The organism is Ruegeria atlantica, assembly GCF_001458195.1.
GTDB lineage: Bacteria > Pseudomonadota > Alphaproteobacteria > Rhodobacterales > Rhodobacteraceae > Ruegeria > Ruegeria atlantica.
Genome location: NZ_CYPU01000072.1, coordinates 56,994 through 113,340, shown reverse-complemented (window position 1 = coordinate 113,340; position 56,347 = coordinate 56,994). Strand labels below are relative to the sequence as shown.

The following is a 56,347-nucleotide window of genomic DNA, read 5'->3' as shown; positions in this document are numbered from 1 at the left end:
CCTGAAAATCCTCTTCGGTCTCTTCAGGGAAGCCGACGATAAAGTCGCCGGACATCACGATATCCGGGCGCGCGGCGCGAATACGCTCGATCAGGCGCAGATAGCTCTCGGCGGTGTGGCTGCGGTTCATTCGCTTGAGGATGCGATCTGAACCCGACTGAACGGGCAGATGCAGATAAGGCATCAGCTTGTCGCACGTCCCGTGCGCCTCGATCAGGTCATCGGCCATGTCGTTGGGATGTGAGGTGGTGAACCGGATCCGCTCCAGCCCGTCGACCTTGTTCAGCTCCCAGATCAGACCGGCCAGCGTCATGTCACCATTCGGACCAGCGCCGTGATAGGCATTGACGTTCTGCCCCAGCAGAGTGATTTCGCGCACCCCGCGTTCGACCAGATCGTTCGCCTCGCGCAGGATACGATCGGCGGGACGGCTGACTTCGGCACCACGCGTATACGGCACCACGCAGAAGGCACAGAACTTGTCGCAGCCTTCCTGCACCGTCAGAAATGCGGTCGGTCCGCGTTTTGCCTTGGGGCGGTTTTTAAGTTTTTCGAATTTGTCTTCTTCGGGGAATTCCGTGTCCAGCGCCTTGGCACCGGTGCGCGTCTTCGCCTCCATCTCGGGCAGGCGGTGATAGCTTTGCGGACCGACAACAAGGTCAACAATCGGCTGGCGGCGCATAATCTCTTCGCCTTCTGCCTGTGCAACACATCCAGCAACACCGATCTTGAGGTCGGGCTTTTCGGTCTTCAAACCTTTAAACCGGCCAAGCTCGGAATAGATTTTTTCCGCAGCTTTTTCCCGAATATGGCAGGTGTTCAGCAGGATCATATCCGCATCATCGGGGCTCTTGGTTTCCACGTAACCCTGACCGCCCAGCGTTTCCGCCATACGCTCGCTGTCGTATACGTTCATCTGGCAACCATAGGTCTTGATGTACAGCTTTTTGGGTTCTGACATGAAAACGGCCTTTGCATTCGCGGGATCGGCGTCATCTATACCCTACGAACGCCGCTTGCAATGGCGACGCGATTACCCGATTTTGGCCCGAAACTCCAGCAAGGCGGCAGCGGACAGGCAATGCAATACGAATCTCTCGACTCTTTCCTGCAAACGGGCAAGGCCGCTTTGGCAAAGGGCCCCCTCGCGTTGGTTTTTGTCGAAGATGACGTCGAAACTGACAGCACTATCCGTCACCATCTGAATCTGGGCTTCAAGTCCCTGATCGTTTTCATGCCGCAGGAATTTGCGCTGGACCCCGAGCTTGAGGACCGAGTTCACCGCGTCTCTCTCAGCTGCGTCCCGCGCAGCGTCGTGTTTGAGACGATCAACAAGATCATTCAGGCGGCGACAAGTTTGTGGATGTATTACTGCTTCAACGCCGAGTACCTCTTTTTTCCCTTTTGCGAGACGCGCACAATCGGTGAAATGCTGGCGTTTCACACCGAAGAACGCCGCGACTCGATGCTGAGCCACGTTGTCGATCTTTATGCCGAGGATCTGAACGAATTCCCGAACGGCGTCGCACCTGAACACGCGATGATGGATCGCACCGGGTATTTCGCCCAAGCGCGGCTGGATTCGATAAAGCACCCGAAGGAGCGCCAGCTGAATATGTCTGGTGGTTTGCGATGGCGGTTCGAGGAACACGTTCCCGCACAAAGCCGCCGAATTGATCGGATCGCCCTATTCAAATCCAAGCAAGGATTGTCATTGCGGCCGGATCACACGTTCAACGACGAAGAATACAACACGTATTCCTGCCCGTGGCACCACAACCTAACGGCTGCAGTGTGTTCGTTCCGGGCAGCCAAAGCCTTGAAAACCAACGCAGGATCTACTTTTGACATTCCGACATTCCGCTGGCGCAATTCGGTTCCGTTCGAATGGTCGTCAAATCAGTTGCTTGAGATGGGGTTGATCGAAACCGGCCAGTGGTTCTGACCCACCTCAATGACCTATCCGGCGTCTGATCACCGCCGCAGCAACATCGGAAACCAATCCTCGCGCAAGCGCTGGCCCGGAACCATGTCATGCCCCGGAAACGGCGGCGATGTCCGGCCTGGCCGCTCGACATATCGCGCATCGTCACCAACCAGACGCAGTGAAAACGCGCGGCGGCGGCTGTCGGATTGATTTCCTCGCGCACCGTGAAGCGTGCGATAGTTGAAAGCAACCGCGTCGCCCGGCTCCATCTCGAACTCTACAACCCGCATCCCTTCGGCATCCGGGTCCGGGGCCGGGATGTACTGGCCTTCGTCTGGAAAGAACCCATCTTCCGACACCCAGCGGGTCGGCAGGACCTCTTTCTCCCACCGATGCGAGCCTGCCACACAGCGCAGTGTGGCTTGCGTGACCGGATCAAGCGGCGACCAAAAGCTGATCGTTTGCTGCCCTTCAACAAAGTAATAGGGCCCATCCTGATGCCACGGCGTCGCCATCGCGGTTCCGGGCTCTTTGACCAAAACGTGGTCGTGGAACATCTGCACTGTATCCGACTGCATCAAATCTGCCGCGACTTCTGCCGCCGGGGATTCGTGAATTACCGTCTGAAATTGTTCAATGCGAGACCAATTGCAATAATCGTCGAAAAACCGACCCGTCTGGCCTTTTTTCTTGTTCTCGGATGCATAAGGTCCGGGATCCGCCATATTCGCTGCCACCCCTTCGCGCAGGGCCTCAACGTGATCGGCAAATAGCCCTTTGATCAGGACCACGCCGTCCCGTTGATAGGTGTCGATCATTTCGTGAGTAACCAAGGGGTGCGTCATGTCCGTCTCCGTGCCGGTGGTACGACGATCTGCACATGGATGACCCCTCTGTTCAAATAATATCTTTCTAAGGTAGGTTTAATTTCATGTTATATATTTCACTTCGCCAATACGAATATGTCTGTGCTATCGGCCGCTTCGGCAGCTTGTCTGCCGCCGCGCAGCAGCTGAACGTGTCACAACCGGCGCTGTCCACCGCTCTGACGCGCGTCGAATCGCGTCTTGGCCATCCGTTATTTTCGCGAAAACGCGGGGCCGCGCTGGCGCTTACCCCGCAAGGACGCAGATTTATCGAAGACGCGGAAAACTTGCTGACCAATGCGGCCCGGCTTGAGAAAGCGGATCAAGTCAGTGCAACCAGGGCACAGTTGCGATTGGGGTGTTTCGTGGATTTGGCCCCGTTTTTGCTGGCCAAGGCGCTGCGCCCGCTGCGCGTGGCACTGCCGGATTTGACCGTCTCGTACAAGGTGGATGGGTTCGAGGGGCTGATATCTGACCTGATCGACGGGCGCATAGATTTGGCGCTGACTTACGGCCTGAGCATGGATGCCGGATTTCAACAGCAAACCCTTTTCCCCAGCAGGCCAAACGCCATCATGGCCCCGGACCACCCATTGGTGCGCGCGCCGTCTGTTTCGCTGAGCGAGCTGGCCGCCCATCCGCTGATCCTGTCAAACGAAGGCCTCTCATCACAGCACGTGCTTGGACTGTTTCGGCAGATCGGATTGCGACCTTCAGTGGCACACCGGGCGGCAACGCTGGAAATCCAGCGCAGTCTTGCCGCTCATCATGAGGGGGTTGCGATCAGCTATGCCACCCCGCCCTCGGACCTCAGCTATGACGGAATGCCCCTGGTCAGCCATCGAATCCTGGATGACATCGCTGCGGAACCTGTGGTTCTGGCCCGTCATGGCACCGGCCCTACAGAGCCACACATCGCGCAGGCGGAACAGATTCTGATGGAGTTTTTGGCCTGAGTTATTTTTTCCGCAGACGGATCACCACATCGACCGACGCGATCTCAACGCCCTCGGGCGCTTCGGGCAGGCGTTGAATCACCAATTGATCCGACGGCGCATCGCTCAGGCGGCTTTCGTCTTCCCAGAAAAAGTGCGGATGATCGTGGGTATTGGTATCGAAATAGCTTTTCGAACCATCAACCGTAATCTCCTGCAGAACTCCGGCATCACAAAACGCGCGCAGCGTGTTGTAGACCGTTGCCAGAGATACCGCGTCCCCATTCTTTTTGGCCGCCTCAAACAGGCTTTCGGCAGTGACGTGCCGATGGCGTCCATCGCCGACTAAAAGCTCGGCCAAAGCGACACGCTGGCGCGTCGGGCGCAGCCCCGCGTCAACCAACCAATCTGTGGCTCTGTTCTGGCTCTGAGGTGTCATCAATCCGAAACCCAATTGTTGCTGAACCATATATAGGTGCTGTGTTCGGGTAATTTCAAATGAAATTCATTCGCAAAGAATGCCGTCTGCACAACAGGATGTGACGTGCTGCTCTTGCAGGACCTTGCATACGGGTGCTAGACGAGGCCAGATATAACGAACGGACCCCTGGCAGGAGAGGCGGCAGAATGGCCCAATTCCCGAGCAGCTTTGACAAGGACGATCTGCTGAAATGCGCCCGTGGCGAATTATTCGGCCCCGGCAATGCGCAATTGCCTGCACCTCCGATGCTGATGATGGATCGGATCACCGACATCTCGGCCGATGGTGGCGCGCATGGCAAAGGCCATATTCTGGCTGAATTCGACATCACCCCTGACCTGTGGTTCTTTGATTGCCACTTCCCCGGCAACCCGATCATGCCCGGCTGTCTGGGGCTGGATGGCCTGTGGCAGCTGACCGGTTTCAACCTGGGCTGGCGTGGCTGGCAGGGACGCGGCATGGCCGTAGGCGTCGGAGAGGTCAAGCTGACCGGCATGGTCCGCCCCGACCGCAAGATGCTGACCTACAAGATCGACTTCAAAAAAGCGATCCAGACCCGCCGTCTGACCATGGGTGTGGCGGATGGTATCGTCGAAGCGGACGGTGAAATGATTTACGATGTCAAAGACATGAAAGTCGTTCTGTCCGAAGCCTGAGCCTGACCGGCCCGAAATAAGGAGCACGCACATGCGTCGAGTAGTTGTCACCGGTTTGGGGGTCGTGTCCTCCATCGGGAACAATGCCCAGGAAGTAATGGCCTCTCTCAAGGCCGGAAAGTCCGGCATCGAGGCCAACGAGCAGATGGTCGAACACGGCTTTCGCAGCCAAATCGCCGGAACGCTTAAGATTGATCCGGCTGAGCATGTAGACAAGCGTACCCTTCGCTTCATGGGTCCCGGTGCAGCATACGCACATATCGCCATGAACCAGGCAATCGCCGACGCGGGCCTGACCGAGGATCAGGTCGTGAACCCCCGCACCGGTTTGGTTGCCGGTTCCGGCGGCCCGTCGACCAGCGCAATGCTGACCGCGCATCAAACTGTTCTGAAAACGGGCGCAACTAAGCGCATCGGCCCCTTCGCAGTGCCGAAATGCATGTGTTCGACGATCTCGGCCAACCTGGCGACCGCGTACAAGATCAAAGGTATCAACTATTCGATCACCTCGGCCTGTTCCACTTCGCTGCATTGCATCGGCAACGCAGCGGAACAGATCATGCTGGGCAAACAGGACGTGATGTTCGCAGGGGGCGGAGAAGAGCTGGACTGGACACTGTCTTGTCTGTTTGACGCGATGGGTGCCATGTCCTCCAAGTACAACGACACCCCGGAAAAAGCTTCCCGCGCATTCGATCAGGACCGCGATGGGTTCGTCATCTCGGGCGGCGGCGGGATCGTCGTTCTTGAGGATCTGGAGCACGCACTGGCCCGTGGCGCAAAGATTTATGCCGAAGTGACCGGTTATGCGGCCACGTCGGATGGCCATGACATGGTGGCCCCGTCCGGTGAAGGTGGCGAACGCGCGATGCGTCTGGCCCTTTCGACGCTGCCAGAAGACCGCAAGGTCGGTTACATCAATGCCCACGGCACATCGACCCCGGTCGGAGACGTGGGAGAGGTTGAAGCCGTGCGGCGCATCTTTGGTGAAGGCAACGTGCCCCCGATTTCATCGACCAAGTCGATGACCGGACACGCACAGGGTGCCGCAGGCGCGCTTGAGGCGATCTTCTGCCTGCTGATGCTGGAAAATGATTTTATTACGCCGTCGATCAATGTCGACACGCTTGCCGAAGGCATCTTGCCCGGTGAAATTGCAACTCAGGTAGTTGAAAACGCAGGATTGGACAGTGTGATGACCAACAGCTTCGGCTTTGGCGGCACCAACGGCTCCATGATTCTGTCGAAGTATAACGGGTGAATGTAATGTCGGATCTTCTAAAAGGTAAACGCGGCCTGATCATGGGCGTGGCCAATGACCGCTCGATCGCGTGGGGCATTGCCAAAGCCATGCATGAGGCCGGTGCTGAACTGGCATTCACCTATCAGGGCGAAGCCTTCGGAAAGCGTCTTGAACCGTTGGCGCAAAGCCTGGGCAGTGATTTCATGGTGGACGCGGACGTCACGGATGACGCCTCACTGGATCGCGCATTCGAAGAGCTTGGCGCGCGCTGGCCCAACATCGACTTCGTGGTTCATGCGATCGCATATTCGGACAAATCCGAACTGACGGGACGTTTTCTGAACACCACGCGTGCCAACTTCAAGCACTCGCTGGACGTGTCGGCGTATTCCTTCATCGAGGTCGCGCGCCGCGCCTATCCCCTGATGCAAGAGAATGGCGGCACGCTGCTGACCCTGACGTATCAGGGATCGAACAAGGTTGTTCCGAACTATAACGTTATGGGGGTGGCCAAGGCCGCGCTGGAATCGGCGACCCGCTATCTGGCCAATGATCTGGGCCCGGAAGGCATTCGCGTCAACGCGATATCGCCTGGCCCGATGAAAACATTGGCAGGTGCTGCAATCGGCGGTGCCCGCAAGACTTACAAATTCTGCGATCAGAACGCGCCCATGCGCTCGAACGCTACGCTCGAGGCTGTTGGCGGCACGGCCGTTTACCTCACTTCAGATGCGGGAGCATGCACGTCGGGTGAGATCATCCGCGTTGATGGTGGCTTCCACGTTTTGGGTATGCCTCAGCCCGATCACATGTGACCCGTTCTTTCCCTGCCGGTGCCAAGATTTCACCATCTTTCACGGGCAGGGATATCGGCATGAGCAAAGCCGAACATATCCTTTCCAGCAACACTCGCAGCATCCGGTCGCGCCGCAGATCCGGATTTCGGGGCACGCGTGGCATTGTCGCGTTATTGGCCCTGACCACCCTATTGTTGTTTGTGTTTTTCACACAGCCGCAGATGCGGGAAACCGTTAATGCCTGGATCAGCCTCATAACAGGCTGATCCGACTCGTTTCCTAGATCAGTTGATCGAAACGACCTCGATATCAAATATCAGATCCTGGCCGGCCAATGGATGGTTGGCATCCAGCGTGACGGTTGCTTCATCGACCTCTACCACCGTTACCGGAACGGCCTGTCCGTCCGGCGTTTGCATCTGCAATTGGGTGCCGGGATCCAGCGGAATATCGTCCGGAATGCCTTCGCGCGGGATTTGCTGGCGCGCCGCGGGGTTGATCGGGCCATAGGCGTCCACGCAGGCGATCTCGACCCGCTTTTTGTCGCCAATGTTCAAACCCGGCATCGCCGAATCCAAACCCGGGATAATCTGGCCCGTGCCAACGACGAATTCCAGCGGGTCACGTCCTTCGGAACTGTCAAAGACGTTTCCGTCCAACAGCGTTCCTGTGTAATGGATGCGAACCGTGTCGCCTTGTTTGATTTCGGTCATATTGGTCTCCGGCCTTTTTTGGGGTTTAGCGGCCAAGCCTAGGAGGTAACACGATATTGTAAACCCCACCCTCTTTCATGCCCGTTATTGTTGTGCAAACCTGCGCCGGACGATCAGGAGGGGACCGGATGCCAATCACAACCTGCGTTTTTGATGCCTATGGGACATTGTTCGACGTGGCCGCCGCCGCACGGCAGGCGGCCGATGAACCGGGCTTTGAGAAACTGCGACAGAAATGGCCCGAACTGGCCAATCATTGGCGCCTGAAACAGCTGCAGTACACCTGGCTGCGCGCGGTTACGGACGCCCATTCAGATTTCTGGGATGTTACCCAGGATGGTCTCGACTGGGCGCTCGAGGCGACTGAGTTACACGGCGACGCCACCCTGCGGCAACGGCTGCTGGATCTCTACTGGGAATTGCAGGCTTACCCGGAAGTTCCGGAAATGCTGCGCGCATTGAAATCGGGTGGATTGCAAACAGCGATTTTGTCGAACGGCTCACCACCGATGCTGGACGGCGCGGTCCAGTCTGCGGGTATCGGAGAGGTTTTGGACGATGTGTTGTCGGTGGAAAGCGTCGGCGTGTTCAAACCGGACTCGCGTGTCTACGACCTTGTGCAAGAGCGTTTCAGCTGCGCCCGAGACGAGGTGCTGTTCGTCAGTTCAAACGGCTGGGACGCGGCTGGTGCCAGCGGGTATGGCTTTGTAACCGCCTGGGTCAATCGCGCCGGGGAGCCGATGGACCGCTTGCCATGGAAACCTGCGCATGTACTGTCCGACCTAATGACGATTCCGCAACTGGCTGGACTTTAATGGCATTTTTCACTTCGTCAGATGACAGGCGTCTTTTTTTCGAGGACACCGGCTCTGGTGCGCATGTGCTTTGCCTTGCTGGGTTGACCCGCAACAGCAAGGATTTTTCGTTCCTCACGCCGCATCTGGGCGACATGCGAGTAATTGCGATGGATTACCGCGGTCGCGGACGCTCGGACCATGACCCGGACTTCATGAAGTACAACGTCCTTCGCGAATCCCAAGACGCGATCGAGTTGCTGGACCGTCTTGGTTTGGAACGTGTGAATGTCATAGGCACCTCGCGTGGGGGACTGATTGCCATGGCGCTAGCCGCCAGCCATCCCGAAAGGTTGTTGAGCGTTGTTCTGAACGACGTCGGTCCGGTGCTGGAACCATCGGGTATCGCCGAGATCATGGAATTTGTCGGCAAGCAGCCCGTTTCCAAAACATATGATTTGGCGGCTCGGGCGTTGCAGCACGTCTTGGGGCCCCAATTTCCCGGCGTGTCACTAGCGCGTTGGCGGCAGCAGGCGGAAGTCCAATTCCACGAAACGCCTGATGGTCTAACCCTCAGCTATGATCCTGCGTTGCGTACAGCGCTTCTGGAACAGGCCGCTGTAGGGCCCGCCCCTGACCTGTGGCCCCTGTTTGAAGCACTGCAGGGCATTCCAACCGGCGTCATTCGCGGCGCAAATTCGGATATTTTGGGCAAAGACACGCTGACTGAAATGCACAACCGCCACCCTGATCTTATATCGGCAGAAATACCCGACCGTGGTCATCCTCCGTTTCTGGATGAACCACAGTCGGTAGAACTCATTCGCAAGGTACTGGTCACCGCATGAGCACACTTGAAATGATTGAGGCCGCCGCCGAGCGCCTCAGAGGGCATGTTCGCGAGACACCGATTCTAACCTCGCCGTTTTTGGACGAAATCGCGGGCCGCCGCGTGCTGGTGAAACCCGAGTGCCTGCAACACACCGGCAGCTTCAAGTTTCGCGGCGCTTGGTCGGCCATTTCGGCGCTCAGCGACGCGCAACGACAACGCGGCATGATTGCCTATTCTTCGGGCAATCACGCGCAGGGCGTGGCCTATGCGGCCGCACAGCACGGGATTTCATCGGTCATCGTCATGCCCTCTGACGCACCGCAGCTAAAGATCAACAACACCCGCGCGCTGGGGGGCGAGGTCGTTCTGTATGACCGCGCGAACGAAAGCCGCGAAGAAATTGGCGAGGCACTGGCGTCCCAACGCAGTCTGACCCTGATCCGGCCTTACGACGAACCTTTGGTCATCGCAGGACAAGGCACAGTCGGGTTGGAGTTGGCGCGGCAGACGGCCGATTTGGGTATCGAGAAGGCGGATGTTCTTGTGTGCTGCGGCGGCGGCGGGTTGACCTCAGGTATTGCGCTGGCGCTGGAAGGCCACGCGCCGGGGCTGCGCGCGCGCCCGTGCGAGCCTCAGGGGTTCGACGATGTCAAACGGTCTTTGGCAACAGGGTACATTCAAAGCAACAAAGCAGCATCGGGCAATATCTGCGATGCAATCCTGACGCCGCAACCGGGCCAGATTACCTTTCCGATCCTGAACCGGCTGTGCGGCCCAGGCCTGTCGGTGTCCGAGGAAGACGCGCTTCGCGCCATGGCGCAGGCGTTTTTGCGCCTCAAGATCGTGCTGGAACCGGGCGGGGCAGTATCGCTGGCCTCAGCCCTTTTCCGCGCCGAGAAAATCGAGGGCGACACTGTGATCGTAGTAGCATCGGGCGGCAACGCCGACCCCGAGGTCTTTGGGCAAGCACTGGAATACCTGACCTGACAAGCCGTTTGGGCTGAGGCAACCTTACTATTGGGCGTATGACGCCAGGGGATTGAGTCGTGCAGATCGCAGACATTGGAAACGTGCAAATCCACTATCGGGTTGATGGTGATCCAGGCGGCGCGCCAATTGTGTTTGCCAATTCTCTGGGAACCGACCTGCGGCTGTGGGACGATTTGCTGCCGCACCTGCCTGCCGGGCTGCGCATCATCCGTTTTGATAAGCGAGGGCACGGCCTTTCCTCTCAACCCCCGGCGCCTTATTCGATGGGCGCCCTCGTGCGCGATACGGAAGATCTGCTTGATTTTCTGGAGGTGCGCGATTGCGTTTTTGTCGGCCTTTCGATCGGCGGACTGATCGGACAAGGGCTGGCCGTCAAACGTCTGGATCAGGTCCGCGCTTTGGTGCTGTCCAACACCGCAGCCAAGATCGGGATCCCTTCGATCTGGCAGGACCGCATGGACGCGGTACAAAAGGGCGGGATCGAGGCCCTGGCTGATGCAACCATGGAGCGCTGGTTTTCCAAGGCATTCCGCGCATCGCCCGAGCATCTGCTTTGGCGCAACATGATGGTGCGCCAGCCAGTGGATGGCTATCTGGGCTGTTGCGCGGCAATCTCTGGCACAGACTTCTACACCCCCACCAGTGACCTACGCCTGCCGACCCTTGGCATCGCCGGCAGCGAAGACGGATCGACCCCACCGGATCTTGTGCGGGAAACCGTTGACCTGATCCCCGGCTCTCGGTTCGAGCTGATGCGACGCGCTGGGCACTTGCCTTGTGTGGAACAGCCGGCAGAATACGCGGCATTGCTGCACAGCTTTCTGACCGAAATCGGACATGTTTGAAGGAGCCTTGGTTTGGCCGATCTTCTATTAGTCCATGGGTCCTGCCACGGTGCCTGGTGTTGGCGCGACCTTATCCCGGCGTTGGAAGCGCTGGGGCACGAGGTACGCGCCATTGACCTGCCAAGCCACGGATCGGATCCGACGCCTGTTGCCGATGTGACGTTGGACAGCTGTCGGGACACGATTTTGGATGCGACCTCGCGCAATACAATCATTGTCGGTCATTCCTGGGGTGGCTACCCGATCAGTGCCGCGGCCGAAGCCGCGCCGGAGGCCATGCGCGCCCTTGTCTACCTTGCCGCTTACGTCCCGCAAGATGGCCTGTCGATGGTAGAAATGCGCAGACGCGCACCCCGGCAGACAATCCATGATGCCGTCGAAAAATCAACCGACGGTCAGTCGTACATGTTTAAGCCGGACAAAATGCACGATCTGTTCTATCATGACTGCCCACCCAAAACGGTGCCGTACGCGTTTGCGCGCTTGTGCCCTCAAGCCATCGCACCGCAGGACACCCCCCTGTCCCTGAGCGACAAATTTGACCGGGTTCCCAAGGCTTATATTCGGACAACCAAGGACCGGACAATTCCGACTGAATACCAGGAACAGATGAGCCATAAAGCACCCGAAGCTATGCGGCATACGATTGCCACGTCGCATTCCCCGTTTTTTGCGCAACCCCAAAAACTCGCCGATTTGTTGGACAAAATTGCAAAAGACCTGCCAGGGTCACAAGTCTGAGCACATCCCTTTCAACCTGCATTTTCTGCGGATAAGGTCCGCCCAAATTCTCATCCTTGCGGTTCAAATGCGTCTTCCCTTTTTCTTCGTCCTTCTCACGGTCATGATCGACGCCATGGGCATCGGCCTTGTCTTGCCTATCATGCCGGAACTGATCGTCGAGGTTCAGGGCGGCACATTGGCGACAGCTGCGATCTGGGGTGGCATCCTCAGCACCGCGTTTGCCGCCATGCAATTTGTGTTCGGACCGGTTCTGGGTAACCTTTCGGATGCTTACGGGCGACGGGTGGTATTGCTGGTCTCGCTGTTCGTCATGTCACTGGACTATGTTGTCATGGCGCTTGCGGGCAGCATCTGGTTGCTGTTGGCCGGACGCATCGTCGGAGGCATTACGGCTGCCACGCATGCAACGGCGGCGGCCTTCATGGCGGATGTGTCGAAACCCCACGAAAAGGCTGCAAACTTTGGTCTATTGGGCGCAGCATTTGGCGTCGGGTTTGTCTTTGGCCCAGTACTTGGTGGGCTGCTGAGCGAATATGGCACACGTGCACCATTTTGGGCTTCGGCGGGCTTGTCTGCCCTCGCCTTCGTCATCGGTGTATGTGTCATGCCCGAGACGGTCACCGACAAGACGCGCCGGGCCTTCAGCCTGAGGCGGGCAAACCCAGTGAACTCGTTGCGCGCGATTGCCGCGTTGCCCGGGATCCGGCCGATGCTGTGGGTCTATCTCCTGTACTCAATATCGATCTATGTCTACCCGGCAATTTGGGCGTATTTCACAACCGAACGGTTCGGCTGGTCTCCACAAATGATCGGCCTGTCACTGGGCGTCTACGGGATCGGCATGGCGGCCGTTCAGGGCGGCCTGATCCGTCCCGCAACCAAGTATTTGGGGGAACGCATCACAATCATCTACGGCATGGGGTTCGAGCTGTTTAGCTTTTTTCTTCTGGCCTTTCTGACCAATGGGATCATTGCCCTGATGCTGATCCCGATCACCGCGATCGGAGCGGTTGTGACCCCTGCCCTGCAGGCCCTGATGTCGCGCAAGACGCCCGACTCGCAACAGGGTGAACTGCAGGGGGTGCTGACATCCTTGCACGCTTTGTCGATGGTCATCGCACCGTTGCTCATGACCAGCGTGTTCGCCCAGTTTATTAAACCCGACGCGGCGATCTACTTGCCGGGCGCACCATTCCTCTTGGCATTCGTCATGATGGTGATCTGTCTTCTTGTGTTTTCCCGTTCACGTGGGGTCATGGCATAACTACGACATCCCTTTGACGGATTCCGCCTTGCAGCGTCCCGATAAGCGCGCCACCGTAGCGCAAAGCGAGAGAGGGACAGCATGCAAACCATCAAAGCCGCCGTTTGCCGGGCGTTCGGTGAACCTCTGGTCATCGAAGATATTAAGATCGCACCGCCCAAGTCAGATGAGGTCGAGGTGACACTAGATGCAGTGGCAATTTGCCATTCGGACATTTCATTTGCCGGTGGTGCGTGGGGCGGGCATCTTCCTGCCGTCTACGGGCACGAAGCAGCGGGCATTATCACTGCGGTCGGCGACTCGGCAGGTGAATTTCAGGTTGGGGACCCGGTTGTCGTTACCCTGATCCGGGCATGTGGCTCGTGCCCCTCTTGCGCGGGAGGGAAACCAACTGTCTGCGAAACGCCTTACGACAAAGTCAACGGGCCGTTGCGCACAGCAGATGGCGGACCACTGGAGCAGGCAATGGCTTGCGGAGCTTTTGCAGAAAAGGTTGTGGTCAGCCACCGGCAGATTGTCAAAATACCACAGTCGATGCCCAAAGACGTCGCCAGCCTGCTGTCCTGCGGCGTGATCACCGGCGTGGGTGCCGCCGTCAACGCCGCCGGGCTGCGGCCCGGACAGGATGTGGTGGTGATTGGTGCTGGAGGTGTCGGGCTGAACGCAATTCAGGGCGCCCGCATCGCCGGTGCACGCCGGATTGTGGCCGTGGACATGACCGAAGAGAAGCTGACCATTGCCAAGGAATTCGGCGCGACCCACGGCGTTTTAGCCGATCAGAAAGCCCCCTGGAAGGCCGCTTACAATGCGCTTGGGGGTCGCGGCGCAGATGCCGTTTTGATCACCGTCGGCGCGATTCCTGCCTACGACCAAGCCCCTCGTTATTTGGGTCCGGGTGGTAAGGCGGTAATGATCGGGATGCCGCACTCCGGGGATATGGCAAGCTACGAGCCGGTAGTTCTGGCCGCGCTGGGTCAGGGTTTGATCGGATCAAAAATGGGCGATGTTGTCATTCAGCGGGATATTCCGTGGATGATCGACCTTTATGATCAGGGACGCCTGAAACTGGATGAGCTGATCTCGGGCCGGTGGTCGCTGTCGCAGATCAACGAAGCGATCGAGGACACCAAAACCGGATCCGCCAAGCGTAACGTGATCGTTTTCGACAGGGATTAACCCGGCAGGGCAGGAGACCACCTGATGAAACTGCAAGACCTCGACATCATTGTCACTGCCCCTCCTGCGCCCGGATGGGGCGGGCGGTATTGGATTCTGGTCAAAGTCACGACCGATACTGGGATCACGGGCTGGGGGGAATGCTATGCATCCTCGGTTGGCCCCGAAGCGATGCGCCATGTCATTCGGGACGTGTTTGAACGGCACATGCTGGGCGAGAACCCCGAAAACGTTGAGCTGATGTTCCGCCGAGCATACTCCAGCGGGTTTACACAGCGCCCCGATCTGACGGTCATGGGGGCTTTTTCCGGGCTGGAAATTGCCTGCTGGGATATCTTGGGCAAGGATCGCGATCGCCCGGTCTATGCCTTGCTGGGGGGATTGGTGAACGAACGCATAAGGGCCTACACCTATCTGTACCCCCTGCCCCAACATAGCCTGAACGATTTCTGGACGTCGCCTGAACAAGCTGGCGAATGCGCCGCTGAAATGGTTCAGCACGGGTTCACAGCCGTCAAGTTTGACCCCGCCGGGCCCTACACTGTTCGGGGCGGGCACATGCCTGCGATGTCCGATATCTCGATGTCTGTTGCGTTCTGCAAAGCGATCCGAGAGGCCGTGGGCGACAAAGCCGATCTGCTGTTCGGCACCCACGGTCAGTTCAACACCGCGGGCGCAATCCGATTGGGTCAGGCGCTTGAACCCTATTCACCGCTTTGGTTCGAAGAACCCACACCTCCGGACATGATTGAAGATATGGCTCGTGTCGCGCGAAACGTTCGGATCCCGGTCGCGACCGGTGAACGCATGACCACCAAGGCCGAATTCGCCGCTGTATTGCGGGCTGGGGCGGCGGAAATCCTCCAACCCGCTCTGGGGCGTGCCGGCGGAATATGGGAGATGAAGAAAGTGGCCGCAATCGCCGAAGTCTTCAACGCCCAGATGGCCCCGCACCTGTACGCCGGTCCGGTTGAATGGGCAGCCAATATCCATCTGGCCGCCTCCATCCCCAACCTGCTGCTGCTTGAGACCATTGATACACCGTTTCACGATCAACTCATCTACAGCTCATTGCGGGTTGAGGCTGGATTTGTCCCCGCCCCAACCGCACCGGGACTGGGCATCGAGGTAAACGAAGACCTTGCCCGGGCCCACCCTTACAATGGTGACGGCCTGCATCTGCAAATGCAGGAAGAGCCTTGCGATTACGTGAACGGAAACGTCTTTCAAGGTGGTGCCCCTGCAACCGAGGGGTGACAACTCAATAGGTCTTGGGGCACATTGACCCAACCGATAGGTATTAAACAGGCAACGCGTGACACTTGAAGACGACCAAACCGAACAAACCGAAGCTGCGCTATCTGAAATGAAAGAAAGCGCGGCTCGAGCCTCTGCGTTTCTGAAAACGCTCGCGCATGAGGGTCGGTTGATGATCTTGTGCCATCTGGCCGACGGCGAAAAATCCGTGGGTGAGTTGGAGGCTTTGTTGCGTATCCGTCAGGCTGCGGTCAGTCAGATGCTGGCGCGCTTGCGCGCTGAAAACATTGTTGCAACGCGCAGGGACGGAAAGTCCATCTATTACTCGCTGAACAACGACGGCGCGGAGCAGGTGATCGCTGTTCTTTACGATATGTTCTGCAGCCCCGACAGCGAATAACGCTTAGTTCGATACGTAGCCCGCGATCACCTGCAACAGTTTGAACGCAGTTGCGGCGTCGTTTTCGACCACGGCCAGGAATTCCTCTTCACCAATACGCAGGCACGACAGTTCCGTTTCGGCGATCATGCTCAGCGCCCGAGGTTCCTTGCGGATCAAACCCAACTCTCCGACCAGGGCACCGGGGCCGACCGTGGCAATCAACTGATCCACTCCGTCGGTCTGAGGAAGGTACAACCCGGCTTCCCCGTCCAGCACCACATAGGCACCGTCGGTTGGCTGATCGTCCTTGAGGAAAACAACCTCTCCTGCTTTGGCATCAAACCAGCGCGCACCAAAGGCCAGCAGGCGCAACTGTCGGCGATCCAGCCCGGAAAACAGCGGTGTCTGTTCCAGCGCGCGCAGCTTGCGCGAAAGGTCAGCCGAGGCGGCACTGTCTTCTTCCACGTCCGCAGGTCCTTCGTCCGAGACGACCCGACCTTGCCTGATTTCAACATACATGTCGAACACGCTCGGGTTTTCGAACTGATCGTTCAGGTAGATCACCGTTGTATCCGGCAGCAGAGCGCGTAGATTTTTGTACACGGCCACTTTCGAGGCCATGTCATAACTGGCCAACGCGTCCTCAAGGATCAGGATATCCGGTTTTTTGATCGTCGCGCGCGTAAAGGACAGAGGTTCAGCAAAGACCGCTGGCAGGTTTTGGCCGCCAAGCGCCACCGGCACGTCATAGATCAGCTCGACCACCAACGGGCGCGCACCATTTTCGTTCAATACGTCCACGATCAGTTTGCGCGCCTCGTCCGAACGGGCGCCGCCGATCTGACTGACCTTTCCAAACAGGGCGTTCTCCAGAACTGTCAATCCGGGCGCGAATTTTGATTTGTCCAAGGGCACAAATACATCCAGCAACCGCTCCAGCAGCTTTTCGGAATGGCTATGTCGCAGCTCAAGAATGCGGTCCTTGAGGTCGTCGGTGAAGGCTGGTCCGATCTGTTCCGCCGAAATCACAAACGGAACGGCCAGCAGGTTTGCCAGCTGTTCATCATTCAGCCCCGATACGCCCTCGTTCCGGGTCTTTTCGACAAGCTCGACCGCAGCCTCGTACGTTTGCGCCTCTAGTCCCAGTTTGCGAAACAGCGGGTGATCGGTGCCGTCCAGGCCAAAAATCTGGCGCAGCATCTCAATCACATCGCGTGTCAGGCTCACCAGTGTCTCGTCCAGACCAAATTCGCGCAACTGCTCAAGGAAAACGGTCTGCTGCGCCAAAAGCTCTTGTGTGACGGGGACTTTGGGGGTGGCGAACAACAAGTTCTCCGCAACCGGCAAGGCAGGGTTATAGCGATTGCGGTCAAAGATCAGGGCCTGTTGCTCTAGCCCTGTTGCTTTCACCGCATCCTGAACCAAAGGTCGCAGTTCGACCAGTTTGTCGGCCAGCTCGGGATGCTCGGCGGCATCGAAGACCTGTTCGGCCCCGCGCAAAAACAGCGCGGCGCCGGAACCCATCCCGTCAATCAGTTTCAACCACCAGTCGCGCACCTCTTCAGCGCTGTCCAATCCCGCAGTCGTCGGGTCCAGCCAGTTTGCCTTGAAGGGGTCCGGGCTATTGCCGGCCCGCAACGTCTCATCATATCCGGGGTCGTTTGTTTCGGATGTCTGTGGCTTGAACCGCATCGGCATCATGACGTTGTCGCCCAGCGTACCCTGGAACATTACGGGTCGTGACGAAGCATACCCAATACGGGCGGCCACAACACTTTGATGCAGCTCTGACAAACGGATTTCACCGATCCGAACCCGGCCCGAGCTGGGCAGAATTTCCCGCGTCAGCAACTCTGCCATAGCGCGGCGATCTTCTTCGCTGGGGGCCGCGATCCCGATGATTTTCCCGCTGGGAAAAGACAGGTCCAAATCATCCAGGACCTGGTTACCGTCCATATCGCGGACCGAGACATGGTCGAGCACGATGTCACCGTTCAGCCTTGGCGTGGCCTCGGGTTCGCCATCGAACAGTTTTTCGTCATGCATTCCGGAAGGTGCAAACCGTTCCGTCACCACGTCCCAGCGCAGCGACATGTCCTGTGTCTGGTTATAATAGGTCAGCAGTTCCTTCCACGGTGAGCTGAGATCCTTATACGCAGCCAGGGCCGCAACCAGCGCACCAAGCGAAACCGACCCCTGCAGGACCAGAAGACCGCCAACCAAATAGAACAGGAACGGCGTCATCTGCGAGATGAAGTTGTTTATAAATTTCATAAAGAACTTCTTCTGGTAGATCTCGAACCGGATACCAAAAAGGCGCCCCAGCTGCTCAGACACCATCGCCCGGCGGTATCGCCACCCACCATTGGCACGCAACGTGGACGCGCCCGCCGCGTTCTCGCCGATCTGGGCGGCCAGCAGACGAACCTCTTGAATGCGTTTTTTGTTCAGAAGGTTGATCTGACGCTGCAGTTTCGGAATCAGCCAGGCTTGCAGAGGGATCAGCGCGACTGCCGCCAGCCCAAACCAGAAGCTTTGCAGAAACAGGAAGGACAGGATGGTGATCATCTGACCCGCCTGCAAAACCGGTTGGCTGATCGCGTCCCCCATGAGCCCGCCCATCGGCTCGCTTTCGGCGGTGACCATCGACACCAGCTCACCTTGGCTGACGCGTTCGAAATAGGGTTGAGGGAAACGCAACGCGCGGCTGATCAGCACGTACCGGAACCGGCGCAACATACGCTCGCTCAGCACGCCTTTCATTGTGTTGATGCGCATTTTCATCAGTCCATGCGCCAGCACCGCGATCAGAAACCCGATACACAGAATGATGAGGAATGTCGTCTGAGGCAGGCTATAACCCCAGACATCTACAACCGGGCTGGCCGCGCCAATCGCATCGTTGATGATGCGTTTGGGCAATTCGAGCGTCAAATAAAGTAGTGGAAACAACGTCGAGGTCACGGCCAGCAGAATCAACTGGTCGCGTTTCGAGTATTTCCAAATAAACTGGAAAATTGAACGTTCTATGGAACCTGCCCCTACTAAGGATCACCGAAACGATCTTGACGAAAGTGTCGTAAACCCAACACTCTGAATTTACCTTAGTCCAGCCAAAAGAGGCAAATAGTTTCCAATCTGATCAGTTAATTGCCGAGTGTGAACAAGTTCATTTGCGCAACCACAGATTAGTGCCTAGACTCTGTCTGGGACGATATCGGGAGGACTCATTTGACTGCCAGTATAGGCGCAGTGCTATTGATGCTCTGCTTGTTGCAGATCAAACATATGTTTGCGGATTTTTTTCTCCAGACTCCGAAAATGTTGGCAGGGCGCGGTGAGTATTTTCACGTGGGCCGTGCGCAGCATGCGGGCGTGCATGTCATCGGGTCAGTGATTGTCTTTTTAATTTTTGGCGCGCCGTGGTCGTTTATTTTGATCATTGCTGCACTGGAATGGATTGTTCACTTCAATATTGATTTCGCCAAAGCCAGCTATTCGGACAAAAAACAACTGATGCCGACGCAAGCCGCGTTTTGGCGGGCTGCGGGTCTGGACCAGTGCCTGCACAACCTGACTTACATCGCCATGGTCTGGGCCTGGGCTGAATTCGCGACCTGATCAGCGATTGCTTCAGGCGACGTATTCCAAGGATTGCGGACAATACGCGTCCAGCCACATTCGATCCAAATGGTCGATTCTAGCGGCGTCGAAACGTTCTTCTTCCTCCCAATAGCGACCAGACGATACGAAGTAATTCAACTTTGCCTCTGCCTGCAGTGCCGCTTGCATACCCTTTGTCGAAAGCAGCCTGTCAGACATTAGGGTGTCAGTCGTCACCGAAGGAAAGACCAGCCGGCTTTCACCCTGCGACAGTCGAACCACGCGGCAGTTCTGCGCGGCACCGAACAAAGCCAACCGGGCGGATTTTGCCTCGAGCGATCGCAGCGTCACATCAGCGCGCAAAGGGTCGGCTGCTCCGTTGCCGTAAAAATGGGTCTTGCCGGAATTCGGGTAAATCATGTCACAGCCAAAAAAGGCCAAGACGGCTGGCTGAAGCGCGGCCAAGGCCCAGTAACCAGCCGTAAACGCCATCGTGCCACCGGCATAGACAAATCCGCCAAACTTGTTTTGATGCGGAACGTATTCATCCGCCTCGACGATGCTTTGGCTGCGGACCAGTTCGTCCGGGCGATTGCAGATAGGGAAGTCCTCGGGATGGATGAGGAAATCCCAATCGTCGCGGATACGCCAGGCGTTGTTGATTGCAACGATGTGGTTAAACGGATCCCGAGACCACTCCCGAGCTGCAGCGGCGGCCGGTGCACTTCCAAGAATCAAAACGCGATGCGTCGGTTCGGCCATTCTGGGCCCTGCCCTTTTCCAGTTCTCCGGAATGATAGGGCGATTTTTTTCTTTAACTACCCCAGTACAGAAAAACTGCTTTCTTCGTTGATCGGGCGCTTGCGGGAATAGAACCCGACATCAATGCTCCGCCCGATATAGGGAAGTTCATATTGCAGCGGCTGCGCATCGTGATCTGCGCCGCCTTCACAATACGCGATCAGAGCCGTCATCATCTTGCCTGCGATCGGCGCGTTCTTGTACTGGTTCCCACTGGTCCCGCAGGCCATGTAAAACCCCTGCAGGCTGGATTTGTCATAGATCGGAATCCAGTCTGTGGATGCGTCATACAGATCCACAACTCCGCGCGTTTTGGTCGGGATGCCAAGACTTGGGACGCGCTGCGCGTATCGCATGGCCTGCGTTGTCCACTGGTCGGTGAAATCGTGGTTGTAATCCACATCATCCTCACACCAAAGATGCGGGTCACATTCCGGATCTTCCGAGCCAACCAGAATGTGGTTGCCGTGTTCGGGCCGGCAGTAGCAGGCAATATCGCTGTCCGAGACAATCGTTCCATCGTTTTCGAAATCAAACCCCTCGGGTGCGGGGACGTGCACAACCTCTTGCCTCAACGGGCGGGTTTCGATCGTCATATCATCTAGGACACCCGCCATCTTGTTGATGATCGCTGAGCCGGGGCCCGCGACGTTCACGACGACTTTTGCGTGGATTTCTTCGCCCGAGGCAAGTTTAACACCCGAAACACGACCGTCGCTGGACAATATCTCGATCACTTCGGCACCAGTGCGCACTTCTGCGCCATGCAGCTTGGCAGCATCCATCAAGTTCTGCGCGGACAAAGCCGGGTCCGTGACATATCCCGCCTGCGGCCAGAACACGCCGCCCTGCATCTTGCGCCCGTTCGGGTGCCCGAATTCCGGATCATCCATCCGGCGCGCCGGCGCGAAACTGTCCTGCGAGTAGATCGGCAGGCGCTCACTGACTTTGTCAGGTGACCATTCTTCGAACGGACAATCCAAATCGGCGCTGTTCTTCATGTGCTTTTCAAGCAAGCCATTGGCATCGGTCTTCATCACTAGACAGCCGGTCTCGCGGAATTGCGCCAGATTAGCATCCTCGGGCAGGCCGAGGTAGTCCGCCCAATCGCGCCAATAGTGGTAACCTTCCCACGCAAACGCCGTTCCATCAAAGGTCGAATAATGCATCCGAATAATCGCACATGACCCCGCGGTCGAACCGTGGCCAACCTGACTGTTTCGGTCCAGCGACAAGGTTTTCCAGCCTGCTTTGGCCATTTCAAAGGCGATGGCCGCGCCGATCACACCTGTTCCGATGATGATTGCGTCAGGTTGACTCATGAGGCTTCTCCCTTCCAATAGCGCATTGAATAGGCGCTGAATTCTTCGACTTCTTCGGGCTTGGGCTCAACCCCAGTGAAGACATAAAGGTAATGCGGAACCATTGCGATCCGCGTGGACATTGGCTCGTTCAACTGCGCCAGATCATAACCGATCTGCATATAGTACAGCACGCGGGCACGCGTTTCGGCCTCGACTTCGGAATAGCCGTACCGCGCGAACATGGCGTGAAGCGCTTCGAGCCTGCGCGCATCCGATTGATCAAGCGCCCGGCGTACTTTCCCCGATTTGCGCGCCCAATCCCGGACGGCAAAATCCAACGCGGTATCGAACAGTTCAGTATTCACCACGCAACGATGCACGTTGCAGACGGCTGCGGTTATCGTATCCGCCGGGGCATTGGCTTGCGCGACCAAAGCCGCTGTATTCGTCGCATGCCAGCGCGCCAGCAGGGCGTCCAAAAGCTCTTGCCGGGATTTGAAATACCAATAGAAGGACGATCGCGACACGGCCATTCGTTCAGCCAGGTTCAGGACCTTGATTTGGTCCACACCGTCCGAGATCAGGACATCCATAGCCACGTTCAGCCAGTCGTCACGCGTGACCTTGATATTGCCGACCAAAGGCTCGGCTTCGGGGTCGTCCCTGTGCAGGATGGGCTTGGTGCTCATTCAACTCTCCGGCGGGGCGCCGCCCGCAGCGGTGCGGCGCGCAACGAACTCGTGCAAGGTACCCATGCGGTCGCTGTCACATGAAGGCGCTTTGAAGTCAGACAGAATACTCTTCCAAACCGCGGTCGCGCGATGATTGGCATCCATCGATCCGCGTTCTGTCCAGGTTCCGAAATTGGCATAATCATGCAGATGCGGTTCGTAGAATTCGGTGTTGTAGCGCTCCATCGTCTGGCTAGAGGCAAAGAAGTGCCCGCTGGGTTCAACTTCACTCAGGGCGGTGTCGAAACCGATCTCGGCCGTACCTGCCTGCGCCCCTGCACAAAGCTCGGCGACCATGTTCAGGACCTCGGTGTCACAGATCATTTTCTCAAAAGAAACGGTCAAGCCACCCTCCAGCCAACCGGCCGAGTGAATGATTACTGTCGCTCCTGCCATCAGACAGCCCCAAAGACCAAACTGGTTTTCATTCGCTGCTTGAACATCGTTGATGTTCGACGCTGATCCGGCAGCCGACCGCCAAGGTAGGCCCAGATGCCGGGCCAATTGACCTGCGGCAAGCGAAGCCTGGAAATGTGAGGGTGTTCCAAATGCGGGCGCACCCGATTTCATATCCACGTTGCTGGTGAACGTGCCATAACACACCGGCGCACCCGGCTTGGTCAGCTGTGTCAGCGTCAGCGCCGCCAGCGCCTCGGCATGCGACAGCGTAATCGCCCCGGCCACAGTAATCGGGGCCATCGCGCCCATCAGAGTAAACGGCGTGATGATCGACATCTGTCCATTGCGGGCGAAATCTATCAGCCCTTGCGCCATCGGTATGTCCAGCGTGCGCGGGCTGTTCGTATTGATGATCGTGTAGCAATGTGCGCCCGCCTGAAACTCATCGTCCGACAGCCCCCGTGCGATGGATAGCATTTCAAAGCAATCCATCACCTGCGGCGTTCCGCGAGAGAAGAAAAACGGGAACTTGTCGGTCAGCTCCATCTGCGCCTTCGTCGTGAAATAGTGGCGCAGATGGGTCGGCACGTCCTGCGGTTCGACCTGAGGCGAGATCATCTGGAACACATCAAAATGATGCGTAAGCTTTAGGAACTCCAGATAATCCTGCTCTGTGGCGGGACGGCGGCCACGTTCAAGATCTGTCGCGTTCGGTGCCCCTGCCCCCGGTTGAAACACCAGACTACCTAGCTCAAGGGTGAAGTCTCTGTGTCGCGCGCCTGCATGGCACGCTATCGACTTTGGTGCTGATGCGACGGCGGCTTCAACAATGTCGCGGCCGATGAAGACCATCTCGGTATCTTCATCCACCCGCGCGCCCGCTTTCGCAAAGAGACGCCGGGCTTCCGGAAGCAGGCATTTGACGCCCAACTCCTGAAGTGTTCGCAAGGCCGTTTCGTGCATATCCGCAATCTGGTCAGCCGGGAACACCTCCATCAACGGGAAGGGATTCTTCAACTGGCGATAATTCACGTCCCGACTGGGCGCAGAGGCGGCCTCGGCGCTTCGCCCGCGCCGTCGTCGCCCACGTTCGGATGTTTGTCCGATCATGCTTAGCCCCTCATCGCTTTGCCCTGCGGGTCATAAGGTGACGGCGCGACAACCCTCGCGGGCCTCTCGACACCAACCACATGGACCGAAAGCTCTGTTCCGGGCGCGGCCTTGTCGCGGTTGACCAACGCCATTGCCAGTGACTTCCCAGTGTAGTGCCCGTACCCTCCCGACGTTACAAAGCCCACGCGCTCACCGCCCGCCCAAACGGGTTCGTAACCGCTTGCGTCCGCGTCATCGGCGTCCACTTCCAGTGTCACCTGTATCTGCGCCGGACCGTTTCCGTCGCGCTCGGCCACAGCGGCCTCTTTGCCGACAAAATTCTTGTCCCAATCGATCCATCGATCCATGCCTGTCATTCCCGGCGTGTAAAGCTGCGTGAACTCTGCCGACCAGATGCCAAAACTCTTTTCAAGCCGCGTTGACAGCATCGCGTTGAAACCGCACTCGCGAATGCCCTCTTCGACACCGGCCTCCAGCAACATGCGGCGCAGCTTGATGTGGTCACCGTAGCGGCAGTTGATCTCATACCCTTTCTCGCCGGTCACCGACATACGGGCGACGCGCGCGCGGACCAACCCGATGTCAAAATCTCCACAGCCCATGAATTTCAGACCCGAGATGTCCTGTTCAGCCAACTTTTCGACCACCGCTTGCGACTTGGGACCAACCACCGCAAACCCGCAATATTCCTCGCCCAGATCCTGTAAATTAACGCCGTCGATCATGTGATCGTCAAACCAGCGCATGTGCCACGCCCGCAAGTAGTAGCTACCCATGATCCACCAGGTTCCGTCGCCCCAGTTGAGCACCGTGAGGTCCCCTTTGAGCCGCCCGTTCTCACCCAGCATCGGCGCCAGCTTCGCCCGACCGGGCGCTGGCAGTTTTGAGGCCATGACTTTGTCCAGCCAAACCTCAGCATTCGGGCCACTGACCTCAAACCGTGAAAATCCCGAGATATCCATCAAGCCGACGCCTTCGCGGATCACCTTGCATTCGTCAGTTACAATATCGTGCGCATTCGACCGCTTGAGCGTCGGTGTTTCCTCGAACCCTTTCGGCGCGAAATACAACGGCACTTCAAGATCCCAGCTAACACCCCATTTGCAGCCCGCATCCGTCATCGCGTCATGCGCTGGGGCCATCTTTAGTGGCCGCCCCGCGGGCAGTTGCTCGTTCGGGTAGGTCATTACAAAGCGGCGGGAATAAAACTGGCCCGTGGTTTCACGGATATACCGCTTGTTCTGCGCAAAATCGCCAAAGCGCGCCACGTCCATCGGCCAGGCATCCGCCTCGGGCTCGCCATGGATCATCCATTCAGCCAGCGTCTTGCCGACGCCTCCGCCTTGCAGGAAACCTGCCATAACCGCGCAGGCCGACCAATAGCCACGCTTGCCGGGAACCGGGCCGACCAGCGGGTTTCCGTCAGGCGCAAAGGTGAAAGCACCGTTTACCCATGTCTTGATGCCTACGTTCTGGATCGACGGATAGCGCTCAAAGCCAAGCGTCAGCTCATTCTCGATCCGGTCGAGTTGTTCCTGAAACAGCTCCTCACCATAATTCCATGGCGCACCGTCCATGGCCCAGTGTTCGTGATCGATTTCATAAATTCCGACCAGAACGCCTTTTTGGTCCTGCCGCATATAGGTGAACCCCTCGAGGTCCACCGTCATCGGCATTTCGAATTCGGCTTCAGCGACCTCGGGGACTGTGTCGGTGATCAGGTAGTGGTGTTTCAGAGGAGACACCGGCAATTCCACCCCCGCCATACGCCCTACTTGCTTGGCCCAAAGGCCAGCGGCGTTAACCACGTGTTCACAAGTGATCGTGCCCTTGTCGGTGACGACCTGCCAGCCATCGTCGGTCTGGATTAATTCCTCGACCTTGGTTTCTTCGTAGTATTCCGCGCCGCGTTTCTTAGCCGCTGTTGCATAAGCCTGCACTGTACCGGTCGTGTCGATATAACCCTCTCGGTCCGCCCACATCGCACCCAAAACGCCGTCGGTGGACATGATTGGGCAACGCCTCTGCGCCTCCTCCGGGCTCAGCAATTCGCAGTCATCAATGCCGATAGACTGGAAGATGCGGTAATTCGACTGCAGCCATTCCCACCGTTCGGGCGTCCCGGCCAACGTCAAACCACCGGTCATGTGCAAGCCGATATTCTGACCCGATTCCTTTTCTATCTCGCTGAGCAGATCGATAGTATAGGCTTGGAGGGACGCCATGTTTGGGTCCGCATTCAGAGCGTGAATGCCGCCAGCCGCGTGCCAGGACGAGCCAGACGCCAACCGCCGCCGTTCCAGCATGACCACATCTGACCAGCCGAACTTGGCCAGATGATACAGAACCGAGGCGCCCACGACGCCGCCCCCGATGACCACAACGCGATACTGAGAATTCATCCTGCGCTCCCCTGCATGTCTCACGAGGGACGCTAGAGGTACTGTTCACATCTGTCTAGACATTTCTGTACAGTTCTGCGCGTACCAAGAAACCGCCTTGGAGCGGCAGTTTTCAAAGTTGTGCGCTGGGACGGGAAGCGACCTTATCAAACCACGCCAAAGTGGCTGTGTTTTCTTGTGGAATCCGCTTTTTGATCACGCGGGCAAAGTCGACGAAGACAAAGGTGGAAATGTCAGCCAGAGTGAAATCTGAACCTGCGATAAACGCGCTTTCGCTCAGTCGCTGTTCCAGAAGCGAAAAGAAATGGTCAACGCGCGTTGACCCGCGCTGCGCCAGTTCCGGGATTTGCGGGTGATTCACCGGGCCCGGAATCGCCCTGTCGGCAAAGGCTGGATGGGTATTGCGCAACGCCTCAGCTACAGGCATGCCGCCCTGTTGTTCGACAATGCTGTTCCACATCAGAACCTGCCCCTTTTCATCTGGAGTGCGGCCCATCAAAGGTGGCTCAGGAAACCGCGCCTCAAAATAGGCGGCGATCCCGAGATTCTCGGTTAGCGTGCTGCCCTCATCCGTCACCAGCACCGGAACCGTTGCATTGGGGTTCACCGCGCGAAAGTCGTCACTGAGTTGTTCACCTTTGCCGATCGAAATTTCTCGGGTTTCGATATCCAAACCCTTTTCAGCAATGAACATGCGCGCGCGCCGCGGGTTGGGGGCCGTGGAACAATCATAAAAAAGCATCAGATTCTCCCACCCTGTCAGCGGCGATAAATGAAACAGCGCCCCTCGACGGCCCCTTCAGGAAGGGAAACTTCGGTCAAGGTATCGAAATACATCCGGTCGCTGGACACCATCAAACCACCCTCGGCCAATAGCGGCTCGATCAATGGTGAGACAAATCTGGCGAAGTCGTCGTTCTTTTTGCGGTTGTGACCGCCCAAGTCCGCGTGGATCAGACTGGCCGTGGCTCCGAACCGATCCACCGAGGCCGGTAGTGTTTCGCGCACGTCCCCCAAAATCACCCGATCTGCGGGCGGCGTGGAATCCGGATGCGACGCCACGGCTCGCTCAAACACATAAACAGGTCGATCTGAAATATACTGCACCATGTGATGATATGTGCGCCCGTTGCCCAACCCCAGTTCGAACACTGGCCCAGGCATTCCTTTGGTTTCAGAGATGGCGAAATCCAGACAGGAACGTTGGGACACCATACGGTCGATGAACAGATCCAGGCGGCTTTGGTTGTCGGGCACGGGGAAATCTCTCCTTGATATCTGTCAGCTCATGATTTGGGGCCGACACCGCATGTGATGACAAATCCTCAAGGATTTGTGTAGGTAAATTGGCCTAAGTTTCACATTTTCGCGACAATTCGGCCCAAGAACGGGTTTGACTACACAGGCACAACCGCGCGAGACTAAGTCAAAAAACACAGGGAGTTGAATACGCCGATGTCGAACCACGGACGAACGGGTGGAAAACCCGCATGACTGCGTTGTTGTCCGTCAGAGACCTCAGCATCGGTTTTGGTGCGGGCGACTCAGTTGTCAAAGGTGTCAACTTTGATGTCGAGGCCGGGCAGACATTGGCTCTGGTCGGTGAATCCGGGTCGGGAAAAACCATCTCGTGCCGGGCGGCCTTGCGCATTCTGCCACGTGCCGCGCAAATCCGCAGTGGCACGATTACCCTGAACGATTCGAAAGGCTTCGAGGATCTTACCAAGATCAGCGAGCGACAGATGCGTGACATTCGCGGCAATCGGATTTCGATGATTTTTCAGGAACCGATGCGATCGCTATCCCCGTTGCACAAGATCGGCAATCAGGTCAGCGAGGTTTTGTGGCTGCATCGGAGCGCGTCCGAGTCGCAAGCCCGCAAAGAGGTCCTGACCCAATTCGAACGCGTCGGCTTTCCTGATCCGCAGCGCGCCTATGATTCTTACCCGTTCGAGTTGTCGGGCGGCATGCGCCAGCGCGCCATGATTGCGATGGCCATGGTTTCCAAGCCAGAACTGCTGATCGCGGACGAGCCGACGACCGCGCTGGACGTAACGACACAGGCGCAAGTGCTTGGTCTGATCAAAGAACTACAGCGCGAGACAGGAATGGCCCTGATCCTTGTGACGCACGATCTTGGCGTGGTTGCCAATATGGCAGAACAGGTCGTTGTCATGCACAAGGGTCGCGTGATGGAGGCAGGGGCAGCCGCCCCGATCCTAAGCGCCCCGGCGCACCCCTACACACAACAATTGTTCAACGCGGCCCCTGCAATTCCCGACGAAGATTCGGTCGGGCTGCCTATGCCGGATGATGACCTCATTCTACAGATGAAGGGGGTGTCCAAGACCTACACTATGCGGTCCAGCAGGGGCTGGCAGGGGGACAAGCTGATCCATGCCTGCCGAGGTGTGGATCTGAAATTAGCCCGCGGCAAAACACTGGCAATCGTCGGCGAAAGTGGCTCGGGCAAAACAACGGCTGCGCGGATCGCCCTTGGCGCGGAACTGCCCGATCCGGGTGGCGAGGTTCTGTTTCGCACCTCGCCAGGCGAAGACCCGATCACTGTGCACCACATGAACCGCTCTCAGCGCACGGCCTTTCAACGCAAGGCGCAGATGGTGTTTCAGGACCCGTACAGCTCGCTCAGTCCGCGGATGCGCATTCAAGACGCGCTGACCGAGCCTTTGGAAATCCACTCCATTGGTTCGACCGCCGAACAGCGGGACAAGGCGGTCGAGATGCTGCAGCGTGTGGGACTGAATGGTGATATGCTCAAACGCTATCCACACGCCTTTTCAGGCGGACAGCGACAACGCCTGTCAATTGCGCGGGCGATGATGTTGGACCCGCAGCTGATTGTCTGTGACGAGCCGACATCGGCACTGGATGTATCGGTTCAGGAACAGATCCTGACTTTGCTGGAAAACCTGCAGGACCGGTTGAACCTGTCCTACCTGTTCATCTCTCACGACCTTGCGGTTGTGGCGCGCATTGCCGATGAAGTGGCCGTGATGCGCCGCGGTCTTGTCGTCGAACAGGCCCCGCCCGAGACGCTGTTTTATAACCCCCGACACCCTTACACCAAGGCGCTGATTGCCGCCCAACCAGAACCCGACATCAACCGGCCCATCGACCTTAAACTGGTTGCGTTGGGCGCCGGTTCACCAGACAGTTGGGATGACACCTTCCGATTTACGGACTCCGTGATACCCTCACTGGTAGAGATGGAGCCCGGCCATAAGGTACGATGCCATGTTTAAAACCACTCGCCCGCTCATTCTGGCTGCCACGTTGGTCGCCACTTTGGTCCTGCCCGCCACTGCAGGAACACCGGCCCCTCAGGAAAGCGAATTCTGGCAAGCCGAGGTCAGCTCCGGGAACCTGCCGCCGGTCGCAGAGCGCCTGCCAGCCGAGCCTCTGATCGTGGACCTGGCAGCCAAAGGCCGCGAGTTTGGTGCCCCCGGTGGTACCCTGCGCACCATGGTGACCCGTTCAAAAGACATCCGCCAGATGGTCGTTTACGGGTATGCGCGATTGGTTGGGTTTGACGAAAACTACGAAATCGTCCCTGATCTGCTGGAGTCCTATGAAAACGAAGGTAATCGAAAGTTCACACTGCATCTGCGTTACGGGCACAAGTGGTCCGATGGATCGCCGTTCACATCCGAAGACTTTCGTTATTGGTGGGAAGACGTTGCCAACAATGAAATGCTCAGCCCGTCTGGCCCACCTGACTTCCTGATTGTTGAAGGAAAAACGCCAACCGTGACCTTCCCGGACGAGACTACTATTGTCTTCGAGTGGGAAGACCCAAATCCTGATTTCCTGCAATCGCTGGCCCAAGCGCGCCCGCCGTTCATTTACCGACCGTCTGAATTCCTCAAACAGTATCACGAGAAATTCGCAGACGCTGAAGACCTCGCCTTTCAGGTCGAAGACGCACGGGTTAAAAGCTGGGCAGCGCTGCACAACAAGCTGGACAACCTCTACAAGTTCGACAATCACGAACTCCCGACGCTGCAGCCTTGGCTGAATGCAAGTTCGGGCAAGAAGATCCGCCACAATTTCGTTCGCAACCCATATTATCACCGCATCGATTCCAACGGCGTTCAGTTGCCCTATATCGACATCGTCGAGATGGAAATCGTCGCTGCTGGCTTGGTCGCGGCCAAGACCAATGCTGGCGAAACTGATCTGCAGGGGCGCGGTCTGGCGTTTCGCGATGCATCTATCTTGAAAAAGGGCGAAGCCGGTGGAGACTACAAAACTCTGCTGTGGAAGACCGGTGTCGCATCGCAAATCGCGATCTACCCGAACCTGAACTACTCGGATGAAGTTTGGCGCGACGTTCTGCGCGATGTGCGTGTTCGGCGGGCGCTGTCCCTGGCAATCGACCGCAAAACCATCAATCAAGCGCTCTATTTCAAGCTGGCCCATCCCGGTGCGATGTCCGTTTTACCCGCGTCTCCGTTCTATGACGAGGAAAACGCAAAAGCCTGGGCGCAGTATGACGTTGAGATGGCCAACGCCCTCCTGGACGAAGCCGGCCTGGCCGAGCGCGATAAAAACGGCACTCGCCTGCTGCCGGATGGGCGCCCGATGGAACTTATCATCGAAACCGCAGGAGAGCGGCAAGAGGTTGAGAACGCGCTTCAGATCGTCACGGATACGTGGCGCGAAATTGGTGTGGACCTGATCATGCGCCCACTGGACCGGGACATTCTGCGCAACCGCGTTTTTGCTGGCAACACCATGGCCTCAGTTTGGTTTGGCTGGGATGACGGTATCCCGCAGGCGCACACTTCCCCTGCTTATTTGGCACCTACGGATCAGGTGTTTCTGGCCTGGCCCAAATGGGGACAATTTTACCAAACCGGCGGCGATGTTGGTGAAGCGCCTGACATGCCCGAGGCTGAACGTCTAATGCAGCTGGCGCATGATTGGGAGGTTGCTACCACCGACGAAGAGCGTTCGGCAGTCTGGTCAGAAATGCTGAACATCCACGCTGATCAGCTTTTTGCCATCGGAATTCTGAACGGCGCACCGCAGCCCATCGTAGTGTCCAACCGTCTGCGCAACGTGCCCGAGCAAGGCATGTGGGCGTGGGAGCCCGGCGCACATTTTGGCATTCACCGCCCCGACGAATTCTTTTTCGCCGACTAATCAGGAGCAGCTAAATGATAATGCTGCGCTATGCGGTGTATCGCTTTTTCACGATGCTGCTGACTTTGCTGGTGGTGTCGGTTCTGATCTTCGTGATCATCAACCTGCCCCCCGGCGATTATCTGAGCAATCAGATCGCGGAATTGCAGGCCTCGGGCCAATCTGCCGGGGTCGCCAAGGCTGAATTCCTGCGCGCGGAATACGCCCTGGATCGCCCCATATGGGAACAGTACCTAGTCTGGATGGGCTTCTGGCCTGGGCCGCACGGGTTTGAGGGCCTTCTTCAGGGCAATTACGGCTGGTCTTTTGAATTCGACCGCCCCGTAGCTGAGATCGTTGGCGATACCCTATGGCTGACTGTTGTGGTCAACCTGGCCGCTATCCTGTTCGTTTATGCCGTTGCCCTGCCGCTGGGCGTCCTCGCCGCAGCAAAATCGCGAACCTGGATTGACTATACGTCGGCCTTTGTTGGCTATCTTGGTTTGGCGACGCCCAACTTCCTGCTGGCACTGATCCTGTTCTATTACGGACACCGCTACTTCAACCTGCCCATCGGCGGCCTGATGGACCCATCCTTCGAAGGTCAGCCGATGAGCTGGGAAAAGCTGAAGTCCATTCTTGTCCACCTGATCGTGCCGACTTTCGTCATTGGCACATCTGGCGCCTCTGCCATGATGCAGCGCCTGCGTGCGAACATGCTGGATGAACTGGGCAAACCTTATGTGGAAACGGCCATTGCCAAGGGTATGGCACCATCGCGAATGCTGACAAAGTACCCGCTGCGCGTGGCGTTCAACCCATTTGTTGCAGATATCGGGAACTTGCTGCCGTCGATGGTATCCGGGTCGGTACTGGTCTCGGTCGTGCTTGGTCTGCAAACCATCGGCCCGACCTTGCTGACCGCACTCAAAACCCAGGACCAATTTCTGTCTGCCTTCATTCTGATGTTTGTGGCCTTGCTGACCCTGATCGGCACCATGATCTCTGATATCTTGCTGGTCATGCTGGACCCGCGCATTCGGTACGAGGGGCGTGAAGCGTGACCAAACACACCGACGGTCGCTTTGTCGACGATGCACCTTTCGACGCGGATGCCGCCCTGCAACAGTTAGAGCGCGCAGATCTGGACGCACCCAACTGGGTTCTGGTCTGGCGCAAGTTCAAAACCCATAAGCTGGGTTTGATTTCAGGCGTTTTCCTACTGTTCTGCTACCTGATGCTGCCCTTCGCTGGTTTCATCGCCCCCTATGGCCCGAATGAACGAAACGGCGAACACCTTTACGCCCCACCACAAAGCATCAATTGGTTCCACGATGGCTCCTTTATTGGCCCGTATGTCTATCCGATCGTGGCCGAAGCTGATCTTGAGACCTTTCAGTGGAAATTTGTGCCCGACACTGAAGACCCTCGCCCGATCCGCTTTTTCTGCGAGGGGACCGAGTACAGGCTTGCAGGTCTTGTGAAATCAGACACCCACCTGTTCTGCGCGCCAGAGGGCGCGACGCTGTTCCTATGGGGATCCGATCGTCTGGGCCGCGATGTTTTCAGCCGCATTCTATATGGCGCGCAGTTGTCGCTGACTGTCGGCCTGATCGGCATTTCGGTATCGTTCACCCTTGGCATCTTTTTTGGATCAATCGCCGGGTATTTCGGCGGCAAGATCGATTGGGTCATCAACCGCGTGATCGAGGTCTTGCGCTCGCTACCTGAACTGCCGCTCTGGCTTGCCCTATCGGCGGCGGTGCCCTCAAATTGGAGCCCGGTTGCTGTTTTCTTCATCATCTCGATCATCCTCGGGATTCTCGATTGGCCCGGCCTCGCCCGTTCGGTACGCGCGAAATTCTTGTCCCTCAGAGAAGAAGAATACGTCCGCGCCGCCGAGATGATGGGCGCAAGCTCTGGCCGTGTGATCCGCAAGCACCTGCTGCCGAACTTCATGTCTCACCTGATCGCCTCGGCCACGTTGTCGATACCGGCCATGATCCTTGGGGAAACCGCGCTCAGCTTCCTGGGTCTTGGTCTGCGGGCCCCGGCCGTCAGTTGGGGTGTAATGCTGAACGACGCGCAGAACCTGGCCTCGATCGAGATCTACCCCTGGACGGCAATCCCGATGCTGCCGATCATTGTTATCGTGCTGGCATTCAATTTCCTGGGTGACGGGCTGCGTGACAGTCTGGATCCATACCAGCAATGAGCTTGATTTCAGCCCTTCCTGCAACCGACGGATACCGCAAAACGGGCACCGGGGCTTGGTCCAGCGTCTACGCGGTATCTGAACTGGCGACGGCTACCTTTGGCGCGGTGGGTCAGGAACAGGCTCGTCTGATGACGGCGCTGAACCTGTCGCCCAGCGCGCCGAATGTGTCTGTGGATCACCGGTTGGCCTCGCTTTGGTATCAATACTCCTTCAAGCCCAATGGTTGGGAGATGCCTAGTCTCTGGGATGCGATAGCAGGCGACTACCAGACTGCGGATGGCTGGATCAGGCTGCACACCAACCTGCCCCGCCACCGGACGGCGGCACTTAAGGTTCTCGAGGTCAAAGCAAATCGGGACGCGGTCTCTCAAGCGGTCCGGCGATGGTCCGCCAGCGAGCTGGAATCGGCAATCGTGGCCCAGGGTGGCGTTTCCGCAGCCATGCGCAGCCGGGCAGTGTGGTTAGAGCATCCGCAAGGTCGGGCCGTGTCCCGCGATCCACTGATCGGTTGGCACAGCCCGCGACAGATCAAACTGCGAGATCGATCCGAGGCCACGGCTGAGCGGCCTTTGGCAGGGTTGCGCGTCCTCGACCTGACGCGCGTGCTGGCTGGGCCGGTTTCAACGCGAACCCTCGCCGGTTTTGGTGCTGACGTTCTGCGTGTCGACCCGCCCGGTTGGGACGAGCCCGGTGTCATACCCGACATCTCATTGGGTAAATCCTGCACTTACCTCGATCTGAAATCGCCCTCAGGTTTGGAAAAGCTGCAAGAGTTGTTGTCTCAGGCTGATGTGTTCGTCCACGGGTATCGCCCCGGTGCTTTGGATGCGCTCGGCCTGACCAGGGCCAAGCGCGATGAATTGGCCCCAAACCGGGTCGAAGTCACATTAGACGCTTATGGCTGGCAAGGCCCATGGGCCGCGCGGCGCGGGTTCGACAGCCTCGTTCAGATGAGTGCGGGTATAGCGGATGCAGGCCGTGACTGGGCAAATGCGGATAAACCAACACCATTGCCGGTTCAGGCGCTGGATCATGCAACCGGCTATCTGATGGCCGCCGCTGTGCTATCCGCCTTGGCCGAGGCCGCCGCGGGGAACGCGATCATGCTGGGTCAGCTCTCTCTCGCACGCACGGCCGAGTTGTTGGCCATTCTCGGCAAGTCCGACACGAAAGAGGTCATCACCGGTGCCAGTCCGTCAGACTACAGCCAAGCTCTCGAAGAATCAGGCTGGGGCTCCGGTCACCGCCTGAAACCCGGTCTGACCGTTGGCGACGCCAAGATGTTCTGGGACAAGCCTGCATTTAAACTAGGCACGTCGGCGCCGGTCTGGGCCACGGCCATCACCTGAGCCAACCGCCGCGCGGTACGCGCGGCCCGGCTCAACGCGTTGGGTGACGTCTCGCCAGAGACGTCACCCAAAGTGGCGGGAGACCCCCTCAGCGATCGTCCCCACCCGGACCGATATCGTCCAGATAATCCTCGTCAATCGCCGCCTGCACCGCACCCGTCACAGCTTCGCGCTGTTTGGGTGTCAGATCCTCGGGGTCCTTACCCTCGGCCAGGCGCACGGTGACCTCACGGTGTGCGAACTTGATGCCTTCGCGGGCGAACAATTCGCGGATGTCCTGATAGACTTTCTTGCGCACCAACCATTGATCCCCCGGCTTGGTCATGAACTTGACCCGAATGATCATCGCAGAGTCCTGCATTTCAATCACACCCTGCGACTTCAGCGGTTGGATAAAGTTGTCGCCGATCACCGGGTCGCTCAACAACTCTTGGCCCAACTTCTTGATCAGCTTGCGCACCTTCTCGACGTCGGTGTCATACGTCACCCGTAACGGCAGTTTCATGATCACCCAGTCGCGGGAATAGTTGGTCAGAACCTTGATCTCACCAAAGGGGATAGTGTTCAGCGCGCCCAGATGGTGACGCAGCTGGAACGACCGGACCGAGATCTTTTCGACCGTTCCCTTCACGTCACCGATGTCGATGTATTCACCCTTGCGGAACGCGTCATCCATCAGGAAGAACGCACCCGAAAAGATATCGCGGACCAATGTCTGCGACCCAAAGCCCACGGCCAGGCCCACGACACCAGCACCCGCGAATAGCGGACTGACATTGATACCCAATTCCATCAGGGCAATCAGCGCAATGGTCACAACAACTACGGCCAGAATGGCCCCGCGGAACAAGGGCAACAGTGTTGCAAGGCGGCTTTGCCCACCTTCTCCGCCTTCATCGCCCAGCTCAGCCTCACCACCGCCGTCGTCAATCTCCTGCGCGATCTTCGAGTCGATCCCAATGCGGAAGAAATGGAACAGGATGTAACCCATGAAGAGGATCACCATCACGTCCAGGGCCCGCTCGATCGGCAGGTCCTCGCTCCAGCTGGCATCCGGATTCCAGATGACCACCAGCGCATATAGACCGACAACAAAAGCCAGAATACCGGCAACCCGCCGCGCCAGATCTTCGTAGGTCAGGATCGAGTGCTTGCGCATCTCGGCCTGCGGTGTTTCGATCGCTTCAACCTCGGCATCCGCCTCATCACCATCGGCATTCATCGCGTCCAGCTGGCTGTTGCGATTGAAATACCGTTCCAGAAGATAGTTCATGGCCCCATAGGCAACCACGACCGACATGAAGATGGCGTAGCTGCTGGCCACGATTGGGATCGAGTTTTGATTTTCCAGCACAAGGTCGACGGCCAGTTTGAACCAGCTGAACACCATGTACAGGATCAGCACCGGCGCCCATGCGACCGAGATCAGGCGCAGAATCCACGACACCTGATCCGGTGATCGCCCGCCGCGAATAGCGTTCGAAATGGCGCGAGCATTGAACAGGATCATCAGGACATTGCCGATCGCACCAAACATGGTCAGGCCGCCATAGACCAAGGCGTAGACGTTATAGTTCAGCCCAAAATCAGCTACCCAAGTGGCAAAAAGCACCACGGTAATGTCGTAGGTCGCCAGCGCCGAAGCCCAGAAATACAGGCGTTTTGCGTCACGATCCGAGAAAGGCGGCAAGCGATATTGGCTCAGATATGGCGATAGCACCATGCGCCACAGATCCGACACCGTACGCGACAGGAAGAAGGCGGTAAAAATTGCTGTGACCGTGAACTGGATCGAGATGTCCTCAGCCTCGCCGAAAAACACGAAACTGACGATAAGCGCCATCACCATGGCAAAAATCGTGGCGCCTATACCCATCAGGAACCGGAACACCAAAAACGGCATCTTCTCGCGATAACCTTGTGGATCTTCCTTGGATCGCGCGACGACGATTCGCTTTGCGATACGCTTGCCGTAGATTTCAATCGACAACCATCGTCCGATCAAAAGGAAGAGAACGTTCCAGAACAGGACCTCGACATAGGTCTGTATTCGGCCATCCGGGCTGGTCTGACGCAGGATGTATTGCACCTCGAAGATTGAATAAGGCAGCGCCTGAAGCCGTGAATTCATCGAGTCACGAAATCTCGAAAACCGCTCCTGCGCTTTCATAAGCTGCGAACCGTCGCCCATCGGATCCCCGGGTACAGCCTCGGGGGTGACACTGTTTTGCTGGCCGGAAGACACGATTTGCCCGGCGCTGTCGATGACGATCACACTGGCCCCGGCTTCGGTGGCGGAACGGATCGCCGTAGCCAGATCGCTTTCGCTGGCTGTTTCCGAGCTGCTGCCCCCGGCTGAGGGATACCCCGGTATCAGAGAGGTCTGCGCAACTGCACCGGTGACCAGCGCCAGAGTAAGGGACCAGATTACAAACGTTAATCCAGCCAGCAATGTTCGTGTCATCGGATATTTTTCCAGTTCGCCATTCGTAACACAGGTTATCGAAGCCCGGTGGCGGGTTCAAATATTCAACCCCCGCAGCCTCAACATCTTATCAAGCCGTGTTCCCCGCACCATGCTGTGAACAGAAGTGTTTGCAACCCGGAAAAAACTGAATATGACCAACCTGACGCTGTCATCATGACGGATGGGCAGGAAATTTGATATAGAACAGGGCGCAGATGCGAAACCCATGGCCAAAATCGAAACGAGCCGGTAACGACTGGTAGGATCAGTGATTTTGCACGCGGCTAAAAAAATATATACGATACGGGTGCAAGCGCGCGGAGTTGCACCAGAACACTGAATTGGGCAAAGGCATGAGCCTAGGAAGACAAAACGATACAACCGGCCGTGCGCCGCGCATCTTGTTCTACAGCCACGATACGTTCGGGTTGGGTCACTTGCGCCGATCCCGTGCACTGGCTGGTGCGATGACGCAGGCTGACCCATCGGCATCGGCGCTCATCCTGACCGGGTCACCCGTGGCAGGGCGTTTCACATTTCCGCGCCGGGTCGACCACGTGCGTTTGCCGGGTGTGACTAAACGTGCCGATGGATCTTATGCATCTCAGACAATTGGCATGGGCATCGAGGAAGTGACAGAGTTGCGGGCGGGTCTGATCCAGACGGCGGTTCAGCAATTCGATCCCGACGTTCTTATCGTCGACAAGGAACCAACCGGTTTCCGCAGCGAGCTGTTGCCCACCCTAGAAAATTTGCTGCGGTCCCGCCGCACCAAAATGGTCCTGGGCCTGCGTGACGTTTTGGATGAACCCGAAGTGTTGGCCGCCGAGTGGGGGCGGAAAGAAGCCATTGCAGCAACCGAAAGGTTCTACGACGAAATCTGGGTGTACGGGCTGCGCTCGATCTATGATCCGACCGAGGGCCTGCCGCTCAGCGCTGCCGCGCAGTCGCGTATCCATTGGACTGGTTATTTGCGCCGCGATCTCGGGCCGATAGGCGATCCGCCTGAACAACCCTACATCCTGATTACGCCGGGAGGCGGCGGTGACGGCAAAGCCATGGTGAACCAGGTTTTGTGCGCCTTTGAAAAAGACCCCAACCTGTCACCGCGCGCTGTCCTTGTCTACGGCCCCTTCCTGTCGGGCGAACTGCGGGACGATTTCGAAACCCGCGTTGCTGCGCTGAATGGTCGGGTCACGGCTGTTGGCTTTGAATCGCAGATCGAAACGCTGTTTGCCGGCGCTGCGGGTGTGGTCTGCATGGGCGGCTACAATACGTTCTGCGAGGTGCTCTCGTTCGACAAACGCGCCGTCATCGTTCCGCGCACGACACCTCGGCTGGAACAGTGGATCCGCGCCTCACGCGCCGAGGGTCTGGGACTTGTCAGAATGCTGGACGAAAACCGTGACGGGTTGACGGCGGACACGATGATTAAGGCTATTCGCAATCTGCCCGATCAGCCATTGCCTTCTCAGGCTATCCGCGACGGCCTGCTGGATGGTCTGGACTATGTCACAAGCCGCGTGGACGCGCTGCTTGATGGGGAACGGGAACGAGCCACCGGATGACGTCAGGAAAACCCAAGCTCGCGGTGCTGGTCAAAGGATGGCCGCGCCTTTCAGAGACGTTTATCGCACAGGAACTGGTCGCCTTGCAGGACGCGGGCCACAGTTTTGACATCTGGTCCCTGCGCCACCCGACCGACATCAAACGCCACCCGCTGCATGAGCGGTTTAAGGGGCAGGTCCACTACCTGCCCGAGTACCTGTACGAAGAACTTGATCGCGTCTGGGCCGCGCGCCACATCGCGCAGACCCTGCCCGGCTATACCGAGGCTTATAAGGTCTGGCGCTCTGATCTGCGGCGCGACCCGACACATAACCGCATCCGGCGTTTCGGGCAGGCCTGTGTTCTGGCCGCCGAGTTGCCCGAGGAAACGCAGGTGATGTATGCGCATTTCATGCACACGCCGTCGTCGGTCGCACGCTATGCCGCCATCATGCGCGGCCTGCCCTGGAGCTTTTCGGCACACGCCAAAGACATCTGGACGTCACCCGACTGGGAGAAAGCCGAAAAATTGCAGGTCAACACACATGGGGCCGCTTTTGGCGCAACCTGTACTGCAATCGGGGCCGAACACTTGCGCAGTTTGGCCGATGATCCGTCGCGGGTCGATCTGATCTATCATGGCTTGGACCTGAACCGTTTTCCCGACCCGCCGACCCGCGCAGCTCGGGCGCCGGACGGGCCGTTTCACATGCTCTCAGTCGGCCGTCTGGTCGAGAAAAAGGGCTTTGATCGCCTGATCGATGCGTTCGCCATGCTACCCAATTCTCTGGATTGGCACTGGACGCATATTGGTGGCGGTGCGCTTGGTGATGCGCTGCGCGAACGGGCTGAGGCCCAGGGTATCGCAGACCGGATCACCTGGAAGGGGGCCTGTGACCAGCCCGAAGTGATCGAGGCGATGCGCGGCTCTGATCTGTTCGTGCTGCCCAGCCGGATCGCGGCTGATGGAGATCGCGACGGGTTGCCAAATGTTCTGATGGAGGCTGCGTCGCAGCTGTTGCCGATCCTGTCGACGCCGGTTTCCGCCATTCCGGAATTCATAGAAACCGGGACGCATGGCGTTTTGTCCCACGACAACCCGGCCGCACTTGCCAGCGCGATCACCGAATTGGCCGCCGCTCCTGATCGAACTGCATCTATGGCCAACGCTGCCTATTCCCGCCTGATTGCCGAATTCCGCATGGACCCCGGTATTGCCCTGTTGTCCAAACGGCTCAGCGCATTGGGCGCGGGCAAAGACTGATGGCCCGCGTCGCCTTTTTCTCACCGATGAAATCTCCAAACAGCCCGGTGCCGTCGGGAGACAGGGAAATGGCGCGCAATCTGATCAGGGCGATCGGGGCGCAGGGCGATGAGGTCAATCTCGTCTCGGAATTGCGCATTTATGACAAAACGGGCGATCCGGCGGTTCAACAACGTCTCAGCTCTGACGCCGATGCCGAATCCCGGCGACTGGTTGCTGACATGCCTCACGACACGGATATATGGGTGACCTATCACAACTACTATAAGGCCCCCGATCTGCTGGGTCCTAAAGTGTGCGCCGCTCGGGGCATCCCTTATGCGCAATTGGAAAGCACCCGTGCGACCAGCAGGTTGCGCGGCCCATGGTCCGGCTTTGCGCAAGCCGCACATGATGCCTGCGACGCAGCGGACGTCATTTTTTACCACACGGCCAACGATTTGATCACGCTGGAACGTGAAAAGTTCGAGGATCAGCGCCTGGTCGAATTGCCGCCCTTTTTGCCAATCTCGAACCTGCCGCCCGCTTCCTCATGTGACGGGCCAATGCTGGCGGTGGGGATGATGCGGCATGGCGACAAACTGGCGTCGTACCAGCTGCTGGCGCAGGCCCTGTCGCATTTGAACGGGGATTGGGCTTTGGATATTGCAGGGGATGGACTAGCTCGGGCTGAGATCGAAGACCTAATGACACCATTTGGCTCTAAGGTCCGGTTTCTTGGGCAACTGGATCGTGACGCCTTGCAAAACATATATGCAAATGCGTCCATCTTAGTGTGGCCCGGCGTGAATGAGGCATATGGCATGATTTACCTTGAAGCGCAGGCCAGCGGAGTTCCGGTTGTTGCGCAGAACAGGCCCGGTGTCCGCGATGTTCTGGCGCCGGCCAACTACCCCGAGGTCGAAGCAGGACCTGAAGCGCTTGCCATTAGGCTACAGACGCTGATTGGCGACCCTCCCCTGCGCCGTTCGCTTGGCGCGACGGCACAAAAGTATGTGTCAAACCGCCACCTGATGCCCGCAGCAACCAAACGGTTCTGGCAGGCTGCGCGGCCTTTGATCGGAGGCACCGCATGAGCCAACTTGCTCTTTTGCGCCACGGCCACACCCATTGGAACCGCGCTGGCCGTATTCAGGGCCGCAGTGACATTCCGCTGGACGATGACGCGCGCACCGAACTGGCCGGATATGAATTGCCCGAGTCGTGGAACAAGGCAGCGCTCTGGTCCAGCCCCCTGCAGCGCGCTAGCGAAACCGCCGCATTGGTCGCGGGGCGGGAGCCCATGGTGTCCGAAGCCCTGACCGAGATGAACTGGGGCGATTGGGAAGGCAAGCGCGGCGTTGACCTGATTACAGACGCAGACAGCGGTTATCGCCATATCGAGGATTGGGGCTGGGACTATTGCCCGCCGAACGGCGAAAGTCCGGCGGAAGTGCGGGCGCGATTGCAACCCTGGCTGGGCGGTTTGCAAGGCGACACTGTCGCCGTGTGTCACATTGGGATCATGCGCGTCATTTTGGCCTCGGCCTGGGGATGGAACTTTGACGGCACTGCCCCGTTCAAGATCAAGCGCAACCGACTTTATGTCATTGATCTGGATGGTTTTCAGCCGCAACCCGAACCGGTTCGACTGCTGCGACAAGGCGCCTGCGAATGAAGGTCATGATTGTTGTCACCCACCTGTTGGGCACCGGGCACCTGAGCCGCGCGTTGACGCTGGGCCGGGCCTTTGTCGCGGATGGGCATGATACCTTCGTGGTCTCTGGTGGGATGCCTGCTCCTCAATTGGACACGACCGGAATGACGTTGTTGGGACTGCCCCCTTTGCGCTCGGATGGCACTGATTTCACCCGTCTTTTGACACAAGCCGGAACGGTGGCGGATGAGGGGTACTTCGCGGCGCGCAAGACTGCCCTGGTTGAAGCAATTCGCAGCTTTGCACCGGATGTTCTGATCACCGAGCTTTATCCGTTTGGCCGCCGGTCCCTAGCAGGTGAGTTTTCAGCCGCGCTGGAGGCCGCCCGTGACATACGCCCGCGCCCGGTAATTCTGGGGTCGATCCGTGACATTCTGGCACCGCCGTCAAAACCCTTAAAGGCAGAGCGGGCGGATAAGATCGTCGCAAAATACTACGACGGCATCCTTGTCCATTCGGACCAGAGCATTGTGCCGTTGAACGTCAGTTGGCCTGTGTCTGAGCAACTGGAGGGCCGCCTGTTTTACACGGGTTTCGTGGCTCCACTGGCCCCAACACCCCACAAGGATGCAACCGGGAAAGGCGAAGTGCTTGTAAGCGCAGGCGGAGGTTCGGTTGGGCAACCGATCTTTCACGCGGCCATCGAGGCCGCCCGAAAGATGTCCAACAGGCACTGGCGCCTGTTGATCGGCGGACAGGATGCAAATTCGCGCATTACCGAACTGCGGAAGCAAGTGGCGGATGCCCCTGTCACTTTGGAACCGGTGCGGCCCGATTTTCGGCAGATGCTGCCCCACGCGGCGGCTTCGGTCAGCATGTGTGGCTACAATACAGCATTGGATATTCTGCAGGCAGGAACCGCTGCCGTGTTTATCCCATTTGATGATGGCAATGAGGTCGAGCAGAGCCTCCGCGCCCGCACCCTGGCGGAAATGCCCGCCATTGATGTCATCCCAAGGAAAGATTTGAGCGGAGATCTGTTGGTCGAGGCCGTGGGCCGCGTGATTTCATCGGAACCTCGTCCGGTCTCAGATCAGGGGTTCGACGGCGCTGCGCAATCCGTACGCATCGCCAAGAGACTTTTGGAGCGCCGCGGATGAGTGTTGACTGGCGCAGTTTGACGGATGAGCTGGATATCTGGCGTCAACAAGGACTGGCACTGCCTTTGTGGTGGCGCGACGATGATGCGGTTTCCACAACGCCGCAGCTTGATCGCTTGACCGCGATGTCAGACCACCTTGGGGTGCCCGTTCATCTGGCGATCATCCCCCGCGATGCCCAAGATCTGCTGATCGAATATGTAACTTCCCATCCAAACCTAATCCCGGTCGTGCACGGTTGGGCTCATCAGAACCACGCACCACCGGATGAAAAGAAATCCGAGTTCCCCCTGCACCGGCCCATGGACGATATCACTGGGGATATCGGTTCAGGGATATCGCGGCTGCGCACCCTGTTTGCAGATCGATTGTGCCCGATGTTCGTGCCGCCATGGAACCGCATAGCGTCAGAAGTGGTGCAGGAATTGCCTGCAGCGGGGTATCGTATCTTATCGACCGCCACGCCACGGTCCAGCCCGCAGGCAGCGCCTGGATTGGCCCAGATCAACACGCATCTGGATCCAATCGACTGGCGCGGATCACGCGGGCTGGCCGACCCGGACATGTTGATCGCGAAAACCACTCAGCTGCTGCAAGATCGCCGCGAGGGTCGCGCAGACAACGCCGAGCCCTTTGGTATCTTGACCCACCATCTGGTTCATGATGAGGACATCTGGGCCTTTACCCACGACCTGCTGCACCGGCTGCTGAACGGGCCGGGCTTTGTCTGGTCAGCCTCCCAAGCCGATTGAAAACGGAGATCTGAATGAGCCGACTGGATTCCATGCTGCGCCGCCTGACCGCACAACGTGACGGTTTGAATTGGGCGGTAGATCAGATCTCGGGTATGGCAGGCGACGTGCTGGATATGGGCCTTGGAAACGGGCGCACATATGATCACCTGCGGGAAATTCTGCCGGATCGGAGGATCTGGGTCATGGACCGCGTGCTGCAGTGCCATCCGTCCAGCACACCGCCAGCAGAGGATTTTTTGCAGGGTGAGGCCGAGCCGATGCTGCAGAAGCTGGCAGAAGGTGGACCCAGGATCGCTTTCGGTCACTACGATTTCGGGCGAGGTGTCAAGGAAGAGGACGTCGCCGAAGCCGCGCGCCTCAGCCCACTGATTGCGCAGGTGATGGTGCCCGGTGGTCTGCTAATCTCGGGCCAACCTTTGGTTGGCTTTGAACAGATCAGCGGCCCGGACACCATCGCGCCGGACCGTTACTTGTTCTACAGGGCCTGATCAGGCCACGCGTCGTCCGTGCGACCAAACACCATTCAACACAGGGGTGCCTTCTCGCATCCGGAACCGGATGACGTCCGCCCGGGTGCCCGCCCGCAACTCACCACGATCATCCAGCCCAACGACCTCTGCCGGTGTCTTTGTCACGGTTTTCAAACCGCGGGCAAAATCACCCCACATCTCACCCAGTTTCACAGCGGACAGCAACAAAGCGGAGGGCACATAGTCCGAGGACAGTATGTCGAGATGGCCCAGCTGTGCCAGTTCATGCGCAGCGACATTTCCGGAATGCGACCCGCCCCGGATCACATTGGGTGCGCCCATCATCACCTTGATACCATGATCATGACAGGACTGCGCAGCCTCGACCGTAGTCGGGAACTCGGCAAGGGTGATCCCGTGACCGGCCGATACGCGCACCTGTTCGTCCGTCGTATCATCATGGCTGGCCAGCATCGCACCAAACCGTTTGGCCGCTTTTACCGTCTCAACCTCGTGCAGATCACCATTGCGGTCGCGCATCGCCTTGAGGTCGGCCACATGTTGCAGAAATCCATCGCCCTCAAGCCCCAGTTTGCCTTTCAGATACACTTCCAGTTTCGACAAATCGCGGAACTGCCGTTGTCCGGGCGTGTGGTCCATGAGTGAGACCAGACCAACACGGTCTTCGGGCCCAAATTCGTTTAATTCTTCGGCCAGGGTTTCCGAGCAGACTTCGGCCCGCAAATGCAGAAAATGGCTGATTTTCAGCGCATCCTGTTCCCGCAACTGCCACAGCTCACGCGACAGACCGCGCGCATATTTGACATAACGTTGCCCGGACGGGATCGAGCCTATCCGCATCGCGTCGAACACCGTCGTGATCCCGGTACTGGCCAGTTCGGCATCATGGGCCAGAATAGCGGCTGCATGAGGCCAGTCGACCTTGGGCCGCGGCTGGATGTGGCGCTCAAGGTTGTCCGTGTGAAGTTCGACCAGACCAGGGCAGACATAATCCCCTTCGCAGTCAATTGCGCCAGCGGGAACAGCCGGGCCGGTCGCGACCTCAGCAATCATATCCCCCGCAATCCGAATGCTGCCCACGACCGTCTCATCGGGAAGAATAAGCGTGGCATTGGCAAGTATCATTTCTTCTGTCATCTGAACTTCACAAGGTTTGAGCTATTGGAAAGGCCACGCATAGGAGGCCAATGTGACATTCACGCGATACGCGATCTATTTTGCGCCACCGGCTCAGGCCGAATGGACAAGCTTTGCGACCCAATGGTTGGGCTGGGACATGGAAGCCGGAACTGAAGTTGCGCATCCTGTCATTGACGGCGTGGACGTCGGAGCCGCGACCGATGTTCCGCGCAAATACGGTCTTCACGCGACGTTGAAGCCGCCGTTTCGCCTGAACAAGGGGCAATCTCTGATCGACTTGCAAGACGCCTGTGAACGGTTGGCCGGAACGCAACCGCCTGTCACGCTGGACGGGTTCGAGATCGCCCGGCTGGGTCGTTTTCTGGCCCTGCAGCCGGTAGGTAATACCGACGCGCTGAACGCGCTTGCAGCGGCTTGCGTCCGCGAGCCTGACAGCTTCCGCGCCCCCGCGCCCGCCGCGGAACTGGACCGCCGACGTGCCTCGGGACTGACGCCGGAACAGGACGCCAACCTGCTGCGTTGGGGTTACCCTTACGTGATGGACACGTTCCGCTTTCACATCACCCTCAGCGGAAAACTGGACAAACCCACGCTGAAAGCTGTTCAGGCAGCATTGGAGGACCATCTGGTTCCCCTGTTGCCCGCCCCATGTCAGATCAAGGATTTGGCGCTTATGGGCGAAGCAGAAGATGGGAGGTTTCATCTGATCCATCGCTACGCCCTCTCCGGGTGAAGCCCGGCAAGGATCGCATCAATCGTGACTTCCAGCGGCCCGGAATTATCAACTTCGATCACACGGTTCAGTCCGTCGGGCAAGGGCATACCAGCCCGTCCCAAACGACGCGCCTGATCAGAGGCGCTTTCCCGCCCGCGAACAGAAAGGCGCTGCGCCAGCACCGTAGAGTCCGCTGTCAGCGAAACCACGATCAGGTCGCCAAAAACTGCTTGCGCGTTCAACAAAACCGAACGGGACAGATTGACCAACAGCGCGTTAGCCGATTGCCGTTGGGCTTCAATCTCAATCGGGATGCCATAGTGCAGCCCATGCGCGCTCCAGTGCAACGCAAAGGCTCCATCCAGCACCATTTGCTCGAAGATTTCGGCCGACACCCGGTCGAAATCTTCGCCTTCTTCGCCTTCGGGGCGAGTAATCACCCGGCGAACCCGCAGGATACCTGGCGACCGCGCGACCAACTCCTCCATGACGCTGTCTTTGCCGACACCTGACGGACCAACTACGGCTATGACCGGCGCAAGACTCACGCGACCATCCCCGGGGTGAATTCAGACACGTTGATCTCGCGATCACAGACCCGGTTGCGCGCTTCGACATCGTGGAAGATGCCGACAATCGCCGCGCCGCGTTCTTTGGCCTCTTCGATCAAAGACAGCACCGTTTCGCGATTTTGCGCATCCAGTGAGGCCGTCGGTTCATCCAACAGCATTGCAGGGTAATCATGCGCAAATCCACGTGCGATGTTCACCCGCTGCTGCTCACCACCCGAAAAGGTGGTCGGGCTCAGGCTCCACAGTCTTTCGGGAATGTTCAACCGCCGCAACAAACCCGCCGCCTTGTCCAGTGCCGCTTGCTTGTCGCAGCCAACGGCCAACAGCGGCTCGGCCACCACCTCAAGCGTTGGAACCCTAGGGACCACACGCAAGAACTGACTGACATAGCCGAGCGTCTCGCGCCGCAAAGCCAGAATTTCGCGCGGTTCGGCCTTGGCGACGTCCAGACCACCGACAAGGACCCGGCCTGATGCGGCCAGATAATTTCCATAGACCACCCGCATCAGTGTTGATTTCCCTGCGCCTGAAGCCCCGGTCAGGGCGACGCATTCACCTGCGGCGACATTCAGAGATGCACCCTGCATCACCGGAATTACGGCACTACCCTGATTATGCAGGGTAAAGCTTTTGCTGACATTGATAAGCTCAATCATAGCACTTCATCTTTTTCCAATTACTCAAACCTGCAGAACGCTGGACACGAGCAACTGCGTGTAGGCATGTTGTGGATCGTCCAGAACCTGATCGGTCAATCCGGCCTCGACCACATGGCCGCTTTTCATCACCATCAGTCGATCCGCCAGCAGGCGTACGACGGCAAGGTCATGGGTGACGATGATCGCGCTCAACCCCATCTCACGCACCAAACCGCGCAGCAGATCCAGCAGACGCGCCTGAACGGAAACATCCAGTCCGCCCGTTGGTTCATCCATGAACACGAGGCGCGGCCCCGTGACCAGATTGCGGGCAATCTGCAACCGCTGCTGCATCCCGCCAGAAAAGGCCGACGGACGGTCATCCACACGAGATTTCTCAATCTCAACCCGGCCCAGCCAGTCGATCGCACGGTCCCGGATGTCGCCATAGTGACGATCCCCCACCGCCATCAGACGCTCACCAATATTGCCGCCAGCACTGACCGACATCCGCAGGCCATCGCGCGCATGCTGATGTACAAAGGCCCAGTCCGTACGGCTCAGCATCCGACGTTCCGGTTCGGACATGGTGACCGTATCCACTGGACCATCAGCGCGTGTGTCAAAAATCACCTGCCCCGCATCTGGTTCCAGATGACCGGCCATGCAATTCAACAGCGTCGACTTGCCCGATCCGCTTTCACCGACGATCCCCATCACCTCACCGGGGAAGAGATCAAAACTCACATCCGAGCACCCGATCCGCGCGCCATAGCGCTTTTCTATGCTTTTGACCTGCAACAAGGGGGTCATGCCGCATTCTCCTCGGCCAATCGGCCCTTGTGGCCCGCTTCGCGGCGTGACCGGCAATAATCAGTGTCCGAGCAGACGAACATCCGGTTGCCTGCATCATCCATGATCACTTCGTCGAGATAGCTATCCTCTGCCCCACAAAGATCGCATGGGTGATCGGCCTTGGTGGCCTCAAACGGGTAATCCTCGAAATCCAGACTGACGACCTTGGTATGCGGCGGAACCGCGTAAATCCGCTGTTCACGTCCCGCACCAAACAGCTGGATCGCGTCCATCTCAAGTTTTGGATTGTCGAATTTCGGGATCGGCGACGGATCCATCACGTAGCGGTCCGACACTTTCACCGGATAGGCATATGCGGTCGAAATCGCCCCGTGCTGGCTGATGTCCTCGTACAGCTTCACATGCATCAGCCCATATTCTTCGAGGCTGTGCATCTTGCGGGTCTCGGTCTCACGCGGTTCCAGAAAGCGCAGAGGTTCCGGGATCGGCACCTGATAAACGATGATCTGGTCCTTGCGCAGCTTCGCCTCGGGGATGCGGTGGCGGGTCTGGATGACCGTGGCCTTTTCGGTTTCCTCGGTCGTTTCCACACCTGCCGTGTTCTCAAAGAACTTGCGGATCGACACAGCATTGGTGGTGTCATCGGCACCCTGATCGATCACTTTAAACGTGTCCTCGGGCGTCAATGTAGCAGCTGAAACCTGCACTCCACCGGTGCCCCAGCCATATGGCATCGGCATTTCACGGCTGGCGAATGGCACCTGATAACCGGGCACAGCCAGACCTTTTAGAATGGCGCGCCGGATCATTCGCTTGGTTTGTTCGTCCAAATATGCGAAGTTATACTCATTCATTTTGATGTATCACTTTGTTTTTGGTGTTTTTGTGGACGTATTTCTGTTGGGCGCACTGTTATTGGCGCTATTGGTGTATCTTTTCTTTCACTCTCGTCATGCGAAGCGACGACGTCGTGCGCAAAAGTGGGATCCAAATGGCGAATGGAGTTCGGTTGGCGTGCGCACGGACTCGCCGCCCGGTAGAAACCTGCGACGCCCGTAAGGCAGGTTTGGTAGTTCGCCAGCCTGGTTTGCCCAAGTGGGGAAGCAGACGCAGTCCAGATCATAAGCGACCCCTTGCACACAGCTCGGCCTCCAACACTTGAGGAGAGGTAGAGTGGACGCTGCTTTTGCGAACGGACTGCGCGGCGTCTTCGGACGCCAGGTCCTCGGCCCATGCCAAGTGGGGCTGCCAGTCGAGCAACAGATCACCGATATCAAACATGGCAGCCCTCATTCTGCTGCCTCCTTTGGCGTGATCCGCTCTTCGGCCTCACGGCGCAGTTTGCGGACCAGTTCCAGTTCGGACTGAAAGTCGACGTAATGCGGCAGTTTGATATGTTCTAGGAATCCGGTCGCCTGAATGTTGTCCGCGTGGCTGAGCACGAATTCCTCGTCCTGCGCGGGTGCGCCCAGATTGTCTTCGCCCAACTCTTCCCAACGCAGGGCGCGATCCACCAAAGCCATCGCGATGGATTTCCGTTCAGACTGACCAAACACCAAACCATAGCCACGGGTGAATTGCGGGGGTTCCGTCTTGGAACCTTTGAACTGGTTCACCGTCTCGCATTCGGTCAATTCGATTTCGCCGATGTCGATGGCGAAACCCAGTTCCGGGATGTCCATTTCCACTGCGACCTTACCGATCCGCAACTCACCGACGAATGCGTGGTTACGGGCGTAACCGCGTTGCGTTGAATAGGCCATGCCCAGTACAAACCCCTCATCCCCGCGGGTCAGGGATTGCAGGCGCAGGGGGCGGTTCGACGGAAGCTCCATCGGTTCGCGGGTCAGATCACCCGGGGTAGTGTCACTGGCGGGTTCATCCTGAATGATGTCCTCGCCCTTCAGGAACTCAGTGATATGCGGCGTCGCCTCGGTGCGGGGTTGCGCCGTAGGCGCAGCCGGAACCTCACCTTCTGCGGCCAGTTTGAAGTCCAGCAAGCGGTGTGTGTAATCAAAGGTTGGCCCCAGCACCTGCCCGCCCGGCGCATCCTTGAACGTGGCCGAAATCCGGCGATCACACGCCATCTCATCAGTCTTAACCGGGTTCGAATAGCCAAATCGCGGCAATGTCGTTCGGTAGGCTCGGATCAGAAAGATCGCTTCGATCAGATCACCGCGCGACTGCTTGATAGCCAGGGCCGCCAAATCGGGGTCGTACAACGACCCCTCGGCCATCACCCGATTGACCGCCAAACCCAGCTGTTCCCGGATCTGGACGATGCTCAGTTCGTCAATGTCGGTTGCGCCGCGTCTTTCTTCCGCCAACCAGGCATGTGCGTTTTCGATGGCCGTCTCGCCACCCTTGACTGCAACATACATTGCCTAGGCCCCCACACTGATTTGGGAACTGCGAGGCAGGGCCGCCACCCGGTCGCCGCAGGTAAAAAAGAAGTCACATCCAAGCGGGTACAAGTCCGCGTTGGCCTGCAATGCCGGGGCATCCGGCAAGGATAGCCGCGCAGTGTCTTTGATCCCCGGACCACTTAGAATAGCACCTGCTTGTTGCAGCGCGTCACATTCAACAATCAAGGTGGCCGAGCGATCCGGGTATTCTGCGGTACCGATACGAAATGATCCCAGTGGGCTGAGCTCGGCCCAAGTCCCTACGGCGAAATCTGCTACAGCAGCCTGTGAAATGGGCGCACCTGTGTGAAAGGTCAGCCACTCGCGCACCCCATCGGTGTTGAACGCGCCCGCCAGATGGACCTTTGTCTCGGGGTCACACAAAGTCAGCAGCAAGGTTCCTGCTGCGATCGATAGGGGTTTTGGCGGTCGCGCACCCCTCAGGTCACGGATTTCTCCGGGCTGGGCCATTACGGTCATGGCGGCGCGGAATGCATGCGCGGCCTGGACCGGTGCATTCTGAAAACCCCCGAAAAATTGGGTCTGCGCCGTCATGTGTCCTCTCCCCTTACCATGGTGAAAAACTCAACCTTCGTCGCTGCGGCTTTGGAGGCGCGATCTGTTCTGGCGGACTGTATCTGACCCTCGAGCGGCGCGATCACTTGGTCATGAACTGCACCCGCAGCCGAGGTCTGCATCAAAGCATCAATCAATGCGGCCGCCTGGGCCTTGGACTTGGACCGGCCCTGCACGTATCCATGCCCAACCGTTCCATCCTGCAGCACCAGAGAACACCGCGTGACGGTCATTTCGCCAATGTTGAACCGAGCGCCAGTGCCACCAGTGCGTCCGCGCACCATGACGCCGCCCACTTCGGGGCTGCGCAGCCATTCAAAATTCGGGCGTACTTCGTACTTGTCCCAAAGGGGCATCAGCGCGCTTTCGGGCGCACGCGCCAGCAGGCCCATCCAGTCCTGTCGCGTTGCCTTAGAATTATATGTTTGATCTGTCATCAAAGCCTCTTGGCCGGGTTGTCTACGTGATCTATACAACTAGACAAATACTATATCCCGCTGCTGTAGCTGGCAATCCGCAACCTTGTGAAGATTTGATGACATGAGAAAAACACCTGTCTGGAAAAGCATCGCCCTGAACCTGACATCCGACATTGCGGAAGGTCGGTACAACACCGGCGACCGGCTGCCGACCGAGGCACAACTGGCGGCAAAACACGGGGTCAACCGCCATACGGTACGGCGCGCGTTGTCGGATCTGGCGGACCAAGGTCTGGTGCATGCCCGTCGCGGCGCCGGTGTCTTTGTCGCGGCCCGTCCGACCGATTATGCCATCGGCAAGCGCGTCCGATACCACAAGAGCATCTCGGCCAGCGGTAAGATTCCTGGCAAAAAGATACTTACGCTCACAACGCGCGCCGCAGATGAAACAGAAGCAGAGGCCCTGGAGATCGCTTCCGGCGACCAGGTACACGTATATGACGGACTGTCTCTGGCGGATAGGCAGCCAATCGGGCTGTTCCAAAGTGTCTTTCCCGCGGACCGCTTGCCCGGCATTCTTGAGGCGCTATCAGAGACAGAATCGGTAACGAAGGCTTTGCAGCACTGCGGTGTTAAAGATTACACCCGTATCTCAACGCGCCTGAATGCGCGCGCGGCGACGGCAACACAGGCCCTGCACCTGCGACTGACAGAAGGTGCGCCTGTACTGTATTCCGTCGGCATAAACGCAGATCCCAATGGTCTGCCGGTTGAATTTGGGCGAACCGTATTTGCCGGAGATCGGGTCACCCTGACCCTGAACGAGGACTAGGCCGCAACGACTCTCCCGCCCGTCTTCGACCTCCTAACGGAAGTCGCACCCCGTTGGGCATTGTTCCAATCCCCCCAAGGGCAGGTCTATCATGCGTTCGGTGACGTCGTTGTGGTGACGGTTAGCGCGTCAGCTCATGCTGGGTTCCAGATGGTGCTGACACAGGAACGTCTGCCATTCACGGCTGATGAACTGGGAGCCCTGAACTGAGTGGGCGGTGACCTTGCTTGCGGACAAAAGGTTTTGGAAAAGGACCATGCCGACCTCGATCTGGTCCTTGACCAATACACACGGACGGCCAATCGTGTGATCAAGCTCATTCAATTGGATGAGGATCAGGCTCGATCCGAGGTCGGGACCCTGCACGATACATCACAGGCCATCGAGGCCTTTCTGAAACGGCACCTAAGCGATGAGGAAGACCTTGCGGTTCCAATCATCCTGCACCACCGCCTAAGAGGATAAGGCCACGCATGACCGACCATTCCAAACAGGAAGATCAGACCCATGCCTCAGAACGCCGCGCACGAGGAGAGTTCGTGCGCGGCGTCAGTGGATTCCGACATGCTATCGGCGATCCAGAGTTCCCGGCTGAACCAGGGCGCTATCACCTGTTTGTTGCGCTGAATTGCCCATGGTGTCATCGGGTGACGCTGGCGCGCAATGTGTTGGGTTTGCAGGACAGCATTTCGATGGATGTGGCCTTTCCCAATCGCACCACAGAAAACGACCCAGAGGGTCCGAACAACTGGCAGTTCGCCCCCGAGCTTGTTGCTTCGGCAACTGGGGCGACGTTGCCTGAATGCACCCTGGAAACCGCAACGGGACAAGGTTTCAGGTTGGTTCGCGAAATCTACCGGGCTGAAGGCTCAGAAGAACGTTCAGTTCCGATCCTGTATGACAAAATAGCCGGCCGTATCGTGAACAATGAAAGCGCCGAGATCATTCGAATGCTGAATGGCAATGCGGCGCTGCTGGGCAGCTACTGCAATGAAGCCAACCGGCCCAACCTCTACCCGGATGATCCTGCGATCCGGGCTGAAATTGACGAACTGAACGTTCAAATCTACGTCGCCATCAACAACGGGGCATACAAGGCCGGGTTCTCGTCTGATCAAAACGTCTATGCCACCAGTTTCGGGACTTACTTCAAGACATTGGCGCAGTTGGAAGATCGCTTGGCCAGCGATGGCAGACCTTTTCTAACCGGGGAGCGATTTACAGAAGTCGATCTGCGCCTTTTCCCGACGCTCTACCGCCACGACCCTGTTTACTACGTGCGAATGAAGCTGAACGGCGCCAAGATCCTTGACTACCCGCATCTCTGGCGCTGGCTTTGTCGCGTCCATGACCTGCCCGGGGTGGCGAACAGCAGTTCACTGGATCACTGTCGGCAAGGGTACTTCGGCCGAAGCTGGAATGGTGTTATTCCCGCAGGCCCGTTTGTTCCCATGGCATATCCCGAAGCCTATGGGCATCCTGAACTGACGGTCCAGCGTGTGACCCCGCCGCTCATTCCCAAGACAAATGTTTAAAGCGCCGAAGCAGCGAACTTGGTATAAACTGGCACGGATTTTTCCAACCAAGAGAGGGATATTGCCATGGGAATTCGGCAGACTGAGGGACGCAAACGGCTTTATGACAGTGTTCTCGATACCGTAGGTGACACGCCCTGCATTCGGATCAACAAGATCGCGCCGTCGCATGTGACGGTCTATGTGAAATTCGAGGCTTTCAATCCTGCAGCTTCGGTCAAGGATCGTTTGGCGCTGAACATTATCGAGGCGGCGGAACGTGACGGGCGGCTGAAACCCGGCCAGACCGTGGTCGAGGCCACATCAGGCAACACTGGGATCGGCCTTGCGATGGTGTGTGCTGCCAAAGGGTATCCTCTGGTGTTGACCATGGCCGACAGCTTCTCGGTAGAACGCCGCAAGCTGATGCGCTTTCTGGGGGCGAAGGTCGTGCTGACGCCGCGCGCGCAAAAGGGCTTTGGCATGTATGTCAAAGCCAAGGAACTGGCCGAACAGAATGGATGGTTTCTGGCCAGCCAGTTCGAGACGTCGGCAAATGCCGATATTCACGAGAACACCACTGCTCGAGAAATCATGGCAGATTTCGAAGGTGAGCGGCTGGATTACTGGGTCACCGGCTATGGCACCGGCGGGACCGTTTCCGGTGTCGCACGCGTTCTTCGCGCAGAGCGCCCCGGCACGAAAATCATCCTAACAGAACCCGCCAACGCGGCGATTGTGTCATCGGGTTATACAAACACCCGCAACGAGGGCCACCAACCCACGGAAAGCCATCCGAATTTTGAACCTCACCCCATTCAGGGCTGGACCCCAGACTTTATCCCATGGGTTCTGCAAGAGGCGATCGACAAGGATTACTATGATGAATTGATCCCTGTCCCCGGTACCGAGGGGATTGAATGGTCCAGACGGCTGGCGTCGGAAGAAGGGATTTTTACGGGAATATCTGGTGGCTCGACGCTTGCTGTTGCTATGAAAGTGACCGAGCAAGCGCCACAGGGATCCGTTTTTCTGGTGATGTTGCCAGACACGGGCGAGCGCTATCTCTCCACACCTCTTTTTGACGGGATCGAAGAAGACATGACCGAAGACGAGCGCGTGATTTCGATGTCGACACCTTCGGCACAGATGGCCGCTGAATAGGCAAAGCACACTTCATCTGGACGCTTCTATGACTATGGCATTCGGGACTGCCTGCGCCCCGAATGCGCTTTTCGCAGCGCGCTCACAACCTTCGGAACACGCAGGTCAGTCTGTAGTTGAAGCCGCGCAAAAAGACGTCATCCGAATGAATTCTCATCGTTAAATCAATTGTATATGTCGGGACGTTTCGCCGATTTTCGGGTTTGAAGCTTGACTCGACAACCCTCCCTTCGTGCATGATGGCCGAATAAGCATCGTATTTTAGCTGCTTTTTCGAACGGTCTAAGTTCTCAGGAGGCGGACGATGGAAGCAATTGTTAACGGCATTAACTCTATTCTTTGGAACTACGTCCTGATCTACGGGTTGCTCGGCGTCGGCATATTTTTCACCATTCGTCTGGGTGCGCTGCAGTTTCTACATTTCGGCGAGATGATCCGCGTCCTTACCTCGTCCAAATCCACTGACAAACGCGGAATTACACCGTTTCAGGCACTGACCGTTAGTCTGGCGTCACGCGTTGGCACCGGAAACCTGGCCGGTGTCGCCGTGGCTTTGACCCTGGGTGGCCCCGGCGCAATTTTCTGGATGTGGATCGTAGCCTTGGTCGGGATGGCCACGGCTTATTCCGAAAGCACACTGGCGCAACTTTACAAGGTCACGTCTTCGAACGGGCGGTTCCGTGGCGGTCCTGCTTTTTACATGGCCAATGCCCTGAACGCGCCCTGGGCCGGGGTGATCTTTTCGATCTGCCTGATCGTCAGTTTCGGCCTGGTTTTTGTCGCCGTCCAATCCAACTCAATCGCTGAGGCGTTCGAAGGCGCGTTTGGGTTGAACAAATTGATTGCTGGTCTGGCGCTGGCGGCTGCCGCTGCTGTGGTCATCTTTGGCGGCATCCGAACCATTGCGCGCTTTGCCGAAATCGTCGTGCCGCTCATGGCCGGGCTTTACCTGTTGCTGGCCTGTGTTGTCGTTGTCCTGAACCTGCCACAGGTGCCTGCAATGCTGTGGTCTATCGTTGCAGGAGCCTTTGGCCTTCAGGAAGCCGCAGGCGGCGTCACAGGTGGCGTGATGGCAGCAGCGCTCAATGGTATCAAGCGCGGGTTGTTTTCAAACGAAGCTGGCATGGGCTCGGCCCCCAATATCGCGGCCGTTGCCACGCCTGCTCCGCATCATCCTTCGAGCCAGGGTTTGGTCCAGGCGTTTGGCTGTTTCGTGGATACAATATTGGTCGCCACCGCGACCGCATTGCTGATCCTGCTGTCTGGCG

General features: G+C 57.9%; 57 protein-coding genes (2 of these 57 only partly in view). 35 read left to right on the top strand and 22 right to left on the bottom strand.

The genetic code is table 11. The annotated features are described in order from the left end of the window. Nucleotides 1-961, bottom strand: the 5' portion of a protein-coding gene (gene miaB, locus RUA4292_RS21550) for a tRNA (N6-isopentenyl adenosine(37)-C2)-methylthiotransferase MiaB (protein WP_058279461.1). It extends 359 nt beyond the left edge of the window; the window shows 961 of its 1,320 coding nt (coding positions 1-961); the start codon lies at nt 959-961; the stop codon falls past the left edge of the window. A gap of 120 nt (nt 962-1,081) precedes the next feature. Between miaB and RUA4292_RS21545 the strand changes: the two genes are divergently transcribed. Next, nucleotides 1,082-1,945, top strand: a complete 864-nt coding sequence (locus RUA4292_RS21545; protein WP_058279536.1) for a hypothetical protein — start codon at nt 1,082-1,084, stop codon at nt 1,943-1,945. 29 nt (nt 1,946-1,974) lie between these two features. Here RUA4292_RS21545 and RUA4292_RS21540 read toward each other — a convergent pair whose 3' ends face one another. Beyond that, on the bottom strand, nt 1,975-2,772 hold the full coding sequence (locus tag RUA4292_RS21540) for a phytanoyl-CoA dioxygenase family protein (RefSeq protein ID WP_058279460.1): 798 nt from the start codon (nt 2,770-2,772) through the stop codon (nt 1,975-1,977). An 86-nt stretch (nt 2,773-2,858) separates the two neighbouring features. Between RUA4292_RS21540 and RUA4292_RS21535 the strand changes: the two genes are divergently transcribed. Next, a complete protein-coding gene (locus RUA4292_RS21535) occupies nt 2,859-3,749 on the top strand; it encodes a LysR family transcriptional regulator (RefSeq protein ID WP_058279459.1) in 891 nt (296 codons plus the stop codon). Nucleotide 3,750: 1 nt separating this feature from the next. Here the strand turns inward: RUA4292_RS21535 and irrA are convergent, their stop codons facing one another. Then, on the bottom strand, nt 3,751-4,167 hold the full coding sequence (irrA, locus tag RUA4292_RS21530) for an iron response transcriptional regulator IrrA (RefSeq protein ID WP_058273233.1): 417 nt from the start codon (nt 4,165-4,167) through the stop codon (nt 3,751-3,753). 188 nt (nt 4,168-4,355) lie between these two features. On the opposite strand from irrA, the gene fabA reads away from it, so the two are divergent. Genes fabA through RUA4292_RS21510 form a run of 4 tightly spaced genes read left to right on the top strand, consistent with a single transcriptional unit; the run spans nt 4,356 to nt 7,171 of the window. Beyond that, nucleotides 4,356-4,865: a bifunctional 3-hydroxydecanoyl-ACP dehydratase/trans-2-decenoyl-ACP isomerase gene (fabA, locus tag RUA4292_RS21525; RefSeq protein ID WP_058279458.1), complete on the top strand. Its 510-nt coding sequence runs from the start codon at nt 4,356-4,358 to the stop codon at nt 4,863-4,865. Between the two features lie 31 nt (nt 4,866-4,896). After that, a complete protein-coding gene (gene fabB, locus RUA4292_RS21520; protein ID WP_058279457.1) occupies nt 4,897-6,126 on the top strand; it encodes a beta-ketoacyl-ACP synthase I in 1,230 nt (409 codons plus the stop codon). 5 nt (nt 6,127-6,131) lie between these two features. After that, the gene (locus tag RUA4292_RS21515; RefSeq protein ID WP_058279456.1) at nt 6,132-6,923 is read left to right on the top strand and encodes an enoyl-ACP reductase FabI; all 792 of its coding nucleotides are present in this window, start codon (nt 6,132-6,134) and stop codon (nt 6,921-6,923) included. After that, nucleotides 6,920-7,171, top strand: coding sequence for a hypothetical protein (locus tag RUA4292_RS21510; protein WP_058279455.1), 252 nt, complete (start codon nt 6,920-6,922; stop codon nt 7,169-7,171). The genes RUA4292_RS21515 and RUA4292_RS21510 overlap by 4 nt, the downstream gene beginning before the upstream one ends. Before the next feature lie 18 nt (nt 7,172-7,189). On the opposite strand, the gene RUA4292_RS21505 is transcribed toward RUA4292_RS21510, so the two are convergent. After that, nucleotides 7,190-7,618 (bottom strand): FKBP-type peptidyl-prolyl cis-trans isomerase, encoded by a 429-nt coding sequence (locus tag RUA4292_RS21505; protein ID WP_058273150.1) that lies wholly within the window; start codon nt 7,616-7,618, stop codon nt 7,190-7,192. Nucleotides 7,619-7,746: 128 nt separating this feature from the next. Between RUA4292_RS21505 and RUA4292_RS21500 the strand changes: the two genes are divergently transcribed. The 9 genes from RUA4292_RS21500 (at nt 7,747) to RUA4292_RS21460 (ending at nt 15,920) form a co-directional block, all read left to right on the top strand. Next, nucleotides 7,747-8,433: a haloacid dehalogenase type II gene (locus RUA4292_RS21500; protein ID WP_058279535.1), complete on the top strand. Its 687-nt coding sequence runs from the start codon at nt 7,747-7,749 to the stop codon at nt 8,431-8,433. After that, entirely contained in the window at nt 8,433-9,260 is an 828-nt protein-coding gene (locus RUA4292_RS21495; protein WP_058279454.1) for an alpha/beta fold hydrolase, read from the top strand. The genes RUA4292_RS21500 and RUA4292_RS21495 overlap by 1 nt, the downstream gene beginning before the upstream one ends. After that, the gene (locus RUA4292_RS21490) at nt 9,257-10,231 is read left to right on the top strand and encodes a threonine ammonia-lyase (RefSeq protein WP_058279453.1); all 975 of its coding nucleotides are present in this window, start codon (nt 9,257-9,259) and stop codon (nt 10,229-10,231) included. Before RUA4292_RS21495 ends, RUA4292_RS21490 begins: the two co-directional genes overlap by 4 nt. A gap of 59 nt (nt 10,232-10,290) precedes the next feature. Continuing rightward, the gene (gene pcaD, locus RUA4292_RS21485) at nt 10,291-11,079 is read left to right on the top strand and encodes a 3-oxoadipate enol-lactonase (RefSeq protein ID WP_058279452.1); all 789 of its coding nucleotides are present in this window, start codon (nt 10,291-10,293) and stop codon (nt 11,077-11,079) included. Nucleotides 11,080-11,091: 12 nt separating this feature from the next. Further along, nucleotides 11,092-11,820 carry an alpha/beta fold hydrolase gene (locus RUA4292_RS21480; RefSeq protein ID WP_058273146.1) on the top strand — a complete coding sequence of 243 codons (729 nt, stop codon included), beginning with the start codon at nt 11,092-11,094 and terminating at the stop codon, nt 11,818-11,820. A gap of 67 nt (nt 11,821-11,887) precedes the next feature. Further along, nucleotides 11,888-13,087, top strand: coding sequence for a TCR/Tet family MFS transporter (locus tag RUA4292_RS21475; RefSeq protein ID WP_058279451.1), 1,200 nt, complete (start codon nt 11,888-11,890; stop codon nt 13,085-13,087). Nucleotides 13,088-13,168: 81 nt separating this feature from the next. Beyond that, a complete protein-coding gene (locus tag RUA4292_RS21470) occupies nt 13,169-14,263 on the top strand; it encodes a Zn-dependent alcohol dehydrogenase (RefSeq protein WP_058279450.1) in 1,095 nt (364 codons plus the stop codon). A gap of 24 nt (nt 14,264-14,287) precedes the next feature. Further along, nucleotides 14,288-15,520 carry a mandelate racemase/muconate lactonizing enzyme family protein gene (locus RUA4292_RS21465; protein ID WP_058279449.1) on the top strand — a complete coding sequence of 411 codons (1,233 nt, stop codon included), beginning with the start codon at nt 14,288-14,290 and terminating at the stop codon, nt 15,518-15,520. 109 nt (nt 15,521-15,629) lie between these two features. Continuing rightward, nucleotides 15,630-15,920, top strand: coding sequence for an ArsR/SmtB family transcription factor (locus RUA4292_RS21460; protein ID WP_058279534.1), 291 nt, complete (start codon nt 15,630-15,632; stop codon nt 15,918-15,920). Nucleotides 15,921-15,923: 3 nt separating this feature from the next. On the opposite strand, the gene RUA4292_RS21455 is transcribed toward RUA4292_RS21460, so the two are convergent. Continuing rightward, the gene (locus RUA4292_RS21455) at nt 15,924-18,920 is read right to left on the bottom strand and encodes a cyclic nucleotide-binding domain-containing protein (RefSeq protein WP_199520033.1); all 2,997 of its coding nucleotides are present in this window, start codon (nt 18,918-18,920) and stop codon (nt 15,924-15,926) included. Between the two features lie 243 nt (nt 18,921-19,163). Here RUA4292_RS21455 and RUA4292_RS21450 point away from each other — a divergent pair, with 243 nt between their 5' ends. Continuing rightward, nucleotides 19,164-19,523, top strand: coding sequence for a DUF3307 domain-containing protein (locus tag RUA4292_RS21450; protein ID WP_370737425.1), 360 nt, complete (start codon nt 19,164-19,166; stop codon nt 19,521-19,523). A 12-nt stretch (nt 19,524-19,535) separates the two neighbouring features. Here the strand turns inward: RUA4292_RS21450 and RUA4292_RS21445 are convergent, their stop codons facing one another. The 7 genes from RUA4292_RS21445 to RUA4292_RS21415 form a co-directional block, all read right to left on the bottom strand. Next, nucleotides 19,536-20,267, bottom strand: coding sequence for a hypothetical protein (locus RUA4292_RS21445; RefSeq protein WP_058279447.1), 732 nt, complete (start codon nt 20,265-20,267; stop codon nt 19,536-19,538). 56 nt (nt 20,268-20,323) lie between these two features. Further along, nucleotides 20,324-21,628 (bottom strand): NAD(P)/FAD-dependent oxidoreductase, encoded by a 1,305-nt coding sequence (locus tag RUA4292_RS21440; protein ID WP_058279446.1) that lies wholly within the window; start codon nt 21,626-21,628, stop codon nt 20,324-20,326. Next, nucleotides 21,625-22,299 carry a TetR/AcrR family transcriptional regulator gene (locus RUA4292_RS21435; RefSeq protein WP_058279445.1) on the bottom strand — a complete coding sequence of 225 codons (675 nt, stop codon included), beginning with the start codon at nt 22,297-22,299 and terminating at the stop codon, nt 21,625-21,627. The genes RUA4292_RS21440 and RUA4292_RS21435 overlap by 4 nt, the downstream gene beginning before the upstream one ends. Next, the gene (locus RUA4292_RS21430) at nt 22,300-23,850 is read right to left on the bottom strand and encodes a trimethylamine methyltransferase family protein (RefSeq protein WP_058279444.1); all 1,551 of its coding nucleotides are present in this window, start codon (nt 23,848-23,850) and stop codon (nt 22,300-22,302) included. 2 nt (nt 23,851-23,852) lie between these two features. Next, nucleotides 23,853-26,255, bottom strand: a complete 2,403-nt coding sequence (locus RUA4292_RS21425; protein ID WP_058279443.1) for a GcvT family protein — start codon at nt 26,253-26,255, stop codon at nt 23,853-23,855. A 112-nt stretch (nt 26,256-26,367) separates the two neighbouring features. Beyond that, entirely contained in the window at nt 26,368-26,997 is a 630-nt protein-coding gene (locus tag RUA4292_RS21420; RefSeq protein ID WP_058279442.1) for a glutathione S-transferase family protein, read from the bottom strand. A gap of 17 nt (nt 26,998-27,014) precedes the next feature. Next, the gene (locus RUA4292_RS21415) at nt 27,015-27,512 is read right to left on the bottom strand and encodes a class I SAM-dependent methyltransferase (RefSeq protein WP_082637217.1); all 498 of its coding nucleotides are present in this window, start codon (nt 27,510-27,512) and stop codon (nt 27,015-27,017) included. 233 nt (nt 27,513-27,745) lie between these two features. Here RUA4292_RS21415 and RUA4292_RS21410 point away from each other — a divergent pair, with 233 nt between their 5' ends. Genes RUA4292_RS21410 through RUA4292_RS21390 form a run of 5 tightly spaced genes read left to right on the top strand, consistent with a single transcriptional unit; the run spans nt 27,746 to nt 34,967 of the window. Continuing rightward, the gene (locus RUA4292_RS21410; protein ID WP_058279441.1) at nt 27,746-29,518 is read left to right on the top strand and encodes an ABC transporter ATP-binding protein; all 1,773 of its coding nucleotides are present in this window, start codon (nt 27,746-27,748) and stop codon (nt 29,516-29,518) included. Next, entirely contained in the window at nt 29,511-31,421 is a 1,911-nt protein-coding gene (locus RUA4292_RS21405) for an ABC transporter substrate-binding protein (RefSeq protein WP_058279440.1), read from the top strand. The genes RUA4292_RS21410 and RUA4292_RS21405 overlap by 8 nt, the downstream gene beginning before the upstream one ends. A gap of 14 nt (nt 31,422-31,435) precedes the next feature. Next, nucleotides 31,436-32,464, top strand: coding sequence for an ABC transporter permease (locus RUA4292_RS21400; protein ID WP_058279439.1), 1,029 nt, complete (start codon nt 31,436-31,438; stop codon nt 32,462-32,464). Continuing rightward, nucleotides 32,461-33,615: an ABC transporter permease gene (locus RUA4292_RS21395; RefSeq protein ID WP_058279438.1), complete on the top strand. Its 1,155-nt coding sequence runs from the start codon at nt 32,461-32,463 to the stop codon at nt 33,613-33,615. Before RUA4292_RS21400 ends, RUA4292_RS21395 begins: the two co-directional genes overlap by 4 nt. After that, nucleotides 33,612-34,967: a CoA transferase gene (locus RUA4292_RS21390; protein ID WP_058279437.1), complete on the top strand. Its 1,356-nt coding sequence runs from the start codon at nt 33,612-33,614 to the stop codon at nt 34,965-34,967. Before RUA4292_RS21395 ends, RUA4292_RS21390 begins: the two co-directional genes overlap by 4 nt. An 88-nt stretch (nt 34,968-35,055) precedes the next feature. Here RUA4292_RS21390 and RUA4292_RS21385 read toward each other — a convergent pair whose 3' ends face one another. Further along, nucleotides 35,056-37,431: a mechanosensitive ion channel domain-containing protein gene (locus tag RUA4292_RS21385; protein WP_058279436.1), complete on the bottom strand. Its 2,376-nt coding sequence runs from the start codon at nt 37,429-37,431 to the stop codon at nt 35,056-35,058. Nucleotides 37,432-37,787: 356 nt separating this feature from the next. Here RUA4292_RS21385 and RUA4292_RS21380 point away from each other — a divergent pair, with 356 nt between their 5' ends. From RUA4292_RS21380 to RUA4292_RS21350, 7 genes are read left to right on the top strand one after another with little or no spacing between them, the layout of a single operon-like run. After that, nucleotides 37,788-39,002: a glycosyltransferase family protein gene (locus tag RUA4292_RS21380; RefSeq protein ID WP_082637216.1), complete on the top strand. Its 1,215-nt coding sequence runs from the start codon at nt 37,788-37,790 to the stop codon at nt 39,000-39,002. After that, complete coding sequence (locus RUA4292_RS21375) at nt 38,999-40,246, top strand: glycosyltransferase family 4 protein (protein WP_058279435.1); 1,248 nt, start codon at nt 38,999-39,001, stop codon at nt 40,244-40,246. Before RUA4292_RS21380 ends, RUA4292_RS21375 begins: the two co-directional genes overlap by 4 nt. Then, nucleotides 40,246-41,322, top strand: a complete 1,077-nt coding sequence (locus RUA4292_RS21370; RefSeq protein WP_058279434.1) for a glycosyltransferase family 4 protein — start codon at nt 40,246-40,248, stop codon at nt 41,320-41,322. The genes RUA4292_RS21375 and RUA4292_RS21370 overlap by 1 nt, the downstream gene beginning before the upstream one ends. After that, the gene (locus RUA4292_RS21365) at nt 41,319-41,903 is read left to right on the top strand and encodes a histidine phosphatase family protein (protein ID WP_058279433.1); all 585 of its coding nucleotides are present in this window, start codon (nt 41,319-41,321) and stop codon (nt 41,901-41,903) included. Before RUA4292_RS21370 ends, RUA4292_RS21365 begins: the two co-directional genes overlap by 4 nt. Then, nucleotides 41,900-43,042, top strand: coding sequence for a glycosyltransferase family protein (locus tag RUA4292_RS21360; protein WP_058279432.1), 1,143 nt, complete (start codon nt 41,900-41,902; stop codon nt 43,040-43,042). Before RUA4292_RS21365 ends, RUA4292_RS21360 begins: the two co-directional genes overlap by 4 nt. Further along, complete coding sequence (locus RUA4292_RS21355; RefSeq protein WP_058279431.1) at nt 43,039-43,794, top strand: polysaccharide deacetylase family protein; 756 nt, start codon at nt 43,039-43,041, stop codon at nt 43,792-43,794. Before RUA4292_RS21360 ends, RUA4292_RS21355 begins: the two co-directional genes overlap by 4 nt. Nucleotides 43,795-43,808: 14 nt before the next feature. Continuing rightward, nucleotides 43,809-44,285 carry a class I SAM-dependent methyltransferase gene (locus RUA4292_RS21350; protein WP_058279430.1) on the top strand — a complete coding sequence of 159 codons (477 nt, stop codon included), beginning with the start codon at nt 43,809-43,811 and terminating at the stop codon, nt 44,283-44,285. Here RUA4292_RS21350 and RUA4292_RS21345 read toward each other — a convergent pair whose 3' ends face one another. Beyond that, nucleotides 44,286-45,425: an alpha-D-ribose 1-methylphosphonate 5-triphosphate diphosphatase gene (locus tag RUA4292_RS21345; protein WP_058279429.1), complete on the bottom strand. Its 1,140-nt coding sequence runs from the start codon at nt 45,423-45,425 to the stop codon at nt 44,286-44,288. 52 nt (nt 45,426-45,477) lie between these two features. On the opposite strand from RUA4292_RS21345, the gene RUA4292_RS21340 reads away from it, so the two are divergent. After that, nucleotides 45,478-46,161, top strand: coding sequence for a DUF1045 domain-containing protein (locus tag RUA4292_RS21340; RefSeq protein WP_058279428.1), 684 nt, complete (start codon nt 45,478-45,480; stop codon nt 46,159-46,161). Here RUA4292_RS21340 and RUA4292_RS21335 read toward each other — a convergent pair. From RUA4292_RS21335 to phnG, 8 genes are all read right to left on the bottom strand, one after another. Next, on the bottom strand, nt 46,143-46,691 hold the full coding sequence (locus tag RUA4292_RS21335; RefSeq protein ID WP_058279427.1) for a ribose 1,5-bisphosphate phosphokinase PhnN: 549 nt from the start codon (nt 46,689-46,691) through the stop codon (nt 46,143-46,145). The genes RUA4292_RS21340 and RUA4292_RS21335 overlap by 19 nt on opposite strands. After that, nucleotides 46,688-47,371 (bottom strand): phosphonate C-P lyase system protein PhnL, encoded by a 684-nt coding sequence (gene phnL / locus RUA4292_RS21330; protein WP_058279426.1) that lies wholly within the window; start codon nt 47,369-47,371, stop codon nt 46,688-46,690. The genes RUA4292_RS21335 and phnL overlap by 4 nt, the downstream gene beginning before the upstream one ends. Nucleotides 47,372-47,395: 24 nt before the next feature. Further along, nucleotides 47,396-48,166: a phosphonate C-P lyase system protein PhnK gene (gene phnK, locus RUA4292_RS21325; RefSeq protein WP_058279425.1), complete on the bottom strand. Its 771-nt coding sequence runs from the start codon at nt 48,164-48,166 to the stop codon at nt 47,396-47,398. Beyond that, a complete protein-coding gene (locus RUA4292_RS21320; RefSeq protein WP_058279424.1) occupies nt 48,163-49,023 on the bottom strand; it encodes an alpha-D-ribose 1-methylphosphonate 5-phosphate C-P-lyase PhnJ in 861 nt (286 codons plus the stop codon). The genes phnK and RUA4292_RS21320 overlap by 4 nt, the downstream gene beginning before the upstream one ends. A gap of 265 nt (nt 49,024-49,288) precedes the next feature. Beyond that, on the bottom strand, nt 49,289-49,462 hold the full coding sequence (locus RUA4292_RS24870) for a hypothetical protein (protein ID WP_158507077.1): 174 nt from the start codon (nt 49,460-49,462) through the stop codon (nt 49,289-49,291). Next, nucleotides 49,459-50,550, bottom strand: coding sequence for a carbon-phosphorus lyase complex subunit (locus tag RUA4292_RS21315; protein WP_058279423.1), 1,092 nt, complete (start codon nt 50,548-50,550; stop codon nt 49,459-49,461). The genes RUA4292_RS24870 and RUA4292_RS21315 overlap by 4 nt, the downstream gene beginning before the upstream one ends. Before the next feature lie 3 nt (nt 50,551-50,553). Beyond that, entirely contained in the window at nt 50,554-51,129 is a 576-nt protein-coding gene (gene phnH, locus RUA4292_RS21310; protein WP_058279422.1) for a phosphonate C-P lyase system protein PhnH, read from the bottom strand. Then, on the bottom strand, nt 51,126-51,587 hold the full coding sequence (gene phnG, locus RUA4292_RS21305; protein ID WP_058279421.1) for a phosphonate C-P lyase system protein PhnG: 462 nt from the start codon (nt 51,585-51,587) through the stop codon (nt 51,126-51,128). The genes phnH and phnG overlap by 4 nt, the downstream gene beginning before the upstream one ends. Nucleotides 51,588-51,690: 103 nt before the next feature. On the opposite strand from phnG, the gene phnF reads away from it, so the two are divergent. The 6 genes from phnF to RUA4292_RS21280 form a co-directional block, all read left to right on the top strand. Continuing rightward, a complete protein-coding gene (gene phnF, locus RUA4292_RS21300) occupies nt 51,691-52,401 on the top strand; it encodes a phosphonate metabolism transcriptional regulator PhnF (protein ID WP_058279420.1) in 711 nt (236 codons plus the stop codon). Between the two features lie 60 nt (nt 52,402-52,461). Further along, on the top strand, nt 52,462-52,611 hold the full coding sequence (locus RUA4292_RS24865) for a hypothetical protein (protein WP_158507076.1): 150 nt from the start codon (nt 52,462-52,464) through the stop codon (nt 52,609-52,611). A 33-nt stretch (nt 52,612-52,644) separates the two neighbouring features. After that, nucleotides 52,645-52,866, top strand: a complete 222-nt coding sequence (locus RUA4292_RS21295; protein ID WP_199520032.1) for a hypothetical protein — start codon at nt 52,645-52,647, stop codon at nt 52,864-52,866. A gap of 8 nt (nt 52,867-52,874) precedes the next feature. Then, nucleotides 52,875-53,936 (top strand): glutathione S-transferase C-terminal domain-containing protein, encoded by a 1,062-nt coding sequence (locus tag RUA4292_RS21290; RefSeq protein ID WP_058279419.1) that lies wholly within the window; start codon nt 52,875-52,877, stop codon nt 53,934-53,936. Between the two features lie 66 nt (nt 53,937-54,002). Beyond that, nucleotides 54,003-55,079: a PLP-dependent cysteine synthase family protein gene (locus tag RUA4292_RS21285; RefSeq protein WP_058279418.1), complete on the top strand. Its 1,077-nt coding sequence runs from the start codon at nt 54,003-54,005 to the stop codon at nt 55,077-55,079. A 304-nt stretch (nt 55,080-55,383) separates the two neighbouring features. Further along, on the top strand, nt 55,384-56,347 hold the 5' portion of the coding sequence (locus RUA4292_RS21280; RefSeq protein ID WP_058279417.1) for an alanine/glycine:cation symporter family protein. 476 nt of this gene lie beyond the right edge of the window; only the first 964 of its 1,440 coding nucleotides appear in the window; the start codon lies at nt 55,384-55,386; its stop codon lies off the right edge, out of view.

Bases quoted from the DNA above. Each gene is read 5' to 3' on its own strand.
- RUA4292_RS21545 (WP_058279536.1), top strand. From the start codon at position 1,082: ATGCAATACGAATCTCTCGACTCTTTCCTGCAAACGGGCAAGGCCGCT.
- RUA4292_RS21540 (WP_058279460.1), bottom strand. From the start codon at position 2,772: ATGACGCACCCCTTGGTTACTCACGAAATGATCGACACCTATCAACGG.
- RUA4292_RS21535 (WP_058279459.1), top strand. From the start codon at position 2,859: ATGTTATATATTTCACTTCGCCAATACGAATATGTCTGTGCTATCGGC.
- irrA (WP_058273233.1), bottom strand. From the start codon at position 4,167: ATGACACCTCAGAGCCAGAACAGAGCCACAGATTGGTTGGTTGACGCG.
- fabA (WP_058279458.1), top strand. From the start codon at position 4,356: ATGGCCCAATTCCCGAGCAGCTTTGACAAGGACGATCTGCTGAAATGC.
- fabB (WP_058279457.1), top strand. From the start codon at position 4,897: ATGCGTCGAGTAGTTGTCACCGGTTTGGGGGTCGTGTCCTCCATCGGG.
- RUA4292_RS21515 (WP_058279456.1), top strand. From the start codon at position 6,132: ATGTCGGATCTTCTAAAAGGTAAACGCGGCCTGATCATGGGCGTGGCC.
- RUA4292_RS21505 (WP_058273150.1), bottom strand. From the start codon at position 7,618: ATGACCGAAATCAAACAAGGCGACACGGTTCGCATCCATTACACAGGA.
- RUA4292_RS21500 (WP_058279535.1), top strand. From the start codon at position 7,747: ATGCCAATCACAACCTGCGTTTTTGATGCCTATGGGACATTGTTCGAC.
- RUA4292_RS21495 (WP_058279454.1), top strand. From the start codon at position 8,433: ATGGCATTTTTCACTTCGTCAGATGACAGGCGTCTTTTTTTCGAGGAC.
- RUA4292_RS21490 (WP_058279453.1), top strand. From the start codon at position 9,257: ATGAGCACACTTGAAATGATTGAGGCCGCCGCCGAGCGCCTCAGAGGG.
- RUA4292_RS21475 (WP_058279451.1), top strand. From the start codon at position 11,888: ATGCGTCTTCCCTTTTTCTTCGTCCTTCTCACGGTCATGATCGACGCC.
- RUA4292_RS21470 (WP_058279450.1), top strand. From the start codon at position 13,169: ATGCAAACCATCAAAGCCGCCGTTTGCCGGGCGTTCGGTGAACCTCTG.
- RUA4292_RS21465 (WP_058279449.1), top strand. From the start codon at position 14,288: ATGAAACTGCAAGACCTCGACATCATTGTCACTGCCCCTCCTGCGCCC.
- RUA4292_RS21460 (WP_058279534.1), top strand. From the start codon at position 15,630: ATGAAAGAAAGCGCGGCTCGAGCCTCTGCGTTTCTGAAAACGCTCGCG.
- RUA4292_RS21450 (WP_370737425.1), top strand. From the start codon at position 19,164: ATGCTCTGCTTGTTGCAGATCAAACATATGTTTGCGGATTTTTTTCTC.
- RUA4292_RS21445 (WP_058279447.1), bottom strand. From the start codon at position 20,267: ATGGCCGAACCGACGCATCGCGTTTTGATTCTTGGAAGTGCACCGGCC.
- RUA4292_RS21440 (WP_058279446.1), bottom strand. From the start codon at position 21,628: ATGAGTCAACCTGACGCAATCATCATCGGAACAGGTGTGATCGGCGCG.
- RUA4292_RS21435 (WP_058279445.1), bottom strand. From the start codon at position 22,299: ATGAGCACCAAGCCCATCCTGCACAGGGACGACCCCGAAGCCGAGCCT.
- RUA4292_RS21430 (WP_058279444.1), bottom strand. From the start codon at position 23,850: ATGATCGGACAAACATCCGAACGTGGGCGACGACGGCGCGGGCGAAGC.
- RUA4292_RS21425 (WP_058279443.1), bottom strand. From the start codon at position 26,255: ATGAATTCTCAGTATCGCGTTGTGGTCATCGGGGGCGGCGTCGTGGGC.
- RUA4292_RS21420 (WP_058279442.1), bottom strand. From the start codon at position 26,997: ATGCTTTTTTATGATTGTTCCACGGCCCCCAACCCGCGGCGCGCGCGC.
- RUA4292_RS21410 (WP_058279441.1), top strand. From the start codon at position 27,746: ATGACTGCGTTGTTGTCCGTCAGAGACCTCAGCATCGGTTTTGGTGCG.
- RUA4292_RS21405 (WP_058279440.1), top strand. From the start codon at position 29,511: ATGTTTAAAACCACTCGCCCGCTCATTCTGGCTGCCACGTTGGTCGCC.
- RUA4292_RS21400 (WP_058279439.1), top strand. From the start codon at position 31,436: ATGATAATGCTGCGCTATGCGGTGTATCGCTTTTTCACGATGCTGCTG.
- RUA4292_RS21390 (WP_058279437.1), top strand. From the start codon at position 33,612: ATGAGCTTGATTTCAGCCCTTCCTGCAACCGACGGATACCGCAAAACG.
- RUA4292_RS21385 (WP_058279436.1), bottom strand. From the start codon at position 37,431: ATGACACGAACATTGCTGGCTGGATTAACGTTTGTAATCTGGTCCCTT.
- RUA4292_RS21380 (WP_082637216.1), top strand. From the start codon at position 37,788: ATGAGCCTAGGAAGACAAAACGATACAACCGGCCGTGCGCCGCGCATC.
- RUA4292_RS21375 (WP_058279435.1), top strand. From the start codon at position 38,999: ATGACGTCAGGAAAACCCAAGCTCGCGGTGCTGGTCAAAGGATGGCCG.
- RUA4292_RS21370 (WP_058279434.1), top strand. From the start codon at position 40,246: ATGGCCCGCGTCGCCTTTTTCTCACCGATGAAATCTCCAAACAGCCCG.
- RUA4292_RS21365 (WP_058279433.1), top strand. From the start codon at position 41,319: ATGAGCCAACTTGCTCTTTTGCGCCACGGCCACACCCATTGGAACCGC.
- RUA4292_RS21360 (WP_058279432.1), top strand. From the start codon at position 41,900: ATGAAGGTCATGATTGTTGTCACCCACCTGTTGGGCACCGGGCACCTG.
- RUA4292_RS21355 (WP_058279431.1), top strand. From the start codon at position 43,039: ATGAGTGTTGACTGGCGCAGTTTGACGGATGAGCTGGATATCTGGCGT.
- RUA4292_RS21350 (WP_058279430.1), top strand. From the start codon at position 43,809: ATGAGCCGACTGGATTCCATGCTGCGCCGCCTGACCGCACAACGTGAC.
- RUA4292_RS21345 (WP_058279429.1), bottom strand. From the start codon at position 45,425: ATGACAGAAGAAATGATACTTGCCAATGCCACGCTTATTCTTCCCGAT.
- phnL (WP_058279426.1), bottom strand. From the start codon at position 47,371: ATGATTGAGCTTATCAATGTCAGCAAAAGCTTTACCCTGCATAATCAG.
- phnK (WP_058279425.1), bottom strand. From the start codon at position 48,166: ATGACCCCCTTGTTGCAGGTCAAAAGCATAGAAAAGCGCTATGGCGCG.
- RUA4292_RS21320 (WP_058279424.1), bottom strand. From the start codon at position 49,023: ATGAATGAGTATAACTTCGCATATTTGGACGAACAAACCAAGCGAATG.
- RUA4292_RS24870 (WP_158507077.1), bottom strand. From the start codon at position 49,462: ATGAGGGCTGCCATGTTTGATATCGGTGATCTGTTGCTCGACTGGCAG.
- RUA4292_RS21315 (WP_058279423.1), bottom strand. From the start codon at position 50,550: ATGTATGTTGCAGTCAAGGGTGGCGAGACGGCCATCGAAAACGCACAT.
- phnH (WP_058279422.1), bottom strand. From the start codon at position 51,129: ATGACGGCGCAGACCCAATTTTTCGGGGGTTTTCAGAATGCACCGGTC.
- phnG (WP_058279421.1), bottom strand. From the start codon at position 51,587: ATGACAGATCAAACATATAATTCTAAGGCAACGCGACAGGACTGGATG.
- phnF (WP_058279420.1), top strand. From the start codon at position 51,691: ATGAGAAAAACACCTGTCTGGAAAAGCATCGCCCTGAACCTGACATCC.
- RUA4292_RS21290 (WP_058279419.1), top strand. From the start codon at position 52,875: ATGACCGACCATTCCAAACAGGAAGATCAGACCCATGCCTCAGAACGC.
- RUA4292_RS21285 (WP_058279418.1), top strand. From the start codon at position 54,003: ATGGGAATTCGGCAGACTGAGGGACGCAAACGGCTTTATGACAGTGTT.